Raw genomic sequence first — 57,671 nt, forward strand, 5'->3', positions numbered from 1 at the left:
GTGTCAGGCCGCATTGAATTCGACTGACACACCGCCATCGCGGGCAAGCCCGCTCCCACAGGTTTTTGTGTGTTGCTGACTGTTCGCGATGAAGGGCAAAACCCGCTATCGTCGCCGCCATTCGAAATGAGGCGAGCATGGGCTATCTACTTTTTGTCACGCTGATCCAGGCGTTTTCCTTCAGTTTGATCGGCGAATACTTGGCCGGGCATGTCGACAGTTACTTCGCGGTGCTGGTACGGGTGCTGCTGGCGGGGCTGGTGTTCATTCCGCTGACGCGCTGGCGTCAGGTCGAGCCGGCGTTCATGCGCGGGATGTTGCTGATCGGCGCGTTGCAGTTCGGCGTGACCTACGTCTGTTTGTATTTGAGCTTCCGGGTACTGACGGTACCGGAAGTGTTGCTGTTCACCATCCTTACGCCGCTGCACGTGACCCTGATCGAAGACGCGCTGAACCGGCGCTTCAATCCTTGGGCATTGATCGCGGCATTAGTGGCGGTGGCGGGCGCGGCAGTGATTCGCTTTGACCGAATCAACCCGGATTTCTTCATGGGCTTTCTATTGCTGCAACTGGCCAACTTCACCTACGCCGCCGGGCAGGTGCTCTACAAACATCTGGTGGCCCGTCATCCGAGTGATCTGCCGCATTACCGGCGTTTCGGCTACTTCTACCTGGGCGCCTTGGCGGTGGCATTGCCGGCGTTTCTGCTGTTCGGCAAACAGAACTTCCTGCCCGAAGCGCCGCTGCAATGGGGCGTGCTGCTGTTCCTCGGCCTGGTCTCGACTGCATTGGGGTTGTACTGGTGGAACAAGGGCGCGTGCCTGGTGAACGGCGGGACGCTGGCGGTGATGAACAATTTGCATGTGCCGGTGGGGTTGCTGATCAACTTGCTGATCTGGAATCAGCATGAAGAGTTGGGGCGGTTGTTGTTTGGTGGGTCGGTGATTTTGATGGCGGTGTGGATTAGTCGGTTGGGTGTACGCAAACTTGTGGCTATCCACTGAACCCTGTGGGAGCGGGCTTGCCCGCGATAGCATTGTGTCAGGCAATATTAATATCGACTGACATGACCTCATCGCGGGCAAGCCAGCTCCCACAGGTTAGAGGCGGTGCTACATGATGTGTTTTTCGGGTTCGGGAATGTGGCTTGCGCCGAGCACCGCCGGGAGCAACCCCGACCGCAGATCACCACCGCTCGGCTGCTGATAAAGGCTCAAACCAAACTCCGGCAGCACCGCCAGCAGGTAATCGAAAATATCCCCCTGAATCCGCTCGTAATCAGTCCACGCGGTGGTGCGGGTGAAGCAGTAAATTTCCAGCGGGATACCTTGAGCGGTGGTCTGCATCTGGCGAACCATGCAGGTCATGTTCGGCTGAATCTCCGGGTGACTCTTCAGATACGCCAGCGCATAGGCGCGGAAGGTGCCGATGTTGGTCATCCGTCGACGATTGGCCGCCATCGCCGCGACGTTGCCCTGAGCTTCGTTCCAGGCCTTGAGCTCGGCTGTCTTGCGGCTCATGTAGTCGGTCAGCAGATGCACCTGGGACAGCTTCAGCTCTTCGTCATCGCGAATAAACCGCACGCCGCTGGCGTCGATGAACAGGCTGCGCTTGATCCGGCGCCCACCGGACTGCTGCATGCCGCGCCAGTTTTTGAACGACTCGGACATCAGGCGCCAGGTTGGGATCGACACAATCGTCTTGTCGAAATTCTGCACTTTGACCGTGTGCAAGGTGATGTCCACCACGTCACCGTCGGCACCGACTTGCGGCATCTCGATCCAGTCGCCGACCCGCAGCATGTCGTTGCTGGTCAGTTGCACACTGGCGACGAACGACAGCAGGGTGTCTTTGTAGACCAACAGAATCACCGCCGACATGGCGCCCAGACCCGACAGCAGCAACAGCGGCGAACGGTCGATCAACGTGGCGACGATGATGATCGCGCCAAACACGAACAGCACCATTTTCGCCAGTTGCACGTAGCCTTTGATCGAGCGGGTGCGGGCGTGTTCGGTGCGGGCATAGATGTCCAGCAGGGCATTGAGCAATGCGCTGACGGCCAGTACCAGGAACAGAATGGTGAACGCCAGCGCCACGTTGCCGAGGAAGTTCAGGCTGGTCTTGCCCAACTCCGGCACCAGGTGCAGGCCGAACTGGATCACCAGCGATGGCGTCATTTGCGCCAGGCGATGAAACACTTTGTTGTGGCGAAAATCGTTGACCCAGTGCAACGCCGGCTGGCGGCCGAGCATTTTGGTCGCATGAAGAATCAGGTAACGCGCCACTCGTCCGAGCACTAGCGCCACCACCAACAGCAACATCAGCGCGAGCGTGGAATGCAGGAGCGGGTGCTGATCGAGAGCACCCCAGAGGTCTTGGGCGTTGAGCCAGAGCTGTTTGATATCCATGGGTGAAAACGGTTCTTCTGTAGGACGCGACGGGGCGATTAGAGCATTTAAGACGTTCCGGATGACGTTTTGAGACAAAACAGGCAACAAAAAAACCATTGTTTAGCGCCGTTTGTATAAAGAAACTCGGCCTTCGCGCTCGAAACCGTTACCCTATGCAGCTGTTTTTTTGTATTTCTTCGAGGTAGCACCCGTGTTTTCCCAATTCGCCCTGCACGAACGCCTGCTCAAAGCCGTGGCCGAGCTTAAATTTGTCGAGCCAACGCCTGTGCAAGCAGCGGCTATTCCGCTGGCGCTGCAAGGGCGTGACCTGCGGGTGACAGCGCAAACCGGCAGCGGCAAAACCGCCGCCTTCGTTTTGCCGATCCTCAACCGCTTGATCGGCCCGGCCAAAGTCCGCGTCAGCATCAAGACCCTGATCCTGCTGCCGACCCGCGAGCTGGCCCAGCAGACCATCAAGGAAGTCGAGCGCTTCGCTCAGTTCACCTTCATCAAGTCCGGCCTGATCACCGGCGGTGAAGACTTCAAGGTCCAGGCCGCCATGCTGCGCAAAGTGCCGGACATCCTGATCGGTACGCCGGGTCGGATGATCGAGCAACTGAACGCCGGCAACCTCGACCTCAAAGAAGTCGAAGTGCTGGTGCTCGACGAAGCCGACCGCATGCTCGACATGGGCTTTGCCGAAGACGTACAGCGTCTGGTGGAAGAGTGCACCAACCGTCAGCAGACCATGCTGTTCTCCGCCACCACCGGCGGTTCGGGCCTGCGCGAGATGGTCGCCAAGGTCCTGAACAACCCTGAGCACTTGCAGCTCAACGCAGTCAGCCAGTTGAACGAAACCACCCGTCAGCAAATCATTACCGCTGACCACAACCAGCACAAAGAACAGATCGTGAACTGGCTGCTGGCCAACGAGACCTACCAGAAGGCCATCGTGTTCACCAACACCCGGGCCATGGCCGACCGTATCTACGGCCGCCTGGTGGCGCAGGAATACAAAGCATTCGTGCTGCACGGCGAGAAGGACCAGAAAGACCGCAAACTGGCCATCGACCGTCTGAAGCAGGGCGGGGTGAAAATCCTCGTCGCCACCGACGTCGCTGCCCGTGGCTTGGACGTGGACGGCCTGGACCTGGTGATCAACTTCGACATGCCGCGCAGCGGCGACGAATACGTTCACCGCATCGGTCGCACCGGTCGCGCCGGCAACGATGGTCTGGCCATCTCGCTGATCTGCCATGGCGACTGGAACCTGATGTCGAGCATCGAGCGCTACCTCAAGCAGAGCTTCGAGCGCCGCACCATCAAGGAAGTCAAAGGCACCTATGGCGGACCGAAAAAGGTCAAGGCCTCGGGCAAAGCCGTTGGCGTGAAGAAGAAAAAAGTCGACGCCAAAGGCGACAAGAAGAAAACCGGCGCCAAGGCCCCGACCAAGCGCAAGATCGCCAACCGCCCGAAGACCGACGCCCTGTCGCTGGTCAGCAAGGACGGCATGGCCCCGCTCAAGCGCCGCAAGCCGGAAGCGCCGGCTGCTGAATAAAGCGCGGTAGCGAACCAATAAAAACCCGGACAGTGTCCGGGTTTTTTATTACCTAAAAAGATCGCAGCCTTCGGCAGCTCCTACACAGGTTTAAGCGTGCACCTGAGCTGCCGAAGGCTGCGATCTTTTGATCTTGCCGTTTAACTCTCGGCTTTCTTCTCCGCCGACTGCAACTCCTTGAGACGCTGATCAATCAACTGGCACTTGTCCGGCAGATCCTTGCTGGCCGTCTCCAGGTCCATCTTCTGCAACTCATCGTTGATCTCCTTGGCCTTTGCCGGGTTCTGCTCAGTGATCTTGGCGACTTCCTTGGCCAATTGTTCGCGCTTGGCGGTGGCTACCTCGGGAGGGCAGGCCCAAACGGGGAGAGCGCAGGCGAGGGTGGCGGCGAGAGTCAGTTTCAGCAGGGTGGTTTTCATGAGTGAGCCTCATTTATTAATGTCACGGCGTTATTGAGTGGAGGGTTTTTCCATTGGGAAAGTTCAGACCATGAGCCAAAACCCGCGCGCTAGAGCGTCCACTCAAAAACATCTTGAACGGCTTGTTGACGTCAGAATGATGGCAACTTAATATCTAGCCATCATATTGATATCACTTCGCCGTTTCGAGGGACCGAACAGACCATCCGCACGCTGATGCAATGGTCGTTTACGCCACGCTTTGGACCTTCTGACCCAAGCGCGCATTTATCCCCTTATGACGTATTCGCTCTGCAAGCGCCTCCAGCATTTGCCGTGTCGGGACGGCTGTGTCTGTGAATTGCTCATTCCATTCTTGCCGATCGAAACGAGACCTTTTGACATGGACGTTCGCCACTACGCCTTCCTCGCTGGCCAGCCCTCTGCTGCGGTAAAAAACCGTGAGCACTTCTGGGGCATGCCCAAACGCGGCTTGGCCTTCCTGTTGGCCAACGTCATGTTCTGGCAACCGATGTGGGCGCAGGCCGACGGAATTGTGGTGGCCTCGCCAGGCACCAGCCTTGGGCAGGCAGGCAACGGTGTACCGATTATCCAGATCGCCACGCCCAACGGCAGCGGTCTGTCGCATAACCAGTTTCACGATTACAACGTCGGCACCCAGGGCGTGATCCTCAACAACGTCGCTAACCAGACCGGCGCGACGCAATTGGGCGGGATCATTATCGGCAACCCGAACCTGACCAATCGGGTCGCGGCACAAACCATCCTCAACGAAGTGGTCGGCGGCAGCCCCAGCCAGTTGCGCGGTTACACCGAAGTGGCGGGGCAGTCGGCGCGGGTCATCGTCGCCAACCCCTACGGCATCAGCTGCAACGGCTGTGGCTTCATCAACACCCCGCGCGTGACCCTGACCACCGGCAAACCGGTGCTCGACAACGGTCGGCTGGATCGCTTCCAGGTCGATCAGGGCAGCATTGCCATCGACGGTGCCGGGCTGAATGCCAACAACGTCGACCGCTTCGAAATCATTACTCGCAGCGCCAAGATCAACGCCGAGATTCAGGCCAGGAACCTGACCATCATCACTGGTCGTAACGACGTCAACGCTGACAGCCTCAACGCCACCGCCCGCGCCGATGACGGCAGTGCTAAACCGCAACTGGCCATCGACTCCTCGGCCTTCGGCGGCATGTACGCCGGGGCGATCAAACTGGTGGGCACCGAAGCCGGGGTCGGGGTGAAACTCGACGGCAAACTGATCGCCAGCGGCGGCGATATCCAGCTCGATGCCAATGGCCACTTGAGCCTGGTCGACACCTCCGCCACGAGCGGTGCAGTCAATGTCAAAGCCGCCAGCCTCGATGCGCGCGGCCCGGTCTACGCCGGCACCGCCGTCAACGTGCAAACCCAAGGCAACCTGACCAATCAGCAAACCCTCGCGGCCCGGGACAACATCACCCTGAGCGCCGGCGGTCAGCTGACCAACAACGGCGTCATCGAGGCCGGGGTTAATGCCGACACTAGCCGCAACGCCACGGGCGATGTGAGCCTGAGCGCGCAGAACCTCAACAACACCGGCAAGAGTGTGGCGGCCAGCCGTAATCTGACGGTTAATACGAGCCAGACCCTGAGCAATCAGAATGGCACGCTGAGCGCCGGGCAAGCCGCCAACATCGCCGCCGGGACCCTGGACAACCAGAATAACGGGCAGGTGCTGAGCAGCGGTGCGCTCAATGTCACGGCCAATCAGGTCCTCAACACCAACGGGGTGATCAACAGCACGGGTGCTTTGACGGGCACGATCGGTCAGCTGAACAACAGCAACGGTGAGTTGACCAGCCTGGCTAATGCAACCCTGAACATGACCTCCCTGGATAACGTCGCGGGTCTGGTGATGGCCGGACGTTTGCTGGATATCACCGCCAGTGGCGCGATCAACAATGTCGGCGGCACTCTCGGTGGGAAAAATGCTCTGACCGTCCGGGCACAAAACCTCGATAACAGCCAACAAGGTGAGCTGAGTAGTGAAGGTCAACTGACCACCCGGGTTAGTGGCCTGCTGAACAATCAAAATAAAGGGCTGATCCAGGCCAACGGCGCGATGGATGTGCAGGCCACACGCCTGGACAACCGTGAAGGCAAGATCTCCGGCCTCAACACGCTAACAGTCAGCAGCAACAACGCAGACAACCGCAACGGCGTGATTCGTGCCGATCAGGCGTTGAAGCTGCTGGTCACCGAGCTGGATAACAGCGCCAAAGGACGCCTCGAAAGCAAGGCTGCACTGACCTTTGACGGCAACAAACTGGACAACCGTAACGATGGTCTGCTGACGGCCAGCGGCCTGATCAGCCTCAAGGCCAAGGAGGTTGCCAACGACGCCGGCCGGATCTCCGGCAAGGACGACGTCGAGGCGAACATCGACGTCCTCAGTCAGCAGGCTGGCGAACTGGTTGCCGAGGGCAATCTGAAGCTGACCGGCAAGACGCTGGACAACCGTAAAGACGGCCTGGTCGCGTCGCTCAAATCGCTGACGGTCAACGTCGATCAGATCGACAACCGTGGCGGTTCACTGTCCAGCCAGACCGACCTGCACATCAACGGTGCGAGCCTGGACAACAGCGACAGCGGCAAAGTGCTGACTGACACGACCCTGGCACTGAAGGTCGATCAGATCATCAACCAGACCGCAGGCCTGATCTTCAGCAAAGGCGCGAGCACGCTCAACGGCATCGGGCTTAACAACGTCGCAGGCAAAATTGTCAGCCAGAATAGCTTGGTGTTGACCTTCGACGACGTCATGGACAACCAGCAAGGCCTGATCAGCAGTGAAGGGACGCTGAGGCTCACGGCCGACTCTCTGGACAACCGACTGGGCAAACTGTCCAGCCTCGAAGGTATGGAGCTCACCACGACGGCTGCGCTGCAAAACCAGGACGGATTGATCGCCTCGCAAAAAGGCCTGACGCTGGTCAGCGGCAGCCTCGACAACAGCGATAAGGGTGTGATCAGTGCCAAGGCTGCATCCACCGTCACCACTGGCGAGTTCAACAACAGCAAAGGCGGCAGTCTGGCAACTGACGGCACCCTGGATCTAACGGCCAAACACCTGGATAACTCGGCCGGCCAGATCGGCAGTCAGCAACAGTTGAACGTCTCGGTCACCAGCCTGGATCAAGACGGCGGCGAGCTGTTCAGCAACAGCGACCTGACCCTCGACCTGAACAACGGCCTGCTGAACAACCAACGCGGCAACATCCATACACCGGGTTTGTTGCTGTTGAAAAACCTCAATGAGGTGAACAACAGCGGTGGTGAAATCTCCGGTGCCAAGGCCTACAACCTCACAGCGCAAAGCCTGAGCAACGATGGCGGCAAGCTGCTGAGCAACGAGAAACTCACGCTGGTTATCGACCGTGCACTGAGCAACGTCAAAGGTCTGATCGCCTCTGCCGGCCTCGACAGTCGCAGTGCCAGCCTGAACAACGCCAGTGGTGAAATCCGTGGTCGCGGCGAAGTGGATCTGACGGTCACCGACGCTTTCGATAACCAGGCCGGCGTGGTCATTGCCGATGACGGGCTGACTGTAAAAGCCGCCAGCCTCGATAACCGCCAGGAGGGTTTGGTAGGGGCCACAAAAGCGCTGAAGCTGACCGTCGATGACATCGATAACCGTAACGGCGAACTGTCGAGCAAGGCTGATGTGACACTGATCGGCCAACAACTCGACAATAGCGACGCCGGTTACATCCTGGCTGGTGGCAACCTTGCACTGACCGTAGACAAGGTCATCAACCGCAACAAAGGGCTGCTGTCCGGCGACACCGGGTTGACGCTGACCGGGAAAACCCTGGAAAACAGCGGACGCCTGACCACGCTGAACAACCTCACGGTGAACCTCACTTCGGATCTGGACAACAATCAGGGCAGCCTCGTCAGCGAGGGCGAATTGGCGATCGATGCCCAGAGCCTGAGCAACAACGGCGGCACGATTTCCAGCGCCAAGGCGCTCACAATCGATAGCAAAGGCGCGGTCAGCAACCAGGGCGGCAAACTGCTGACCGACACCACACTGACCCTCACTAGCACCAGTCTGGATAACCAGCAAAAAGGTGCGATCAGCAGCAAAGGTGGAATGAGCATCACCACCGGCGCGCTCAATAACAGCCAGGCCAGTATTTACGCGGGCGACAATCTGGAGCTGAGCGCCGGCCAGGTCACCAACACCGGCGGCAGCATCGGCGCGGCCACCTCCTTGGTTGCCAGCGTCAGTGGCCTCGATCAGCAAGGCGGCAAACTGTTCAGCAAGGGCACCTTGAGCCTGGACGTGAACGGCGGCGCTCTGAACAACGAGGATGGCTTCATCAGCGCACCGGGCCAACTCCTGCTGAAAAACCTTGCCGGCGTGAACAACCGAAACGGTGAAATCTCCAGCGAGGAAGCCTTCGACCTGGTCGCCAAACAACTGGATAACAGCGACGGTCGACTGCTCAGCAACCAGAAACTTACCCTGCAAATCGACAACGCGCTGACCTCGGTAAAAGGCAAAATCGCCGCCGCAGCATTGCAAGTCCGCGCCGCCAGTCTGGATAACAGCGTCGGCACAATACTCAGCGATGGCGATCTGCAAGTGACCGTCGACGGTCTACTGACCAACCAGAACAAAGGCCTGATCAAAGCGGCCGGACAACTCACCCTCAACAGCAACGGTCTGGATAACCAGGGCGGTACGCTGCTGGGTGGCACTGGTCTGAGCATCGATCTGGGTGCAGCACCTGCCGACCTGAATAACCAGAACGGCCTGATCAACACCAAGGGCGTGTTGAGCATTGCGCACCTGCGTGACCTGAATAACCAGCAAGGCGAAATCTCCAGCGTCCACAGCTTCAGCCTGACCGGCAACACGCTGGATAACCGCGGCGGCGACTTGATCAGCAATGATCAATTGACCCTCAACGCCACCCGCCTGAATAACCAGGGAGGCCTGATTTCCGGTTGGAACAAACTCACCGTTGCCGGCGGTAGCCTCGATAACAGCCAGGAAGGCACGCTCTCCAGCCTGCTCGGCAATCTGAACATCGACCTCAGCGGTGCGCTGATCAACAACGCCAAGGGCGGCCTGGCCGGCAAAGGCGATGTGACCATCACGGCCGCCAGTCTCGACAACAGCAACGGCATCGTGACCAGTGGCGGCAAGCAGACGCTGACGATGACTCAAGGTGCGATCAACAACACCTCGGGTGGCTTGATCGAAAGCAGCGGCACACTGGATATCAGCGCGGTCTCCTTGAACAACGCGTCGGGGAACGTCACCGCGAACAAAGCGCTGACCTTCACCGGTACGAGCCTGGATAACAGCAACGGCAGCCTGGTCGGCGAAGACAGCATCACCCTCGATCTACTTGGTGCGCTGACCAACATCAAAGGCGAGCTGGGTAGTACGGGGCCGCTGGTGATCAAGCGTTCCAGCAGCATCGATAACCAGGGCGGCCAGCTACTCAGTCAAGGTTTGTTGAGCCTGTTGACTGGAAACCTGAATAACAGCCAGGAGGGCACCGTGGCTGCCAACGGGCAGCTCGACCTCACCGCCACCGGCAGTGTTCGCAACGATGCCGACGGCCTGATCTCCAGTCGCGACGCAGGCATCAACCTCAAAGCCGCGTCCCTCAACAATGCCGGCGGCGCGCTGCAAAGCCTGGGCGCATTGACCCTGGACGTGAAGGGCGGCGCCATCGACAACCAGGGCGGCAAGGTCATCGCCCAGAACGGTGAACTGAACATCACCGCCGCCAGCCTCGACAGCCGCGCCGGTGTGCTATCGAGCCTCAAAGGTTTGCTGCAGACCCGCCTGACGGGCGTTTTGCGCAATGGCCAAGGCGGCAAGATCGAAGGCAACCGCCTCGACCTTCAGGCCTTGGGCGGAATCTACAGTGACGGCGGACGCATCGCCGCCAACACCGGCGACATTTTGCTTAACGCTGGCGACGCCGCTATCGATAACAGCAACGGCGGAATTTACGCCAAAGGCCAGGTCAAGGTTATTGGCGGTTCGCTGAACAACAACGCCGGCAAGATCAGCGGCGATGGTATCGACGTCGTTCTCGATAGCAATCTCACCAACCGCGGTGGATTGATCGAAAGCGCCGGCACCCTCGCAGTGCGTGCCGCCAGCGTCGATAACCAGTCGGGCAAACTGCGTGCGTTGGGTGTCGGTGGGAAAACCAACTTCCAGATCGGCAGCCTGTTCGATAACCGCAATGGTCTGGTGGAAACGGCCAACACTGACCTGACCCTCGCGACGCCAAGCTTCCTGAACGCGGGCGGCACCGTGACTCATGTGGGCGTGGGTGAGTTCGATATCTCGACGGCCAACGTCATGAATGCCGGCGGTTCGCTGGTGACGCGTGGCGGGCTGACGCTGAATGCCGATAGCTGGACTAACAGCAGTGTGATTCAGGCGGGGCGGTTGACGGTCAACGTCAATAACCTGGTACAAACCGCAAGCGGCCAGTTGCTGGGCTCCGACAGTTTCATCGGCAGCGGGGTCAATTGGTCCAACGAAGGCCTGCTGGCCAGTAGCGGTACTTTCAGCCTCGACTTGAGCGGAGCATACGGCGGAAACGGGCGGGTCAGCAGTGTCAGGAATTTGGGGCTTACAGCCTCTCAGATTGACTTGACCGCTGCGGCCAGTATCACCGGCGCTTCGGCTTCTACGGTTACCAGTCGTGGCAGTCTGAACAACTTTGGTCGAATCACTTCGGCTGACAGTCTGACTGTCAATGCCGCCTCGCTGACCAACAACGGCACCCTCGGTGGTGCCGGCAATTTGCGCATCAGCAGCAACTCATTGCTCAACCAGAACGGGCTGATTTTCAGCGGTGGCGACATGGTCTTGCGCGTGGGGACGCTCACCAACCGCTACGCGGACATCTATAGCCTGGGCAACATCAGCATCGCCCGGGATGACAGCAATGGCTGGAGTTCATCGATCAACAACATCTCGGCGACCATCGAAAGTGTCGGCGATATGACTCTGGCGGCCGATCATATCGAGAACCGCAAGGATGTGTTTCAGGTAACCGGTGGCGGGCTGGTTTCGGGTGCAATTGGGCTGCAGTGCTACTCATGTTCATCGTTTGATGGCTTTGAGCCTCATTTCCCTGGATATCTGGTTTGGGTGGAAAACTACCAATCTCAGATCATTCAGGACTCGGCATCTGCCAGTTTGACAGCAGGTCGAAACTTTACTGGTAACGGTCGAGAGCTACTGAATAACGCCTCCACTATCAGTGCAGGAAGCGACTTGTCGTTAAATCTGCAGAACTTCACTAACCAGGGGGCGGCGGTTGGCGATTACAGCATAAGACGCTCGCTTGGTGGGGCGAAGGATTCCTTGCATCAGTGGCTGGCGATCATGGATTACAACGCTGCCAATGACCCGTCTTATGATCCGGGTCCCTCCGGGTATAGGGATGGACGTTTGTTCAGTCCAAACTTGCGTGTATGGAACAGCGAAGGCGTTGAGTCTCTCGAGCGCATAGGGGGGCGTTCCAGTGGTGGTGAGGCGATTCGTTACATTAGGTTTGGGTCAATATGGGTGGAATATGACGGGAAATACGAGTTTACACGTCCACATTACAGTGATGGCGTCCGCACCGAAGCCCCTGACTTTGTCAAAAACGCCGCCTTCTCTGAAAACACCATTACCTACAGCAGCCCGTCGTCGTACGCCAATGCTGTCGTTCAGGCCGGTGGCAAGGTTTACATCAACGCGACTCAGAACCTGACAAACAGTGTGGTTCGTGACGGTGTAGCCGCGGGTGCCGGCGCCTCTCGTCTGGGATCTACACAACTCGCCGGTCAAGTGACCCCGACCGTCATCAGCATTAATTCCCAGCTGCCACCGGACCTGGCCCAACAACAGGTCAACCCGCTGACGCTACCCGGTTTCACCCTGCCAACGGGAGACAACGGCCTGTTCCGCCTTAGCGGTAAAGGCGGCACCGAGCAAACGATGGTACCCGGACAGAGCTGGACTATTGGTTCCGTCACGGCCGCTACCACCCAGCGTTCGGACGGCATGCCTGTCAGGCAAGCCACCGAGTTCCAGTTCGACAAGAACGACCCGGTCTCGGTCAAAAAACGCGAGCTGGCCCTGGCCAGTCGCCCGTCGGTGAATCTCAACGACAAGACCGCGCAGGTCAACGTCAATGCCGCCGCCGGTGACGGTCCGATCGGTGTGCTGTTGCCCGGGAGCCCGTCCTTCAACGTGCCGCGTGTGCAGGGTCTGCCTGACACCAGCGTGCGCTCCAACCCGCACAAGTACCTGATCGAAACCAACCCGGTACTGACCAACCTCAAGCAATTCATGAGTTCGGACTACCTGCTGGCGAACCTCGGCTACAACCCGGACACCAGCGCCAAACGCCTGGGCGATGGTTTGTTCGAGCAACGTCTAATCCAGCAGTCGATCGTCGCACGGACCGGCCAACGCTTCATCGACGGCCAGACCTCTGACGAAGCAATGTTCAAGTACCTGATGAACAACGCCATCGCCAGCAAGGACCAGTTGAACCTGTCCATGGGCGTGACGCTGACCTCCCAACAAGTGGCGGCGCTGACCCACGACATCGTCTGGCTCGAAGAGCACGTAGTGAATGGTGAAAAAGTTCTGGTGCCGGTGCTCTATCTGGCCCAGGCCAACAACCGTCTGGCACCCAACGGCGCGTTGATCCAGGGCGGTGACGTGACCCTGATCGCCGGCCAGGATCTGAACAACGCCGGCACCCTGCGCGCCACTAACAACCTTTCCGCCGAGGCCGGCAACGACCTCACCAACACCGGCTTGATCGAGGCAGGTGATCGCCTGACGCTGAAGGCGGGCAACAACATCGTCAACAAATCGGGCGGGATTATCTCGGGTCGTGACGTGACTCTTACGGCGACCAATGGCGATGTGATCAACCAGCGTGATGTGACCGGTGTTGATGTCCGTCGGGGTGGAAGTCTGCAGCATCGCGACTACCTGGACAATGCGGCGCGAATCGAGGCGGCTAACGATCTGAGTATCGATGCGGGTCGTGACATCAACAACATTGGTGGTGTGTTGCAGAGTGGGCGTGATCTCGAACTTGATGCGGGCCGAGACGTCAACATCACCTCGGTCCAGGATCGCAGCACCAACGCGCGTGGCAGCCATTTCCTCAACCAGACCATTACCCAGCATGCTGCTGAGGTGACGTCTGGGCGGGATCTTACCATCCGTGCCGACCGCGACATCACCGCCATCGCCAGTCGATTGGATGCCAAACTCGATGTTGAATTGAGCGCGGGTAATGACATTCTCCTGGCCTCTGCAGCCAATGAGAGCGATTACGTGTCTCGCAGCAAGAAAAGGGCACAGGAGAGCCACAGCATCAGCCAACAGGCCACAGTGCTGAATTCAGGGCGGGATATTGCGATTTATGCAGGCAATGATTTGGGCATTATTGCCAGCCGAATCAAGGCTCAAGAGGACATCAGTCTCGGTGCCGAGCAGGACATCATTGTCGCTTCGGCCAAAGATGAAAGCTCTTCTTACTACTACAAGAAGAAAAACGGTTCCTTCGGGCGCAGTAAAACCACTCAGCGCGAGAGCTACGACAGCACTAACGTCGCTTCGGTCATCGACGCAGGCCAGGATCTGACCGTCAACACCAGAAAAGACGAAGACGGCAGTGTCAGTCTCAATGGAGGGCGCAATGTCACTATCATCGGCAGTCAACTGAAGGCCGGTGATGATTTGGTAGTGGGTGCCACGAATGACGTCTCGATACTTTCAGGTATCGAAGAAAGCGGTTCCTACAACAAAAAAACCAAAACAGGGTTGTTCGGGATGTCGTCGAGCGGCAGCAGCCAGCTCAAGACCAACGTTACCCAAGTTGGTAGCGAACTCACTGCCGGTAATGATGCAGTCATCATTGGTGGCCGTGATGTGAATTTGAATGCCAGTGTCATCAACGCCGACAACAATGCAGAGCTGCACGCTGGACTGTTGGATGAAACCGGTGACATCAATCTCTCATCCGCTGACAACGAAGCCTACAGCCGTGCCGAAGAGTTCAAGAAAAAGCTTGGCTTGTCGCTCAAAGACACTGTCGGTCTGTTCGCGGGCACACCGGGCGCCGGCGCCGACATCACGTTGAATGCTTCCCACAAAGGAGGGCGTGAAGTTGTCAGCGTCACCAGTGTCGGCAGTCAGATCAATGCCGGCAATGACGCTATTTTGAAAGCCACTCGGGATATCAACATCATCGGCAGCGGCATCAACGCCGGTCACGACGCGAACATTGATGCGGGCCGAGATGTGAACGTAGTGGCGAGTACCGATCAGCAGCGCAGCAGCAGTTGGGAAACTGATAAGAGCTACGGCATCAAGCAAACGATCGATAACAATGGGTTCAGCACGTTTGTTGGTAATGAAACTATCAAGCACGGGGTTGACAGCAGCGGTCACACCGCAGCAGGTAGCTCGATCTCTGCGGGGCAAAACCTGAAGGTCAACGCTGGTCGCGACGTTAATCTGCAGGGCTCGGACTTGCAGTCGGGTATCGATCTGAAGTTGAAAGCCGAACGCGACATCAATATCGACGCCGCAGAGCAGGCCAGTGCAATCACTACTTGGGACAGCGTGAAGCGTAACGGCACCACAACCACTGTTGCCTACAACATCGGTAATACGATCGATGGTCTCAAAGGCACTGGTAAAGGTGAGGATGGGGTCAGCCAAGCGTCGAGCGTGTTGAAGGCGGTCGATACCCTCGGTCAGTTTTTCAGCGGGCCGAGTTTTGATGGACACGCGGGCGCTTCGAGTACCAGCCAGACCCGGACGCAGACATCTGTTACCAATCGCCCTTCGACTCTTTCGGCAGCCAATGACATCAGTCTGGAAGCCGGTAATAACGTCAGCGTGCACGGGAGTCAGTTGGATTCCGGACGCAACATCAATATCACGGGTCGCAACATCACGCTCGATGTCGCCCATGGTACTGAAGGCAGTGACGGAAATCAGACCCAGAGCAAGGGCGGCCTCAAGGGTGGCACAACCGGTGGTTTCAAGCTTGGGGTCGGTATCAGTAATGCCGGAAGCCAGGATGGGTCGACTCAGGGCAACTCCACACCAACACAGCTTAATGCTGGCGGCAGCATAAACCTGGATGCCAAAAACGATCTGACGCTGATCGGCACCCAAGCCATCGCTGAGCGTGATATCAAGCTCAAGGCAGGCAACGACCTGAATATTCTGTCGGCGCAAAATGCATCGAGCAGTGAAAACAGTCGTCGCAGTTGGGGCGCTGAAGGGGGGGTGATTGCCGGACAGGACGGGTTCGGCTTCTACGGCTCCGTTAACGCCGGTCTGGGTGACCTCGAACGACAGGGTGTTCAGCAGCAGCAAGCCTACCTGTACGCGGGTAATAGCCTGAACTTCGAAAGCGGTCGTGATACCACCATTGCCGGCGCCACCTTACGCGGTGACGAAGTGATTGGTGATGTCGGTCGCAACCTCACCGTCACCTCTGTGCCCAACACCGGAAAGGTCGAGGGTAAAGAGTTCGATGCCAGCCTCACCGTGGCCGTCAGCTTCGGTGTAACGGCCAGCGGCTCCTTGGGTTACGGCCAAACCAATGGCAAAACTAACTGGGTCGAAAACCAGACCGTCATCAGCGGCAAAAGCAAAGTCGATATCCGTACCGAAAACCATACCCAACTGGACGGTGCGGTGATCTCTGCCGACAACGGCAATCTGAAACTGGACACCGATACCCTGGGCTACCGCAACATCACCGGCAAGGACAACGAACACGGTTACTACCTCAATGTCAGCGGCAGCTACAGTGGCGGGGGCGGCTCTCAGGCCGACAAACCGAACAAGGGTATGGAAGGGCCGGAAAAAAGCAGCTGGGCGGTGGAAGGTTACAACTACACCAAGGATCGCGAGCAGACACTGAATGCCACGGTCGGCGCGGGTGAGATTGTCGTTCGCCATGACAAGGTGACTGGTCAGGACTCCACGGCAGGTCTTAACCGTGATGTAAACAAAGCATACGAGGTGACTCGCGATGACGAGCACCGAACGGATCTGTACGTAAGCAGCACTTCGCTCGCAGCTGTCATGGATCCTGAAAAGACATACGATCAGTGGGTGAAAAGTGTTGAGACGTACGGTGAGAACAGCATTGAGTCGCTGAACAAGCTGGTGGATCTCATGTTTGCCACCGATGCCTACAGAAGAGGCTATGGCGTCGGTATGGCTGATTTTATGGCTAATTATGTTCTCGCCGATCGCGCTGCTACTCGAGTGTTTCTGAAACTATTGCGTGAGGAATCCACACGAAAAGAAGCAGTCAAAGCCTCGGTCGAGAAGATAATGAACGGGGTTTCAACCCCAGAATCACAAGCGCTCGCTGCACGTATTGCCGAAATCGCAGCGACTAATCCTGAGTTAGCAATGGGCTTGTTGAATTATCTTGAGCGCTTGCAAACTACCCACCCTGAACGATCGAACTTTTTGCCTCTGGTTATGGCCGGCGGTGCTCTGGCCGCCTTAGGGGCGGCGTTGCTGACGGTTGCGAACTCACCGCAGAACCAGGAAAACATGCGCAATGCAGTGAATGCGCTGCTTGAGTCGATGAAAGACACTGGTCTGCAATCTTACGAGCGTCTCAAATTGGCCACCGAGTTGTGGGAAAGCATTCTCGGCACGGCATTTCCGATACACCTGCTCGACCCTAAATATGGGACGTTGATCAATCCAATAGAGGACACTGACGTTCAGCATCCGGTGAGTGCCGGTGGATTTACCATCCAGCCTTCATCGCCAAGCAATACCGGGGGAAGCACGATCGAAGACGGCGGAGGGTGGAGTACTACTTCCCCCGCGGTGGATCCGAACCTGTCGCCGGGCAATATGTTCAGTAGCCCGGTTGACTACGATCATATTATCGGCGCCGATTATAATAAGGATGACAAACCAACTGGTGCTCATACATTGTTGAACGGGGATGTGAGAATTGTGCCGGGGACACAGTCGGCACCGGATCCATCCGGTGTCTACGAGGCAACTGTACAGGTACCGGATCGAAACAATCCTGGTCAGTGGATCACCAAGCCAGCTAATGATGAGGTGAATACAATGTTCCCCGCCTCATGGGATAAGGCGCGACTCATCTACGAAGTTGATGCTGCGTGGAATAGTCCCAGAAAAGTAGTCACAGGTACGAAATGGCGCTCGGTAACTCCATCTGGAGTTACCGTTCAGGGATACACTTATCCAAGAACAACGGTTTACCCTATCTACAGACCTTAAACATTGAGGGCACCAATGGAACTAAAGTTTTATCACTCCTCAGGGGGAACCTACCCCAATGTGGGGGAGGTTTTCCATGACGTAGCCGAGGTATCTTCTGAACAGGAGGATGCGCAACGTTACGACCTTTATGTCTGCAGTGTGCTGGGGGCAATCGCTCAAACTCCGAAAAATTGTGATCGATTGCTGGGATATCTCACCTCAATCGAAGAGGGGACTGAGGAGTCAATCAGTGCAGGGGGAAATGATGTTCTATTGAACATGAGTGCTTCGGGTGTACAGGTCGATATTCTGGTCAATGACGACTGGATCGGACAACCGGAGAGCAAGTTTACCTTGCAGGAATGGCGCAAGATCCTTGAGCAATGGAAGTACCTTCTGGAGCTGCCTAAAGGTTCAGATGAGGTCGTTACGGTGAAATTACCGTAGGAAAAATTGGCGCGAAAGGGTGTCCCGTCGGGAGTAAGGGCGCGCAGAGGACTTGTTTAGTCGTACACGCAATTTAAAACGGGCGACCCATAGGTCGCCCGTTTTTTCATTTCCTCTGTCAACTCCGCCATCGCCACAGTCACCATGCCAAGAAATGCCTAATCAAAAGGCAAGCGCAACACCCCCTACCGCTCATCGACCCCCACCCCCAAACGGATCCATTCATTGACGCCAGAATAATGGCCATCTAATATCGCGCCACCATTATGCTATCACTCTCCATTCAAGGGATCGAACATGTACCCACCCGCCCTCGTGGCGAGGTTGTGCCTGGCTTTGCTGTGCCTTTCTCCGCTAAATCTTGCTCACGCCGCCCCCACCCCCGGTGAAACCGATCTGATCCGCGAACGTCAGGATCGCTTGCTCGAAGAGCAGCGGCGGCGTCTCGAAGAACTCAAGGAATTACCCGGCAAGGAAGCCAAACCCACGCCACCGACGGCCCCGGCCGACGCGCCTTGTTTCCCCATCAAGGACATCGAGCTCAAAGGCGCCGACAGTCTTTCGGACAGCGATAAAAATCGTCTGCTCAAGCCTTATATCGGTCAGTGCCTGGGTGTCACGCAGCTCAACGAGTTGCTGAAAGTCATCACCGATCACTACATCGAAAAAGGCCTGGTCACTAGCCGTGCCTATTTGCCGCAGCAGGATTTGTCCGGTGGGCATTTGAAGGTGCTGGTGGTCGAGGGCCGGCTCGAAGGGTTGAAGGGCGCGGAGGGTAGCAAGCTGTCGGACCGCGAACTGGGCATGGCTTTCCCCGGCAAGAGTGGTGACTTGGTCAATCTGCGGGAAATCGAGCAGATGGTGGATCAGCTGAACCGTTTGCCGTCGAATCAGGCGCAGATGGAATTGTCGCCGGGCAAGAACGTTGGCGGCAGCGAAGTGCTGGTCAAGAACACGCCGCAGAAACCGTGGCGTGCCGGGTTGTCCCGCAGTAATGACGGCCAGCGCAGCACCGGCGAGCAGCAGTGGGGTACGACGTTTGATTGGGACAGCCCGCTCGGTTTGGCCGATCAGTTGATGCTGCGCGGCGGTCACGATGCGATGACCGATCACCAGCACACCTCCAACAACGCGATGCTCAATTACAGCGTGCCGTGGGGCTGGTGGAATTTCAATTACACCTACAGCCAGAGCGAATACCGCTCGCAAGCGCAGGCCAACGGTTTCAATTTCAAGCAGACCGGCGACAGCGAAAACCATCAGCTACGCGCCGAGCGGGTGATCCATCGCGACGCCCTGAGCAAGACCTCCCTCAGCACCGGTGTCTCGTACCTGCGCACCAACAATTTCATCGAAGACAGCAAGCTCAAGCTGAGCAGCAACCGCATCAGCGAAGCGCAGTTCGGCATCAACCACGGTCGGCGGGTCGGCAGCGCATTCGTCAACCTCGACCTGGGCATGCAGGAAGGCATCGGTGCGTTCGACGCTCAGGGCAACGGTCATCCGGGCCCCGGCGAGCCGGACGCGCGTTACCGCAAATACACCGCCACCGCGAGTTATTTGCAGCCGTTCAAACTGTGGGGCGAGTCCTTCAGTTTCAGTAGCCTGATGACCGGCCAGCGCAGTGAAGACGTGCTGTTCAGCCCGCAGCGCACCAGCCTTGGAGGGCAGTCGTCGATCCGTGGCTATAAGGACCAGTCCTTGTCTGGCGACAGCGGCGGCTACTGGCGCAACGACCTGCGCTGGAGCCGCCCGGTGACCCTGGAATGGCTGCGCCCGGTGTTCGCTGAATACGGCACCAGCCTCGGCTATGACCAGGGCGTGATTCGTGGCGACCGCTACAACGGCGATCAGCACGGGCGCATGTCGAGCAACTCGGTGGAGTTGTTTGCCCGGGGTCAGCACCTGGCCGCCAGCGTGACCTTTGCCCATTCCCTGGAACGCCCGGACACCCTGACCGAGCGTGAAGCGCCGATCTATTTCCGCGTGGATTTCTTCCTCTAAATTCTGCTTTAACGAGATTCAAATCATGGACGTTCGTCAACTGGCCTTTCTGGCTGGTCAGCCTTCTGCTGCCGTCAAAAACTGTGAGCACTTCTGGGGCATGCCCAAGCGCGGTTTGGCGTTCCTGTTGGCCAACGTCATGTTCTGGCAACCGATGTGGGCGCAGGCCGAGGGGATTGTGGTGGCCTCGCCGGGCACCAGTCTCGGGCAGGCGGGCAATGGGGTGCCGATCGTCCAAATCGCCACGCCCAACGGCAGCGGCCTGTCGCATAACCAGTTTCACGATTACAACGTCGGCACCCAGGGCGTGATCCTCAACAACGTCGCCAACCAGACCGGCGCGACGCAATTGGGCGGGATCATTGTCGGTAACCCCAACCTGACCAACGGAGTCGCCGCACAAACCATCCTCAACGAAGTGGTCGGCGGCAGCCCCAGCCAGTTGCGCGGTTACACCGAAGTGGCGGGGCAGTCGGCGCGGGTGATTGTCGCCAACCCCTACGGCATCAGCTGCAACGGCTGCGGTTTCATCAACACCCCGCGCGTGACGTTGACCACCGGCAAACCGGTGCTGGACAACGGTCGTCTGGATCGCTTCCAGGTCGATCAGGGCAGCGTTGCCATCGACGGTGCCGGGCTGAATGCCAACAACGTCGACCGCTTCGAAATCATTACTCGCAGCGCCAAGATCAACGCCGAGATTCAGGCCAACAACCTGACCATCGTCGCCGGTCGCAACGACGTCAATGCCGACAGCCTCAACGCCACCGCCCGTGCCGATGACGGCAGCGCCAAACCGCAACTGGCCATCGACTCCTCGGCCCTCGGCGGCATGTACGCCGGGGCGATCAAACTGGTGGGCACCGAAGCCGGGGTCGGGGTGAAACTCGACGGCAACCTGGCCGCCAGTGGCGGGGATATCCAGCTCGATGCCAATGGGCATCTCAGCCTCGCGCAGACTTCTGCTACGGGGGCAGTGAACGTCAAAGCCGCCAGTCTCGACGCTCAGGGACCGGTCTACGCTGGCACCGTCAACATTCAAACCCAAGGCAACCTGAGCAACCAGCAAACCCTCGCCGCGCGGGACAGCATCACCCTGAGCGCCGGCGGTGTGCTGACCAACAACGGCGTCATCGAGGCCGGGGTTAACGCTGACACCAGCCGTAACGCCAACGGTGATGTGAGCCTGAGCGCGCAGAACCTCAACAACACCGGCAAGACGGTGGTGGCCAATCCACGCTTCCTGCCTTGTGGTGACGCTTCGTGTGTTGCAAGCGGGGCCGGCATTGACCTGAAGGATCCAGAAACTCAGCGCTGGATCAGTGCAGGAAACACGAAGGCGGCAAAAGATGCCTTGGCAGTCGGGTCGCTCGTGCCTTTGCCAATGGCGTGGGTTGGTAAGGTCCTGGGATCTGTTTTTGGAAAAGGGGTTGCGAGCGAGGCGATAGGTGGGGGAAGCTCGGCTGTAGCGAAAGGCTTGGGAGAAGTAGGGGGTGCAAAAGGAGTTGGTGCGGTTGATGTCCCTGCTATCTCGACTCTTCCGAAGAGCTTCAATGAGTCAGTGCTTGGGCATAACACTCAAATTGGAGTGCGTAATAGCAAGGCAGGCACCATCTCTGGTGCACACAACAACGATGCATTCCTAGAGTCAGTTGAGATGACTGGAGCGAAGGTTTCCAACAAAATTACGGATGTTCGCTTCCCAGGTGTTGTCGAGTACAGCTATCAGTTGCCTAGAGCTAATACAAAAGGTGAGCTAATTGGTGGCTATAAACCTATATCTACCAAGACAACCTATGATCCAAAGGTTTTGCCGGATAGTAAGGTTGCGGACATGTCTAGTCGCGCAGCGGTCCAGGCTGAGACCGTCTTTAACACCAATCCAGCACTGAGAGAGGCTAGTATTCAGGTTGATGGGTATTATTTCCAAGTCACACGGAACAGCAAAACCGGAGAAATAACAAACTCCTTCATAACTATGCCGCCAAGGAGGAACTAATGAATAATTTGACTTGGTTGAAAAAGGTTAGAGAGGTCTTTGGCTCTTCAGGTCTTGAATATGAGGATCTGTATGGGCTGATGGAGGCGGCCATAATTAGAGAAAAAACTAATTTTCCCGCCTTCTTGTATGAGGCCTCGAGAGGGTTCGGTTTTTGTGTAGGAGAAGGATATTTCTACTGTCTTGATCAAGATTGGGATGAACCTAAAGAATTTGATGAGGTTAGCTTCTTTTTAGGAGAAGTAGAGACTTCAAGTATTTCAGTGTCTGACTATATTTCTTTGATGGGTATGGCTGCTGATGTGTACTCTAATTATGCCCCTGATGAGAAAAAAGGAGTTTTGTCTTCAGTTGAAAGGCTGAAGGAAAGATACGTCAATAAGCTCCCCATTAGTAATTAATGTGGATAGCATCAAACATTGTCAGCCTTTTTATGGGGAATAGCGGGGTAACCGGGGACAGACCCTGAGGGATCCCCACAAATCTACTCCAGCGCCTGCGCCTGTTGATGTACCTCGGCTCGCAACGCGCGCTCAAGTCTCTCCAAGGTTTTTCGAGAGCTTGAGCCGCGTCCATTGCGCCAGTATTCCAAACCCAGTCGCCACAGCGACAACACCCGTCGGCGTTTAAGGCTATTGCTTTGAAAACGGTGTTCATGACCCGCTTCGCGGGCCTGCAACCCCGTTATACAAATGATGTAATGGGCCAAAGCCGAGATCAGTAAAAGCACTTCGATTCGGCGCGGACAGCGACTCCGGTGGCGAGTCACGCCAACGCCCAAGTGCCCGCTTTTTACATCCCTGAAGCCTTCCTCTATCTGCCTACGCTGCTTGTAAGTGGCCTCGATTCTCGATGAACTCCATTGATCCTCCGGCAGGTTGCTGGCTGATCGCTTGCTAAGTTTGTTTTTGGCGATCGCTGACATGCGCTTGCTGGCAACTTCAATCAGCAACCGCAAGGACGTGCTGACCCTCACCGAGCAACGCGTGAATGGCACTATCACCCACAGCTGCAGCCATTGCTCGGACGAGTGGAACGTCTGGTACTACGTCACCGAAGTGTATGAGCGCACGGTCGATCAAGACTCGCCGTCGGCCTTCCTGACCTCCGGAGGCAATCTCGATGTCACGGGATCGAGCTTCCTCAATCAATACAGCTCGGTATCGGCTGCCAACAACATCAACATCACGGTCGATACCTTCAAGAATGAAGGTGTGAACCTGGAGACCATTACCTATCGCAGCCACTACAGAAATCCGGCCGACCAGGAGCCGGGAAGCATCTACCTGGGGTTGATCGATCCGGGCGGTGCGGTCAATGAATACAACAAGTACAGCGCCGAATACGTGCCGTTATACCGGCGGGCCGATGGCGGTTACTTCTACCAACAGGAGAGCGGATTAAGCACCGAGCTCAACCCTGATTACGATCCGTCGAAAAACCTGCCGGTGCCTGAAGCCGTCACCAAATACGGGGTTTTCTCGGCCACGCAAACCGCCAGCACGGGTAAAAGCATCAACGCCGTCATTCAGTCCGGCGGCAATACCACCATCAATGCTTCGACTTCTCTCAACAACAGTGTGCAAACGGTCAACGCGCCCATCGTCACCAGCGACAGCAAGGTGGACGCCACCGGTACCCTACGTGCGACCACCCCGTTTATCGTCCACCTCAACAGCCAACTCCCACCGGACCTGGCTCAACAGCGTGTCGATCCCCTGACGCTGCCGGGCTTCGTGATACCGGAAGGTACAAACGGCCTGTTCCGTCTCAGCACGCAGGGCACCACCTCTGGCGTCGCCAACAACGGTCCGCAAAGCTGGACCCTGGGCGGTGCAAGCATCACCCCGACACAACGGCAGCAAACGGTACCTGCCACCAGCGCCGTCACGATCAACCGTGTCCAGGGCTTACCGGCCAACAGCGTTCAATCCAAACCGCAGAAATACCTGATCGAAACCAACCCGGTGCTCACCGACCTCAAGCAATTCATGAGCTCGGACTACCTGCTGTCGAACCTCGGTTACGACCCGGACAAAAGCGCCAAACGCCTGGGCGATGGCCTCTTCGAACAACGGCTGGTGCAACAGGCCGTGGTGGCCCGCACCGGCCAACGTTTCATCAATGGCCAGACCAGCGACGAGGGCTTGTTCAAATACCTGATGAACAACGCCATCGCCAGCAAACAGGCACTCAACCTGGCGCTCGGCGTCAGCCTGACCGCCGAACAAGTCGCGGCCCTGACCCACGACATCGTCTGGATGGAAACGGCCGAGGTGAACGGCGAGCCAGTGCTGGTGCCGGTGCTCTACCTGGCCAATGCCAACAACCGCTTGGCCGCCAATGGCGCGTTGATTGCCGGCAACGACATCACCCTGATCGCCGGCAAGGACCTGAACAACGCCGGTACCTTGCGCGCCGCCAACAACCTGTCGGCCACCGCTGGCAACGACCTGGTCAACAGCGGCCTGGTGGAAGCCGGTGAACGGCTGACGCTCAAGGCCGGCAACGACCTGGTCAACAAGGCCGGCGGCATCATCGCCGGGCGGGACGTCGCGCTCAGCACCACCCGGGGCGACGTGATCAACGAACGCACCGTCAGCAGTTACGACGACCAGAACGGCCAATGGTCCTGGTCCCAGGGCTTTGCCGACAGCGCGGCGCGGATCGAAGCGGCCAACAGCCTGACCATCGGTGCCGGGCGCGACTTCAACAGCATCGGCAGCGTGGTCAACAGCCGGGGTGAGCTGACGATAAAAGCGGGCCGGGATGTGAACATCGTGTCGGCGCAGGTGGCCAACAGCATCACCGATGGTCGAGATCATAACGATGCGTCGGTGACGCAGCTTGGCTCGCAAGTATCCGCGGGTCGCGACCTGACCATTACCGCCGGTCGCGACCTGACCGCCATTGCCAGTCAGATTGATGCCAAAGGCGATGTGAGCATGAGTGCGGTTGGCGACTTGACCCTGGCCTCGGCTGCGGATGAACAGCACTCGTACGAAAAAACCGAGAGTGTCACCAAGCAGGAAGACCACGTCAGTCAGGTGTCCACGGAGATCACCGCGGGGGGGAGCGTTGCCCTGAGCGCGGGTAAGGACATGACGCTGATCTCAAGCAAGGTCACCGCCGGGGATGAGGCCTATCTGGTGGCGGGTGACAAGCTCGAACTGCTGGCGGCGCAAGACCGCGACTACACGCTGTATGACATGAAGAAAAAGGGCGGCTTCGGCGCCGAGAAAACCCAGCGCGATGAAGTCACCGATGTGAAAAACATCGGCAGTGCAATCACCACCGGGGGCAACCTGACGTTGGTCAGCGGTGGGGATCAGCGGTATCAGGTGGCGAAGCTGGAGAGTGGTAAGGACATCATCCTAGACAGTGGTGGGGCGATCGTTTTTGAAGGGGTGAAGGACCTGCATGATGAGAGCCATATCAAGAGCAGCAACAGCCTGGCGTGGACCAGCGCCAAGGGTAAAGGCAATACCGATGAGACCTTGCGTCAAAGCCAACTGGTGGCTCAAGGCAATTTGGTAATCAAGGCGGTTGACGGCCTGAAGATCGATATCAAGCAGATCGACCAGAAATCGGTGAGTCAGGCCATTGATGCAATGGTGCAGGCCGATCCGCAACTGGCGTGGCTGAAAGGCGCCGAGACGCGTGGGGATGTGGATTGGCGCAAGGTGAAAGAGGTTCACGATAGCTTCAAGTACAGCCACTCGGGCCTGGGGCAGGGCGCGATGTTGGTGATCATTATCATTGTGACGGTATTGACGGCCGGTGCGGCGGCGGGTGTAGCCGGTGCAGCTGCAAGTACGACGAGCGCAGCTGCAGTTGCTGCTGGTGCGTCGGCAGGAACGGCCTCAGCATTAGGCACTGTTGCTGGTTACGCCGCAACGGCAGCGTTCCAGGCTGCCGTCAGCCAAGCCGCAGTTAGCACGGTCAACAACAAAGGCAACTTGTTCGCTGTGACTAAAGATATGACGTCCAGTGAAACGTTAAAGGGCATAGCCACGGCGACACTTACCGGTGCGCTTGCGGGGAACAGCATCCCGATGCGGATGGTAGTAAACGCGGGGTTGCAGGGAGGCAGTTTCAAAGACAACTTGGTTGAGGGTGGAATTGAGTTGGCGGCGAATTATTTGGCCGCTTCTATCTACCAAACTGTCGGTGACAATCTGGTTTTCGAGGGCCTGCCTACCAAAATTGCCGTTCATGCTCTCGTTGGTGGATTGATTGCCGAGGCGATGGGGGGTGACTTCCGAACCGCCGCGTTGGCAGCGGGCGCCAACGAAGCCTTCGTCACTACAGTGGGCGAAAAGGTTTTTCCGGGCGCAGTACACGATCAGGTTTTGGCGATGACTTCGCAGCTACTCGGCATGACCGTTGCCGCAGCTGCTGGAGGAAGCGAAAAAGATCAGCAAGTGGCCGGCTGGGTCACGGGGCAAGCAACTGCCAATAACTATTTGGGGCACGTCGAAGTCGAGAAACTCGAAGGTGAGCTGATTGGCTGTCGTTACAATCCTGATCCAGCAGCCTGCCGCGCAAGTGTAAAAGACAAATATCAGAAGGTCAGTGACGGTCAGACCGGGGTATCGCTATACGACTGCAAAAAAAGCGGCGAGAAGGCCTGCGCAGAACAACTAGCGGATGCCCAATCTGGCTCAGCGGCGCTGGATTGGCTACTCGGGACAAAAAAAATCAGTCCCGAAGAACGGGAAATTATTGAGCACTTCCAAGATATTAATCACGCCGATGATCGTGTAGCGTACGACCCTTGGAAGCAAACGTTTTGGCAGGAATCGGGTGTAGCGGGCGGGGTGTTGAGCGGTACTTCAGCTATTGGTGCAGCAGAAAGAGTCGTTGCAGGGTCAGAAAAAAACTTCTCAATTGCAGACCGTGTATTTGGTCAGCTCAGCGACCCTCGGATGGGACAGCTTGCAGGCAAGCTTGATGCTGATGCTTTGCAGAGGCTCGCCAATAACCCGAGCGCCACTCGGTTCATGGACTCAAGAACAGGGCACATCAATGTGATTCAAGAGGTTGAAGGGAAACTAATCCGAATTACTGTGCCAAGAGACGAGATGAAGATTATTTCGGTTGGTCCAATTAGGCCTAATCAAGTTAAAAATTTGTTAGGTAAGGGCGATTTCGTCCCATTACCTTGAGTTAGCGGAGGACTTATGGCTTCAATCCATATTGAGGAAATTCAAAAAATCTTGTCCGCGCAAGGAAATAAAGATGCCTTGCCAAATCAAGATAACGGAGAAGGTTATTTTTTGGAAATTAGATTTGATAAACTTAATCGAAGAATATCTGGGGTTGTTGATGAAGAGTACAAGAACAGAGTAATAACATTAGATTGTCCATACGGTACGGTAGTTATCTTGTGTGATGGAGAGGGACAACTAAAATCAATTGAGTTAAGTTAATTGTCTAGTGAAGAGGTTCTCCAGCACCGGCTCTGTGCTGGTGTTGTTTTTCAGATACAAATAAACGGGGGATAAACGGGGACAGACCACGTTTATCCTCAGGACCGGGCAGCGCTCTTTCGCTTTAAACGTGGTCTGTCCCTGATTCCCCTCCCTGATTTCCCCAGATGGAAATGCATCTTACATAACCTTTGGTCTGGGTTGGTTGTTGGCTCCAGTATATAGCTGGCGTACAGCGGCTGGTGATGCACTGATCAATGGCGGGTTCGATAACTTCAAGGGTCTATTCAATAAAGTCAGTACTGATCCTGTTGCTTGGGATATAAATCAATTAAAGACCGAGCAGTCTTTACTACAGTCAATTCATGAAAGATTTTTGGAGGGGCACAATATTTTTCAGAATATTGGAAGGCTAGCTACTGATACTTCAATTTGGCCCGATTCCATTGTTGGTGCCAATGGTGGGGTGTCTATTTTGGACTATAAATCTCGGGTGGAATTTGGTTGCAAACTACTGGGATACTCTAAGAGTCAAGGTTGTGTGCCATGAGTGGAGTCATTTATCCACGTCGTAAAGTTTTTCTGGCTTTTTTTCTTTGTCCGCTAGTACTTGGATTCATTGCTGGAATTATCAGAACAGTAGCAGTGCTCGCCGAGTTGGTGAGTAATCCAAAATTGTTGGGTTCGGTGAGGGGCGCTGAATTGCTGTTAATGCCGTTTTTGACCCCTCTTCTCATACAGTTAGCTTTCTTTCTGCCGTTTCTGGGTTACGCATTGGCGATTGCATTAATTAAAGTCAACAAAACACCGCGTAGCTGTATGGTGGTTTCCTTTTTGGGAAGTTGTATAGCGACATCGTGGGTGTTGTTGTTTATTTCGAATGTGGTGCAAAATATTAAGGGGGCTCAGTACTCAGACTATATCATTGAGCTTCTGATGCTGTTCGTCGCATCGATGGCTACCTGTTGGTTAACGGCCCATTTCTTTTTGCCTGAGGAAAGTTACGAGATACGAGATACGAGATAAACGGGGACAGACCCTGAGAAATCCCCGATTTTTCTTACGGTAAATCAAGAAGTTGGGAATTGAAGAGACCTGCATGGGGCGGCAGCTTGTATTGCACCAGGGATAAACGGGGACAGACCACATTTATCCTGAGGGTGGGGCAGGGCTCATTCGATTTAAACGTGGTCTGTCCCCGATTCTCACTCTTGGCGCGAAGGTTGTCGACGGTGCAGGCAACACTATTACTGCACCTAAAACGATAGAGTATCAGCCAAGTGGTTCAGTTGTTCGGCAGGGGGATCAACCTGTATGCGGCCCAGCGTGTGCGGCGATGACGATCACCGATGCTACAGGGACCTCCGTCAGTCTGGATGATGCTATTGGACGTTTTGCGAATGGGATCAGGCCCACCGGTGTTAGCACAACCGAGCTTTCTAGAGTAATCTCGAATGCAGGTGTTAGAAATACTGTAGAAACAGACATGTTTCCAAGGCAGTTAAATAATGCTCTGCAAAACGGAAATACCGTGATCGTGCAAGTTAAAGCTGGTAATGGTTACCACTTTATGATTGTTGATAGTGTTCGGACGGAGGGAGGCGCGACATATTATATGATGCGAGATTCATATACCGGGCCACGTGGTGTCATGGCCAGTATCTTGGATGGTGCAATGTCGCATGGTGTCAATGCTATCGTGATAGGTAAGTGATTATGGACGTTAGTGAATTGTATGGTCGTGATCAAATAGAGCAGTTGATAAAGAGTAGGGATTTGGTGGAGGTAACAGGCTGGCTTGTCGTTATTGATGCTGAGTTGTATGTGATTGAAGAGCGGTTTCCTGATCCATATGAATCTGGTAAAAAGATAAAGATAGCGAATTCCGATATCGCGTTTTCGGTTCGAGATAGTATCTCTCCTTTGGGAGGAGGGAAGAGTTTTGTTTTTCATCGGGTCAAGGTGATAGGTTCTTTTTTTGGGGGGGGTGATGCGGTATTTGAAGTGAAAGCTTTGTCGTTGGAAGATGAGTGCTCGACGTTTATCGAGATTAATCTAAAGCCAGAGTATGTTGAGCTGGCTAAAAATAAATATCCTGATTTGATGAAAAAAACGTTTATTGATTCGAATGATTGGTTGGACTATTTTTAGTTTTAATGATGAGTGGTGTTGAGGAAAGAGGATGGGAGAGAAGGGATGAATTTATTTATTTGGTGGTGGCCAGATAATAAATTGATCCGATTTTTCTAGATGTCTGTAAGAGGTGGATTTTGGAGAAGATTTCGATCAGGTACAAACAAAGGAGAGTTTGGCAGATTTTATAGGGAGCTTAAAGGCGGAGTTGTTGAGTTCGTCGCAGGAGTGGGAGAACAAAACGTTGGAGGAGTTTTTAGAGTCCATGGAAGCATGGGTAAGAGTTGTTGACTCTTATGCAAAAAATATAGGTGATGCCGAGGTATTTACACCAAGCTGGAAAACTTTTGCGAAAATACTTTGTGCGGCAAAAATTTATGAATGATTGGGTAAAATATCTAAAGGGGGCGGTTTTTTTACTAGGTTAGTTTGCTGGAAATAATTCTGTCCCGTTTTTTGTCGTTTTTACTCTATACGCGCTGGGCCAAGTCTGCCTCCGGTGAATTCAGAGTTTATTATGCGCTGCTTTAAAAATGTTTCTTCATCAGCCGAACATACGCTTTCAAGGACATTTAGACGTGAAGAGAACCACACTGCTAACACTGACCCTGATTCTGGCATTACCAGGTTGCCATTCCAACGTCAGAGACTCTTCACCCAGCCTGCTGAAGGACGGTGTCCAGCTGCGCCAGAACAAGGTGACAGTCGATGCGCAACACGCCAAAGTCATCATGAAAGCCTCAGGTAAAACTGCTCCGGTAGAGTTCGCGATCCACCGCGCATCGGATCCTGACCCGCGTATGGAAGTGCTTGGAACCGTGGTGGATTCAGGCCAGGGGAAGGTGTTCGGCTGGATTGCCAAACTCAACGAAGCAGCCAACAGCGCCACCCTTAAACGCTTCCCGCAGCTGGAAGTACAGGCCGATGCCGATCAGCCGTTCGAGGTGTCGGGTTATTCAAAGGGTGGGGGAGTCGGCAATACTTACAGCTGCGGTCCGCTCAAAACCACTTTCACACCGGAAAGAAGCAAGGTCTATTTGGTGGAGTTTCAGTTTGTTGGTAGTCGCTGTGAGCAGCATATTTACGATATAACGCAGCCTCAGGAACGCATTCCCGTGACGAGCATGCCTTCAGTGTAAGGCTTATTTATTTGCATTCCCTATGTAAATCGGGCGGCCCATAGGTCGCCCGTTTTTCATTCACTCCGCAGCCAGCGCCCGCAGCCGTCTGCCAATTACATCCATCAAATCACAGCCATCACGCAACGGAATGGCCAGCAGTTTTGAAAAGTCGGAAAGTACAACCGTGTCGCAACCGATCTCGGCGCGAAAGGCGATGTTTTCCAGCACCTGAGTGACCGTGCGAATGCGGTAGTCGGCCATGGCTTGAAGAACATCAAGAGGAGCTTGGGTGTCGATGAGCAGGGAGGCCGGGATCAGGTCGATTCCGGTGAGGGGCATGTATCGATTCATTTGAAGATCTCTGTTTGATTGGCTAATGCCGTCACTCAGTCGTCGCCAAACGAGAGGGTGGCAGCTGTACGCAGGTTGGCGAACCGGTACAGAGAAACCGGCAGATCCGAAGATCTCCCGCGCACAGCCGCCATAAAATAGCGGCTTTGCGGGTGCGTTGGCGCCTGCAATTAAGCTGATAGCCTTCGCATTCTCTATAATCAGGTCGCCAAACCTGAATCGCCATTTGGGCGACGGGCGGACTATAAGCTTCATCGTTCCAGCGGTGCAAGGCGCCTGATTCCGAGGTTGTTGTAGGGCGTTTTCCTAGCGGCAGCTGGGCAGCTGGACGCGCCCTACAGAACTCGACGCAACCTTGTGGGAGCGAGCTTGCGTCGCGATGGCGGTGCATCAGTCGACATCCATGTTGAATGTTAGTCAGTCATCGCGGGCAAGCCCGCTCCCACAGGGGATTGTGGTGTTCGCGGGGACTGTGGCTCGGACCGTGTGAGAACGGGCCTTATCCCCCATGACAGCAACTGCCCGGTGCCTTGTCCTCATACCGGTCGTGATGCCTCACCCAATCCATGATTTCCTCTTCATTACGGCCCTTAGGCATGAGGTCGAGATAGTTGTAGGCGCCGACCAGCAGGTCCAAACCTCGGGCATAAGTTGAATAGGTGTGGAAAATCTCCCCCGCTTCATTGCGATAAAACACGCTAAGCCCTGGGAGTTCTTCCTCGGCGCCGTCAGTTTTTTCGTAGTTGTAGGTAGCTTTTCCCGCGGTGACGTCTTCGGCTCGGGCTGATACGCCAAAGTCATAATTGAAATCGCAGCCTTCAGACGACACCCAGTCGAATTTCCAGCCCATGCGCTGTTTGAAGGATTGGAACTCGGCGAACGGTGCGTGGGAAACCGCGACCACGGCCACGTCATGGTGGGCCAGGTGTTGGTTGGCGCCGTCGATATGGTCGGACAGGAACGAGCAACCTGGGCAGCCTTCGTCCCAGCCAGCGGCGAACATGAAGTGGTAGACAATCAATTGGCTACGGCCGCCGAACAGGTCGGCCAGGCTCAGTTCGCCTTTGGGGCCCTGGAAGCGGTAGGGTTTGTCGATTTTTACCCAGGGCAGGGCGCGGCGTTCGGCGCTGAGTTTGTCTCGTTCCTTGGTGAAGGCTTTTTCGTGGGCCAGGTGTTGTTTGCGGGCGGCGAGCCAATCTTCTCGGGACACGACCGGATGATTCTGAATGTTCATGGTGATTTCTCCTGCATGCTTTGGCGAAAGTTGATCCGCGCAGAGGGGTAAACCGTCTTACACAGCCTAGTCGTTTGGCCTGCGCCCTATTCGACATACCGCCGGTCGGTAGGGCGAAATAACCAGGCTGAACGGCCGCCCTCCCTGTCGGTCACAACCTATGAAGGCCATTTCACTCACGGGCTCTGGAGGTTGATCAGGATGACGACTTATAACTGGGATTTGATTGAACGCTTGCTGCACGAAGTGCAGAACGGCGCTGGCCACAGTTTCACCCCACGGCCCTATGCCGAGCAGTATGCGGCGGAGAAAGCGTCGGAAGGTGAGGCGTTTGAGAATCTGGATCACCTGAAAACGGTGGCTGGCGAGTACGAAAAGTTACTGTTGCTACGGGGCTATATCGAGCCTCGGCCAGAAGATCAGGGTGGCAATGGCGAGAACTACATTTTGACGCCTCGGGGCTCGAGTTTATTGAGCCTGATCGACAGCAGCATTCCGGGTAATGAGCATCCGCGGCAGGTGCTGGATGAACAGGAGGATGCGCTGGAGGAGCTGACGTTTGATGAGGTGGCGTCGAAGGCGCAGATTGCCTGATTTTGTGGTGACAGCAAAAGATCGCAGCCTTCGGCAGCTCCTACAGGGAAATCGGGTACACCCTTAAACATCGGGCGGACACAAATTCTGTAGGAGCTGCCGAAGGCTGCGATCTTTTGATCTTCTAGCCTTGCCGCGTCGCTTTCAGGCATTTCAAATCAGTGAAATCCTTGCGCACGCCTTCAATCTTTTTCAGCAACTGTTGACGCTGAACCGGCGTGCTCTCGGTCATTATGTCCACCAGCAACGCCCGAGCCTGGGCTTCGGTGTTGGCGTAGGCCTCGCGGTAAGCCGGCGTCCACAAGCTCTCGCGATTCACCAGAAGTGTCTCGATTTGCTGTGGGAATTCTGGGCTCTGCCGTTGCGCGACAGCCGCGCTGAATTGCTGTTGCCAATGGGCGCGGTTGCCAATCCATTGTTTGTTCTGATCACCCAGGGCATTCGACCAGGCCACTACCCGTTGCTGTTGGGTTGGGCTGAGCGGGCCGAGCCAGACATTCAGGCGTTTCTCCATGCGCATGCTCCGCGCTTTGATCTGTTGCTCCAGAGACGGCTTGAGGTAGGCCTCCTGGCGTTTGTGCTGGTCCTTGGCAAAGGCGTCGTTCATTTCCGCGACTTGCTTGTCATCAAGGCCCTGCAACAGCTCGATGGCCGACGGGGTGATTTCCCGGGCGGTTTCGGCGATGGCCTGTTTGGCTTCCTGGGTGCGGGTTTGCAGTGCGGCGTCGGTGATCTGGTTGGCTTCGACCATGGCCTGTAAACGATCCAGCCAGTCGAGGTAACCGGGCAATTGCGTGGTGCAGTGCCAGCTCAGGTGTTCTTTGAGGCGCTCGTTGAACCAGTCTTTTTGCTCGTGGTTCATTTCCAGATAGTCGCTGAGCGTCCAGGGAATGATCACGTCGAGGTTGCGGTAAGCCAGGCCTACGCGGCTGCACGCGACGACGGTGAGGCTGAGGGTGATGATGACGCCTATCTGTTTCCACCAGTGCGACATGGCGAGTCCTTGCGAAGACCTGGTTTCTAATTGGGTTCTCTTGTGTGATTGTGGGATGAGCCCGGCAGTTCAGCTGATTAATAGAAACTGTGCGCAGCCTTGAGCGTGACCAGGCCGTCGCACTCGGTATTGTGGCCGGAATAGGCGGAACAATCGCTGCCGCTCAGGCTTGAATCACTGTAGATCAAGTCCAGATCGATGCCCATGAACGGCCGGGACAATTTCACTGACCAGTCGGTATAGCTGCCTACATACCCATCGTCGACGGACACCGGTGTGTTGAGTTGGTGGGTGGTGTATTTCAGGCTGATCCCGATGCCGAACGGCTGATTGCCACTGAGGTCGGCGAACAGGGTGCTGTTCTGTTTGTCCGGGTCGTTGCTGAAGGCCGCGCCGAAGCGACTGCCCAGCAGGGTCAGGCCACCAAAAAGCTCTTGGCTGTCGAGAGTGTCCACTTTCGGGTAGCTGTATTGGATCATGCCCACTTCGTAGCCGAGGGATTGATCGAAAGGCTGTTTAAAGCCCATGTAGGAATCGACTTCAAGGTTGCTCGACGGGCTCAGTCCCATGCTGGGGGACCATTGACCCACGTAGAAGCCGCTGTCGTGGCTCAGGTCGAGACCACCGTGGAACGAGCCGGTCGTCGAGGGTTTTACCAGACCTTGGGCCATGCTGCGGCTGGGGGTGGTGGCGAGTTTGAGATCGAAGTCGCCCAGCTCGCGCTGAAAGACTTGCGCATGGGCGACCGAACACCACAGCAGGCTGCCGAGCAGGAAAAGAGAGGGCTTGAACATGCGTCACTCCATGAACAGCGAGGAGCAGGTACTGAAAACCTGCTGAAACGCTTGATCCAGACACGTGCAAGCATACCGGCGAATGTTCGGCATCGAGGGCCGTTCGTCGATTTTTGAAATATTGATTTGTTTGATGGGGTATTGCGGGAGGGTTCCAGTCCAAGCGCTTCGAAGCTCAAAGCGCTTACGGACCAGTTAACGCAGGGGAAATTACTTCTTGCCCAGCGTGATCTGCTTGGACGGGCCGAACGTCTGGCCGCTGACGCCTTTGGCAATTTGCTGGATCTCTCCGCCGGACTTGAGGAACGCAGCGATCTGGTTGTTGATCGATTCGCTGGTTTCAACGGCTGGAGCTGGCTTTGCTTTGCTGTTGGATGCTTTTACACGCATGGCGGCCATTAACCTGTAGAAATTAACTTGGCCAAGCATCGTACAGGAAATACTTGACAATTGCTTGGTAAATATCCTCCCGAAATACACCTTGGAGAAACGCAATCTATCGCAAGTTATTATTCGCAATGTTCCCCTAAGCTGCTGTTTTAACTAAGAACCCAAGTGAAGAAAAAGCGTTTTTCGGATGGGCTGGCGAGGGGGAAGAGCAGCCGAACGGCCTGACGAGCGGCCAAACGCACACGGCAAAACCCAGGAAAATTAAGGCCTTCGACGGATTTTCTTGCGCCACCGGGCCGGCCGCCGAACGCGGCCCGCAAAACCGGGTAGAATGCCGCCCACGCAATGAGGGTATTGGACATGGCTTTAGTCGGGCGCTACAACAGTTTGCAAGTGGTTAAACACACTAACTTCGGTTTATATCTGGACGGTGGCGCGGATGGTGAAATCCTCCTGCCTAATCGTTATATCCCCAAAGATATTCCCAGCGAAGATGAAGACTGGCTCAACGTTTTTATTTATCTGGACAGCGATGACAAACTTATCGCCACCACCGAAAAGCCGAAAGTTCAGGTCGGTGAATTCGCCAGTTTGAAAGTCGTTGAAGTCAACAGCATCGGCGTGTTCCTGGATTGGGGTTTGCCGAAGGATCTGCTGCTGCCGTATTCCGAAGAAAAGCGCCAGATGACGGCCGGCGAGTATGTCGTGGTGCACGTCTACCTCGACAAACACACGCGACGCATCACTGCGACGGCGCGTCTGGATCGCTACCTGGACAAGACTCCAGCCAATTACACCCCGGGTCAGGAAGTTGATTTGCTGGTGGCCGAAGCGACCGATATGGGCTTCAAGGCAATCATCAACAACAAGCATTGGGGCCTGATCCACAAGAACGAAATCTTCAAGTTCATGCGCGCCGGTAAAGAAGAGAAGGGCTTTATCAAAGAAGTCCGCGCCGACGGCAAGATCAGCCTGAGCCTGCAACCGGTGGGCGAGGAAGCCGCCACCAGTCTGAACTCGAAGATTCTTGCCAAGTTGCGCGACAATAACGGCACCCTGCCAGTCAGCGACAAGAGCGACCCGACGCTGATCAGCAGTATGTTCGGCGTCAGCAAGGGCAACTTCAAAAAGGCCATCGGTGCGTTGTACAAGAACGGCCAGATCGTCATTCACGCTGATCGTATCGAACTCAGCTGAGCTTACGCCGGCCCCTGCAGGAGCTGCCGCAGGCTGCGATCTTTTGACTCGCAGCCTGCGGCAGCTCATACGGTATGTATCGGGCACAAACTCCCGGCTCACCACGAATCCAATGTGGGAGCGAGCCTGCTCGCGATTGACTGCGCAGCAGTCACCCATCTCTTTGTATACATAACGTCCTGCACCGTTTGCAGGCGCTGACGCCCTGTTCATGGGCATTGCCATCCCCTCTACGTCTTAAAGCCTTTCCTCTGAACAGAGTTGAAAGCCCGATTTGTCGCATCTTTCTAACGTATGGCACGCATTCTGCGTAGCAACTCGTATACAAACCATGCCGGCTCCCGTACGCAGTGTGGTCGCCGCATCAATCTCGGGGGCCGCGCCTGTACTTTCGAGGAGCCCTGCGATGACCGAGCAATTGCCCAACGGCTACAGCCCACGCCTGTATAACCAGGACCTGGGGCCGCTGCCGCAGAAATGGAATTGGTACAACATCTTTGCCTTCTGGATGAGTGACGTGCACAGCGTCGGCGGCTATGTGTTCGCCGCCAGCCTGTTTGCACTTGGGCTGGCCAGTTGGCAGGTGTTGATTGCGTTGCTGGGCGGGATTTGCATTGTGCAGTTGATCGCCAACCTGGTGGCCAAGCCGAGTCAGCAAGCCGCGGTGCCATACCCGGTGATCTGCCGACTGGCGTTCGGGGTGTTCGGGGCGAATATTCCTGCGGTCATCCGCGGCCTGATCGCGGTGGCCTGGTACGGGATTCAGACGTACCTGGCGTCCAGTGCCCTGATCATCGTCGTGTTGCGCTTTTTTCCTTCAATGGCGGCCTACGCCGAACCGCACTTTGCCGGTTTGTCCTACCTCGGCTGGTTCGGTTTCCTCAGCCTGTGGTTCGTCCAGGCGCTGGTGTTCTGGACTGGCATGGAGTCGATCCGTCGCTTCATCGACTGGGCCGGCCCGGTGGTCTACGGCGTGATGTTCCTGCTCGCCGGCTGGATCGTCTGGCAGGCCGGGTGGAGCAACATCAGCTTCACCCTGGCGGAAAAATCCCTGTCTGGCTGGGAAGCCTTCGGCCAAGTGATCGTGGCAACGGCGTTGGTGGTGTCGTACTTTTCCGGTCCGACCCTGAACTTCGGCGATTTCAGTCGCTACTGCCGCAGCATGAATGACGTGCGGCGTGGCAATTTCTGGGGCTTGCCGGTGAATTTTCTGGCGTTCTCGCTGGTGACCGTGGTGATCGTTTCCGGGACCTTGCCGGTGTTCGGTGAAATGCTTCACGACCCGATCGCCACCGTTGCACGCATCGACAACAGCGTGGCGGTGCTGCTCGGCGCCTTTGCCTTCGTCACGGCGACCATCGGTATCAATATCGTCGCCAACTTTGTATCCCCGGCGTTCGACTTCGCCAACATCGCCCCGAGCAAAATCAGTTGGCGCGCTGGCGGCATGATCGCCGCGGTGGCTTCGATTTTCATCACCCCGTGGAACCTGTTCAACAACCCCGAAGTGATTCACTACACCCTCGACGTGCTGGCGGCGTTCATCGGGCCGCTGTTCGGGATTCTGCTGGTGGATTACTACCTGATCAAAAAGCAGCAGATCGACGTCGATGCACTGTTTAACGACGGTCCGAGCGGACGTTATTACTACAGCGGCGGGATCAACTGGACGGCGGTCAAAGCGTTGATTCCGGCCACGCTGATGGGCGTTGCGATCACCTTCATTCCAGTCCTGCAGCCGATGGCTAATTTTGCCTGGTTTACCGGCTGCTTCCTTGGCGGCGTCTTGTACTTCGCACTGGCCAAACGCGCGCAGGCACAGCAGTCGGCGGCGCTGGTCATAGCGGGATGACGCAAGCGGCGATTTAAAGGTCTTTTGCAGACACCTTTTTCTGTCCATCTGGTTAATAATCGACGGCATAATTTTTCGCCCCGGCACTCTGCTCAGCCAGAAGGTCGGGGCTTTGCTTTTACTGTCGAGTCACTGCCATGGATTGTGTTGTCGAGGTGTTCCGGTGAGCGCCGCCCGGCGTAGCGCTGATGGATTTGCCCTGCAGGTGATGGTCGGGTTGTGCCTGATCTGGGGTGTGCAGCAGGTGATGATCAAGTGGGCGGCGCCCGACATCGCGCCGGTCATGCAGGCGGCGGGGCGGTCGGGTATTTCCGCGTTGCTCGTAGGATTGTTGATCTGCTGGAAGGGCGGCTGGGATCAGGTCGGTAGTACCTGGCGCGGCGGCTTGCTGGCGGGTGCGTTGTTTGGCCTGGAGTTCTTCTTCATTTCCGAAGGCTTGCAACTGACCACGGCGGCGCACATGTCGGTGTTCCTCTACACCGCGCCGATTTTTACCGCGTTGGGCGTGCATTGGCTGCTGCCGAGTGAGCGTTTAAGACCGGTGCAGTGGCTGGGGATTTTTCTTGCCTTCGTCGGCATTGCCATTGCGTTTGCCGGTGGCGTGTCCTGGGACAATCTTGACCACCGCATGCTGATGGGCGATGCGTTGGGCGTGCTGGCCGGCGCGTCGTGGGGGGCGACCACCGTGGTGGTGCGTGCCTCGCGTCTGTCGGAAGCGCCGGTGACCCTGACGCTGTTTTATCAACTGATCGTCGGCTTCGTCGGCCTGTTGTTGATCGCGATCCTCAGCGGGCAGGTTACCCATGTCAGCCTGACCACTGTTGCGGTGGCCAGCGTGCTGTTCCAGGGATTGGTGGTGTCATTCTTCAGTTACCTGACCTGGTTCTGGCTGCTGCGCCGTTATCTGGCGGCGAACCTGGCGGTGTTTTCGTTCATGACGCCGCTGTTCGGCGTCACGTTCGGTGTGGTGCTGCTGGGCGAAGAACTGAGCCTCAACTTTGTGATCGGCGCGGTGCTGGTTCTGCTCGGGATCACTTTTGTGAGCGCAGAACAGTGGGTCCGCCGTCGTTTGCGCAAAGCACTTGGGCAACCCTGATCGGGCGCAGCAACAGGCCTCCTGCGACGAGCAAACCGCTGCCTGCGATCACCAGCGCCGGTTGCAATCCACCGCTGAAATGGCTGCTCAGCGCTGCCAGCAACGGCCCGCTGAGCTGACCCACGGCGAAGCACGCGGTCAGCAGCCCGGCGTTGCGTTGGGTGGCATGGGGCGCCAGTTCCCGGGAGCGCTGCATCACCAGTTGCATGCAGGCCAGGAACGGCCCACCACACAGGATCACCCCCAGCACCAGGCCGGCACCGCTGCCCAACAGGCAGGCGAAGACCCCGGCTGCCTGCAACCACAATGTTGCCATCAGCCAATGGCGAGTGGCGTTCGGGTTGTGCCGACGCAGGCTCACCAACACCACCCCGATTGCTGCCGCCAGGCCGAAGCATGGCCAGAACAGATCGGCTTGCCATTGCCCATGGAACTGCGCGCTGGCCATTTGCGAGAGGAAAGTGGCGGGGATGATGTAGCCCAAACCGTACAGACCATAGATCACCGGTAAACGTCCGACACCTTGGGTGCCCGATGTGACGGCAGACGGTGTCCCAGTGGAAGGGCTGGCCGGTTGCGGCAGGAATGGCAGAATCCCCAGCAGCATCACCAGTCCGACACCGGCATACACCAGCCACAAGGTCGCGGACGTCTGCCCCAGCAGGTTCGAGCCCAAGGCCAACAATCCTGTCAGAAAAATCCCCAACCCCGGCCCGGCAAAGACCAAGGCGCCGAGCCGCGGACGACCGGCCGCTGTTGCCAGCGGTTGGCTCAATGCGGTAATCATCACCAACACCCAGGCGCTGGCCACGCCCGTGCCGAAACGCAGCACCAGATGCGACCAGAACCCGTCGGCCCAGAACGAGGCCAGAGTCAGCAATACACAGAGCCATAAACCGCCGAGCAGGCGCCGACGAACCTGATCGGGGCGACGGGCGAACATCGCGTCCACCGCACCGACGAAGTAGCCGAGGTAGTTGGCGGCGGCAATCAGACCGGCGGCGGTCAGGTCGATCTGGCCTTCGCTGAGCAAGTGCGGCAGTTGCGGCGTCAGGGCGAAACGCCCGATACCCATGGCCATCATCAGGGCGATGAAGCTGGCTGTTAAGCGAATCAGAGGGGACATGGTCTGAGTTCCGTTTCAAGGATCAATGACCGTCAGGCTAGGACTGATTGACTTTCTTTAAAAATGAATAATAGTGAGAAACTTGTTCTGATTTGGAGAATGGTGTGGAATTCAGCCAATTGCGGATCTTCCAGGCAGTGGCGGAGGAGGGCTCCATTACCCGCGCTGCTGAACGCCTGCATCGTGTGCCGTCCAACCTGTCGACTCGGCTCAAGCAGCTCGAAGAGCAACTCGGTGTCGAACTGTTCGTACGTGAGCGTCAGCGTTTGCAGTTGTCACCTGCGGGAAAAGTCCTCTTGGACTACACCGCCAAGCTGTTCGCCTTGCACGACGAGGCCCACGCGGCGGTGCAGGGCGGGCAACCGGCCGGGGATTTCGTGCTCGGCACCATGTACAGCACCGCTGCGATTCACCTGCCAGAGCTGTTGGCGCGTTATCACCGCAGCTATCCGGCGGTAAACCTGCAAGTGCAGTCGGGGCCCAGCGGCGAATTGCTCGAAGGTCTGCTCACCGGGCGCCTCGATGCGGCGCTGGTGGACGGCCCGCTGGAACTGGCCGGGCTCGACGGTGTGCCGTTATGCGACGAACGGCTGGTGTTGATCAGCGAGGCCGATCATCCGCCGGTACGCAGCGCGCTGGATGTCGAAGGGCGTTCGGTGTTTACGTTTCGGCAGGGCTGTTCCTACCGGATGCGTCTGGAAGCCTGGTTCGCCCATGATCACGCGGCCATGGGCCGGGCCATGGAGATCGAGTCTTATCCGGGAATGCTCGCCTGTGTGATCGCCGGCTCCGGCGTGGCGCTGATGTCGGAGTCGATGCTTGCCAGCCTGCCGGGGCGCGAAAGTGTGGCAGTGCACCCGTTGGCCGAGCCTTTCGCCAGCGCAACCACCTGGCTGATGTGGCGCAAGGGCATGGTCGGCGCCAATCTGAATGCATGGATCGAGCAGCAGCAGGCGGTGTATCCGTCGGCAGCGATTCAAGCCCAGGCATTTGCTTGAACCAACGTCCAGGGATTTGGATCAATTCAGTAACAGATCATTGCGATGTTGGACGAGCATTGCGTAGGACTTCGGACTATTATCAGTGCGAAGGGGCTACAGAACTTCGGCCGCTCGGCACTACCCTGAAGGGGGCACCATGAAAGAGAAAATCCAAAACTGGCTGCATGACCTGGGCGTCGCACTCGGTTTGATCGAACCGCCTCTGCAACCCGTGCCTATTCGCACTGACGACGAACAACGTCGCCGCCAGCAGCAGCGCCGCAGGTAAGCCTGGATCTATTTGGCAAGCGCACTTGTTGTGACAAGGGGCTTGCCTGTGCTGAGGGGCTTGCTTGTGGCGAGGGGGCTTGCCCCCGTTCGGCTGCGAAGCAGTCGTAGAATCTGCTGACGAGGTCTATCTGATTCAACCAGGCTGAATGGTTTTGGGGCCGCTTCGCGGCCCAACGGGGGCAAGCCCCCTCGCCACAGGTAACTGCATCTGCCGCAAAAGATTTTTTGGCAGCCCGTCTCAATACCGCCCAATCTCAATCAAAAACCGGCTCAAGTCGTCGACGGTCGTCGCAGTCTTGAGCATCCGGTCTTCTTCGGCGGTAAACGCTGTCAATCCCAGCTGATCTTCCAGGTGGAAAATCAGCTCTTCAATATCTTCTTCATCCAGTCCCAACTGCACCAGGTTGGAGTTGTCGTCGAAATCATCCTGATTTTCCAGCAGGCGGCTGATGAAGCGATGCACGGCTGTACGAACGGTGTCTCTGGTCATGGTTGTTCTTCGAGGGCGTTATTGTTGTTGTCCCAGGTGGTGAGTACAGCAGGCTTCAGGCGTGTCGGCGCTGCCACTTGTCTCATCGTAGCCAGCGTGCAAACGATCGAACCCGTCGCCTCACCTCCAACCACCGATCGCGGCTGACGATCTTTGCGGATAGATTCCTTCAGGCGAAAAAAAACGGGTGTGGCAACCGACGCCACACCCGTCGAAGAAAGCATCTAAGTCGTTATAGAAAGGTTAGATCGCGCTCGCCACCACTGCCGGGCGACGGGACAGCAAGCTGACCAACACGAAACTCACCAGGCCTACGCCGAGGCTGTAGTAGATCGGGGTATTGGCGTCCATACCGTCCTTGAACATGAACACCAGCGCGGTGATGAAGCCCAGCGCCATGCTGGTGATTGCACCGGCCGTCGTGGCGCGTTTCCAGTAGATAGCTCCCATCAGCGGGATCAGCATGCCGCCCACCAACAGGTTGTAGGCCAAGGTCAGTGCGCTGATCACATCATTGACCACCAGAGCGATGCCCAATACTGCGATGCCAGTCAGCAGGGTAAACAGGCGATTGACGCTCACGTTCGATTGTTTACCGCCGCGCAGTTTCGGCAGCAGGTCTTCGGTCAGGGTGGTGGATGCGGCGAGCAGGCCGGCGCTGGCGGTGGACATCATGGCCGCCAGTGCCGCAGCGATCACCAAGCCGCGGATACCGTCCGGCAGGGACACTTTGACGATGGCGGCAAAGGCATTGTTGACGTTGTCCAGATCCGGAATCAGCACATGAGCAGCCATGCCGATCAGCGCACACACCAGGCCGTAGACAATGCAGTAGATCCCGGCAGACGTACCGGCGTACTTGGCGACTTTCTCGCTTCGTGCGGTGAACACTCGTTGCCAGATGTCTTGACCGATCAGGATGCCAAAGAAGTAGATCAGGAAGTAGGTGATGATGGTGTCCCAGCCGATGCTGGTGAAGTTGAAGCTGGCGGCCGGCAATTGCGCAACCAGTTGATCCCAGCCACCGACACGGTACAGGCAGATCGGCAGCAACAGGAACATCAGGCCCACGGTCTGGATACCGAACTGGACGATATCGGTCAGGGTCAGGGACCACATGCCACCGATGGTCGAGTAAATCACCACCACACCGCCACCCAGCAGCACCGAGAGCCAGAACGGCAGACCGAAAAGCACTTGCAGTACGGTGCCGATCGCCAGGATCGAGGTCACACCGATCATCAGCGCATAGGCCAGCATGATGCTCGCGCTCGCGGTACGCGCCATTGGGTTGTAGCGCTTTTCCAGCACCTGGGTAACGGTGAATACCTTCAGCTTCAGCAGCGGTTTGGCGAGGAACAGGTTCAGCGCCACGATGCCGCAGCCCAGTGCGGCGCACAGCCAGAAACCGGAAATGCCATGAACATAGCCCAGGCGCACGGTGCCGACGGTGGACGCGCCACCCAGAACGGTAGCGGCCATGGTGCCCATATAGAGACCAGGGCCGAGGTTACGACCGGCGACCAAATAGTCTTCGTGGGTCTTGGCCTTGCGCATGCCGTAGTAGCCGAGCACCAGCATTGCGGCGGCGTAAATGAGAACGACGAATAAATCCAAAGCCATGATGGCGTGTCTCCGATTGTCTTTTTTATGGTGAGGCGAAAATCAATCTTTGTGCGAATACCAATTCCTGTGGGAGCGTGGCTTGCCCGCGATGGGAGCGCCGCGATCTGTCAGGCGGACCGCGTCATCGTTTATCGCGGGCAAGCCCGCTCCCACAGGTAATGCGTTGACCACAGGTAATGCGTTGAATCAGGCGGCTTGGCGCATCGCCGGTTTACCGAGCGAATCCTTGCCCTTGCTGCGTGCATCGGTCGGGCCAAACACTTCCCGCGATTCCGGGAACAGGCTCAGCAGCGTCAGGTACACCAGCGAGGCCAGGCCGAGGGTCACCGGCAAGCTGATGTCGATACCGCCCGCCAGATTCCCGAGTGGGCCGACAAACTGCCCCGGCAGATTCACGAAGCACAAACCCACCAGCGCGCTCGGGATCCAGGCACCCAGGCCACGCCAGTTCCAGCCGTGGGTGAACCAGTAGCGGCCACCTTTCTCGCCACGGGTGAACACTTGCAGGTCATCCGGGCAGTAGAAGCCGCGACGCACCAGCAGGCCGATGATCATGATCACCATCCACGGGGTGGTGCAGGTGATGATCAGCACAGCGAAGGTCGACACGCTCTGCACCAGGTTCGCCGCAAAGCGCCCGATGAAGATGAAAGCAATCGACATCACGCCGATCAGCAACGTTGCCTTGACCCGCGACAGTACCCTCGGGAATACGCTGGACATGTCCAGCCCGGTGCCATACAGCGAGGTGGTGCCGGTGGACATGCCGCCGATCACCGCAATCAGGCACACCGGCAGGAAGAACCAGCTCGGCGATACCGCCAGCAGACCGCCGACGTAGTTGTTGGCTGCGATGTAGTCCGGTGCCTTGATTGCCACGATGGTGGCGGTGGCGAGGCCGAACAGGAACGGGATCAACGTGGCAAGTTGCGCAGCAATCACCGCCAGCATGATGCGACCCTTCGGGGTTTCACGCGGGATGTACCGCGACCAGTCGCCAAGGAACGCACCGAAGGAAATCGGGTTGCTCATGGCGACCAGCGCGGCGCCGATGAAGGCGGCCCAGAAACCGGCCTGCCCCATGGCGACGGTGCCGGCGAACTGGCTGTCGAAGGTCGGGGCGAACGCGAAGATGCCGAGCAGGAACAGCAGGCTGGCGGCCCACACAGCGATGCGATTGACCCACAGCATGAAGCGGAAGCCGTAGATGCACACGGTCAGTACCAGGATCGCGAACAGACCGTAAGCCAGGCCCAGGGTCAGGTCGGTTTCCGGGATGCCGATCAGGCGTTTGGCGCCACCGATCAGCGCATCACCCGAACTCCATACCGAGAGCGAGAAGAAGGCAATGGCGGTCAGCAGCGACAGAAACGAACCGACGATCCGTCCGTGCACGCCGAAGTGGGCGCCGGAGGACACAGCGTTATTGGTGCCATTGATCGGCCCGAACAGGCCCATCGGCGCTAGGATCAGCGCCCCGATTACCACGCCCAGCACAATCGCCCACACGCCCGCCTGGAAGGACAGGCCGAACAGCACGGGAAAACTGCCGAGCACCGCTGTGGCAAAGGTATTGGCGCCGCCGAAGATCAGGCGAAACAGGTCGCTGGGTCTGGCGTCGCGCTCATGATCCGGGATCTGTTCGACCCCGTTTGTTTCGATGCTGCTAAGGCTTTTTTCTTTGTTGTTGTTATTCATGATCTGCTCCGATCATAAAGGCGCGCTCATCGTGTGTGAGCGTCACCTGTTTGGCTAAGGGGGTGGCAGCCCTTCCGGCATTGCGGACAAATGTTCGTGGCAGGCCAGCCATAGGCCTTGTTGTTCTTGGCCAGACGTCTGTTTCTTGAAAACAATCGTCTCGCGTTCCTGGCTGAAGTGTTGCTCCCCTTGCATGCGTAGCTCGGTGGCTACGTCATGGATGAAAATCGCTACGTCACCCTGCAGGCTGACGAAGGTGTTGCTCGAGATGCAGGACAGCACCTCGAAGCCGTCCTCGACGCGCCATGTGTCCCATAACGCCTGATAGGCATCGCGCGACAACAGGGGCTGCTCGAGGGTGTAGAACACGAAGCTGGCATCAACGCTGAATGCGCCGAAGTAGGCTTCGCGATCGTTACGGGCAAAGGCCGACACCAGCTCGGCGGCGGCGTTGAGTACCTGATCACGTTCGCTCATGACCGATCCTCAGCGATGGACCACGCCCGGCAGTACGCAGAGCATTTCGTACAGCAGGTTGGCGCCCAACAGCGAGGTATTACCGGTGGTGTCGTACGCTGGCGAGACTTCTACCAGATCGCAACCGACCAGATCGAGGCCTTGGCAGCCGCGCACGATTTCGATCGCCTGAATGGTCGTCAGACCACCGATTTCCGGGGTGCCAGTGCCGGGTGCCCAGGCCGGGTCGATACCGTCGATATCGAAACTCAGGTACACCGGACCGCCGCCGACTTTCTCGCGAACTTCGGCCATCAGCGGTGCCAGGGATTTGTGCCAGCATTCTTCAGCCTGAACCACACGGAAGCCTTGATTGCGGCTCCAGTTGAAGTCATCAGCGGTGTAACCCTGAGCGCGCAGGCCAATTTGCACCACGCGGTCGCAATCCAGAAGGCCTTCTTCAACGGCGCGACGGAAGGTGGTGCCGTGGGCGATTTTCTCGCCGAACATGTGATCGTTCACATCGGCGTGAGCGTCGATGTGCACCAGGCCGACCTTGCCGTGCTTTTTATGGATGGCACGCAGAATCGGCAGGGTGATGGTGTGGTCGCCGCCGAGAGTCATGGGGATCACATCGTGTTCGAGGATATTGTCGTAGGCCTCTTCGATGATCCGCACGGCGTCCAACAGGTTGAACGTGTTGATCGCGACGTCACCGATGTCGGCAACCGACAGCGAATCGAACGGCGCGGCGCCGGTGGCCATGTTGTACGGGCGGATCATCACCGACTCAGCGCGGATTTCACGCGGTCCGAAACGGGTGCCGGGGCGCAGGGAAGTGCCGATGTCCAGCGGGATGCCGATAAAGGCAGCGTCCAGGCCAGCGGCGGATGGCAAATGGGGGAGTCGCAGCATGGTGGCGATGCCGCCGAAGCGCGGCATTTCGTTGCCGCCCAGTGGTTGGTGAAGAATCTTGTCCACGGGTAAGGCCTCATCGTCGTTGTTTTATTTATGTCGGTTGCACGCTCGGGGAGAGACGGGCACCGCTGTGGGCCGATTCTGCGAAATGTAGTGACCGGGAAGAATCGCTACGGGCAAATACTTAGTTCAGATTTTTCTAAACTAATGGAGACGGTAGCGATAGACTTCTGACCACACGCAGAACCCCTGTGGCGAGGGAGCTTTTGTGGTGGGGGGCCTTTGTGGCGAGGGGGCTTGCCCCCGTTGGGTTGCGCAGCAGTCGTAAACCTGCCAACTCGGTCTGTCTGATGACACCGGGGTGAATGGTTTTGGGGCTGCTGCGCAACCCAACGGGGGCAAGCCCCCTCGCCACAGTGATCTCCATAGTCACAAAAAAACCGCGTTCCCTGGCACTTCGGAGCATCCAATGGCCAACGCTTTACCCGACCTGAAACTATTGCGCATCTTCGTCAGCGTGGTCCGCCATCAGGGGTTCGCCAACGCCCAGCAAGAGCTCAACCTCTCGACCTCGGCGATCAGCACCTACATGAGCCAGCTCGAAGCGGCCTTGGGTCTGGTGCTTTGCCATCGCGGTCGCGGTGGTTTCAGCCTGACCAGCAAGGGCGAGTTGTTCCATCAGGAAACCCTGCGTCTATTGGCGGAACTCGAAGGTTTCGAACAATACGCCGCCGCCCTCAAAGGCGAGCTGCGCGGCACTCTGAACCTGGGGGTGATCGACTCCACCGTCAGCGACAAGGCCTTGCCGTTCGCTGAAGCCATCGGTGCCTACAGTCAGGAACACCCGGCAGTGCATTTGCATCTTTCGGTGATGAGCCCCTACGAACTGCAACTCGGTGTGCAGGACAACCGCCTCGACCTGGCCATCGGTGCCTTTTCCACGCGCATGAGCGGTCTGGTCTACATGCCGCTGTATCGTGAGCAACACTGGCTGTATTGCAGCAGCCGTCATCCGCTGTTCACCGAGCGGCGCATCCCCGAGCAAGTCATCACCCAACAGCGCATGGTCGGTCGCGGCTATTGGAGCCAGGCCGAACTGGCTCGCCACGGTTTCAAGCACAGCGCGGCGACCGTAGAAAGTATGGAGGCCCAGCTGATTCTGGTGTTGTCCGGCGCCTACATCGGTTACCTGCCGGAGCACTACGCCCAGGCTTGGGCCGACAAAGGGGATTTGCGCGTGCTGCTGCCGGCGACGTTCGGTTATCAGGCACCGTTTTCGATGATCGTGCGCCGGGGCCGCAGCCGCGAACCGCTGATCCAGACCTTCCGCGACCTGCTCAAAGCGCAGCTCAATCAGGCCGCTTAAAGGAAAAAGAAGCGATGTCCAGAATCCAATGCCCACGCTGTCTACGCCCGCAAACCCATTGTCTGTGCCCGCTGATCCCGAGCCTCGACAGTCGCACTCGGGTGTTGCTGCTTCAGCATCCAAGCGAAGTGAACCACGCGCTGAACACCGCGCGGTTGGCGGCGCTGGGATTGAAGAATGCCGAGTTGATTGTGGGCGAGGTGTTCGAGGATTTGCCGGTGCTGCTGAATCAGCCGGGCTATCAGGCACGGTTGCTTTTTCCCGGTGAGGAGGCGCAGCCGATGCAGACTTACACCGCGAATGATGAGCCGCTGCTGCTGGTGGTTCCGGACGGCACCTGGCGTAAAGCGCGCAAAATGCTGCACCTCAATCCGTTGTTGGCGGCGTTGCCCAGAGTGACATTGGCCGAAGGCGGGGTGTCGCGTTATCGCCTGCGCAAGGCTCCGGGACCGGGGGCGTTGTCGACGGTGGAGGCGATTGTGCAGGCGTTGCAGACCCTCGAAGCGCCGAGCACATTCGAACCGTTGCTGAAACCGTTCGAGGCGTTGATCGAGGGGCAGATTGCGGCGATGGGGGAGGAGATCTATCAGAAAAATCACGGGCGATGATCCCCTGTGGCGAGGGGGCTTGCCCCCGTTGGGTCGCGAAGCGGCCCCAAAAACCATTCAACCCCGTTGTATCAGGTAAATCGCATCAATCGGTTTTACGACTGCTTCGCAGCCGAACGGGGGCAAGCCCCCTCGCCACAGGACCGCGTCCAGCCTATCTTTCGCGCATCGCCTCAGTCCGCGCTTTCAACACCGGTTTAAGCAAATAATCCAGCACGCTTTTCTCCCCGGTAATAATGTCCACCGTCGCGACCATCCCCGGAATGATCAGCAGCGGTTTCGCATCCCCGCCCAAGTGATTCTTGTCGGTGCGCACCTGAATCAGATAAAAACTGTTGCCCTTGTCATCAGTGATAGTGTCCGCCCCGATCAACTCCAGCTTCGCACTCAACCCCCCGTAAATCGTGTAGTCGTAAGCGCTGAACTTGACCATGGCTTTCTGGCCCGGGTGCAGGAACGCCACGTCTTGAGGGCGGACCTTGGCTTCGATCAGCAGGTTGTCTTCCAGCGGCACGATTTCCACCATGTCGTTGCCCGGCTGGACCACGCCGCCGATGGTGTTGACCTTCAGCATTTTGATAATGCCGTGAACCGGCGACACCACGGTGGTGCGCGTCACGCGGTCGTCGATGGCAATGCTCGATGCGGTGATTTTCGACAAGTCGGTGCGTTTCTCATTCAGCTCTTTTGCCGCGTCTGAACGGAAGGATTGTTCGGATTCGTCGATCTTGCTTTTGATCTCATTGATCGCTGATTCGGCACGGGGAATCGCCAGGGTCGTGGCGTTCAGCGAGCCGCGGATCTCCACCGCGCTGCGTTTGAGCCGCAGGATTTCCACCGGCGAAACCGCCCCGGTGCCCACCAGTGGCGCCGACATGTTCATCTCTTGTTGCAGCAGTGCCAGGCTGGAACTGAACTGGCCCTGTTTGGAACGGAATTCTGCCAACTCCTGGGTTTTCTGCCGAAGTTGTTCGGTCAATGTGCGCTGTTCGCTGGCCAGTCGGCGCTGGCGTTGTTCATACAGCGAGCGTTCGTCCTCGGCCACTTGCGGCGCCTTGGCGATCACTTCCGCGGACAACTTGAATGGCCGGCCTTCCGCTTCGGCCGACAGGCGTTCGACCTGCGCGGTCAGTGCATAGCGGTCCGCTTCGCTTTCACCTTTGTTCGACAGAAAACGCGTGTCATCCAGGCGCAGCAACGTGTCGCCCTTGTTCACCATTTGCCCTTCGCGCACGAAGATTTCCGTGACGATGCCGCCCTCCAGGTTCTGGATCACCTGAATCTTGCTCGACGGAATCGCCTTGCCTTCACCCGTGGTGACTTCCTGCAACACGGCGAATTTGGCCCAGACCAACGCAGTGATCAGCAATGCCGCTGCCAGCCACACGGTGATCCGCGACCAGCGCGGCGAATCCTGCAACGAGGCGCCGGCGGTTTCCGGCATGAATTCGCTTTCGGCGCTTTTGTTGAAACTGCCAAAGTAGCCTCTGTCCTTTGATGAAGCGGACGATGAATCAGACATGGGCAACTCCTAAACCGTCGCAGAGCCGACACGGCCCTTGCGCAATGCATCGATGACCGCTTCTTTCGGGCCGTCGGCGACGATCCGCCCGTTGTCCAGCACCACCAACCGGTCTACCAGGCTGAGCATCGAGGTGCGGTGAGTGACCAACAGCAGGGTTTTGCCCTGAATCCAGCCGTGGAGTTTTTGCCGCAGGACGTCTTCGCTGCTGTTGTCCATGGCGCTGGTGGGTTCGTCGAGCAGCATGATCGGCGGGTCGAGCAACAAGGCACGCGCCAGCAACACCGCTTGGCGTTGACCGCCCGACAGCAACTGACCGCGTTCGCCCACCGGCCGGTCGAAGCCCTGGGGATGTTGGCGAGCCAGTTCGGTGACGCCGGTCAGTTCGGCGACTTCAAGCATCCGGGCATCGCTGATGTAGCGCGCCCCGAGGGTCAGGTTGTCGCGCAGGCTGCCGGCCAGCAATGGCAGGTCGTGGGCGACGTAGCCGATCTGTTGACGCAGGTCGGCGACGTCCAGTTGCCGCAGGTCCAGACCATCGAGCAGCAACTGGCCTTCCTCCGGTGCATAGAACCCCATCACCAGCCGCGCCAATGTGCTTTTGCCCGAACCGCTGCGGCCGATGATGCCGATCCGTTCGCCGGGTTTCATGCTGAAGCTGACGTTGGCCAGGGCCGGGGCATTCTGGCCGTTGTAGTGGAACGTCACGCCGCTGACGTCGAGTGCGCCTTGCAATTGCGTACGCTCCAACGGCCGCTGTTTGGCGTCACGTTCTTGCGGCAACGACATCAGCGCATCGGTGCTTTTCATGGTCAGTTGCGCTTGCTGATAACGAGTGATCAGCCCGGCGATTTGCCCCAGCGGCGCGAGCACGCGGCTGCCGAGCATGTAGGTCGCCACCAGCGCACCAACGCTGAGGTTGCCGGCGATGATGCTGTAGACCCCGGCGACGATGGTCGCCATGCCGGAGAATTGCTGAATGAACAGCGTGCCGTTGGTGGCCAGCGCCGAGAGGTTGCGGGCATGGCTGTCGAGGCGGGTGAGGGCGCCGTGGGTGCTTTCCCATTTGTGTTGGCGTTCGCTTTCGGCGCTGCACGCCTTGAGGGTTTCCAGGCCGCCGAGGGTTTCGATCAGCAAGGCCTGGCGTTCGGCGCCGAGGCTCAGACTCTTCTGCACGGTGTCGCGCAGACGTGCCTGAATCACCATGGCAAAGATGATCGTGATGGGGAATGCCAACAGCGGAATCACCACCAGCCAGCCACCGAGCAGGCCGATCACCACCAACATCAACACCGCGAAGGGCAGGTCGATCAGGCTGGTCAGCGTGACGGCGGTGAGAAACTCCCGCAGGCCCTGGAAATCGTGAATGCTCTGGGCGAAACCACCGATAGTCGCCGGCCGCGCTTTCATCGCCATGCCGGTGATGCGTTCGAACAAGGTCGCCGAAAGAATCACGTCGGTTTTCTTCCCTGCGGTGTCCAGCAGGTGCGCGCGAACCACCCGCAGCACCAGTTCGAAACCGGTGCCAATCAACAAGCCGATCGACAGCACCCACAACGTTGAAGTGGCCTGGTTAGGCACTACCCGATCGTAGGTCTGCATCACAAACAGCGGCACCATCAAGCCCAGCAGGTTGATCAGAAAACTCGCCAGAATCGCATCGCTGTACAGCCACTTCGACAACTTCAACGTGTCGCGAAACCACGCCTCGACTCGTGGCACCAGCGGCGCACGCAAGTCTTCGAGTTCATGCCGCGGCCGGGCGAACAAGGCCTGGCCGCTGTAGTTGGCGGTCAGCTCGTCCGTGCTGACCCATTGTTCTCCGCCGTCGGCTTCGCTCGGCAGAATCAGCGCCTGCCCGTCATCGCCGAAGCGACGCAAGATTGCGCAGCGGCCATGGTTGAGGATCAGCATCACAGGCAGGTTGAGCGCGGAAATTTCCCCCAGTTCACGGCGCAACACACGCGCCTGCAAACTGGCCCGGGCCGCTGCGCGCGGCAGCAGGTCCAGGCTCAAACGTTGGTGTGCCATTGGCAGCCCGGCACTCAGGCTGGCGCGACTGACCGTCGCGCCATGAAGTTTGCAGAGGATCAACAGACCGTCCAGAAGCGGGTCATCGAAGCTCAGACGCGGATCGACGCCAGTATTGCCGGTTTCCATGCTGGTCACTTGATCGCTCCCGTTGCGCTGCGGCAATTGGCATAAATATCTACATATCTCCCTGTAGGAGCTGCCGAAGGCTGCGATCTTTTGATCTTGATCTTGAAAAACAAAATCAAAAGATCGCAGCCTTCGGCAGCTCCTACATGGGGTTATTTCATTTCAGTTCAGGTAAACGAGCTTCGTTTTTCACTTCGGTGGAAGCGATCGCATCGGCGGGCAGCACCACCCGTTGTTTGCTCAGCAACTGACCCATGTTCGCCAGTACGCGGTACATCGAAAACTCCTCGGTGTAGCGCACTTCGGTGTAGCGGCGGTTGGCGTTGTAGAGCTCATTTTCACTGTCGAGCAAGTCGAGCAAGGTCCGTTGACCAAGGCCGAACTGATCCTGATACGCGGCCCGCACACGGGTGGTGGTTTCGGCGTATTCACGGGCGGTCGGGGTTTGTTTCTTGGCGTTGAGCATGGCGTTCCAGGCCAGGTGGATGTTCTCGTTGAGTTGGCGCAGGGCGTTGTTGCGGATGTCCAGCGCCTGGTTGATCTGGTGCGCATTGGAGGCCAGCCGGGCCTTGTCGCTGCCGCCGCGGAACAGGTTGTAGTTCATCACCACACCCACTCGCCATTCGTTGTCGTGGCCTTCGTCGCCCTGAATATTATTATTCGCGCCCACCGCCGCTTCAGCGTCAAAGCGCGGGTAGAACGGCGACTTGGATACTTCGTACTGGCTCTCGGCCGATTGCACATCGGCCTGGGCGGATTTCAGGTACGGGTTGTTTTCCACCATGCTCTGCTGGGCTTCCGGCAGGGTGGTGGGCAATTCGCCGCGGGTCGATGGCGGCGCTTCGAGTTCATCGGGCATGCGCCCCACGACGCTGTAGAAGTTCGTCTCGGCATCGGCCAGATCGACTTCGGCGGTGTCGAGGTTGTTTTGCGCCAGCGCCCGGCGAGCGGTGGATTGGTCGGAGTCGGCGTTACTGCCGACCCCACGCTGAGTGCGCAGGCCGATCTGATCGTTGACTCGCATGTGCGCTTGCAGGTTGTTCTTGGCCAGGGTCACCAGTTCGCGGCGCTTGAGCACTTCGAGGTACACCTCGATGGTGCGCAGGGCCAGATCCTGGGCGGTGCCCTGAGCGTAATAGGCTCGCGAGTTGGCCACGCCTTTGGTGCGCGCGACCTCGTTGGAGGTGTTGAAGCCGTCGAACAGCATCTGCCGCAGGCGCAGTTCCGATTGGGTGTAGGTGAGGATTTCGGTGTGGTGATTGCCTTGCGCCCGAGTGGTGGTGTTATCGCTGTACCCGCGCCCGTAGCCGGCGTTCAAATCCACCGATGGATAGAAGCCCCCTTTGGCGACTTTAATCTGCTCGTCGGCCGAGAGCCGGGCGTCGACCCGCGATGCCAGTTCCGGGTGGGTCGCAATGGTGCTCTGGATCGCCTCGGTCAATGACATCGCCTGAGCCTGAGAAGTGCAGGCCATGGCCAGCAAAATCGCGCTGCAGAGGGGGGTTAAAACGCGCATGGATGCCTCTCCCTGATTCCTGATGGTACTTAGTGAGTCGCCAAATATTTGACGTTATTTTTAAGTGAAACCGTCTCACGCTTGTTACAACAGAGCTAAGAACATCCTGACGCGAAGCTAAGAAGGATTTCTCATAAGGCTTATGCCGAAAAAAACTTATGCGCTCTGAAAAATCCAGCACATTGTTCAATGCGAAAGCCTTTGTTTATGAGCTCTGAGGAGCATCGAAGGGCTTGAGGAAAGTTCAATTCACTTTTCGACACAGAGCGAAGAAGTGCTGGAGGGGAGGGAAGCGAGACGGTTTAGAGGCGACAATTTTTTGTCACTCGAGTGATTCAAAACCGTTACGCATCGTTAGCAAGGCGGTTATTTTGGAAGTGGACCCCGATGCCATTGATTGCAGAGGGTTTTATCCCGATCCAGAAATTCCCCTTGCGAGCGACACGTCTGGCGAGAGAGTCGGGAGGCAGTGGTTTACGTCAGGTAAACGCTTTCTCGGCAAACGATCCGCCAGGCCAACCTGCTTGAACCATGAGCAACTTCTTCGCGCAAACAGGATGCCGACAGCTGTTGGCAGCGGAGGAAATGCACATGGCAACGCTCATCGGTATCGTCAGTAAGGTCATCGGTCAGGTGTACGCAGTGGCGGGTGATGGCACCCGACGCACCCTGGTCGAGGGCGATCGGCTGTTTGCTGGCGAGCACCTGGTCACCGGGGCCGAAGGCGCGGTGGCGGTGCAGTTGAAGAATGGCCAGGAACTGACCCTGGGGCGTGACAGCAGCCTGCAGATGACGGACCAATTACTGGCGCATCAGGTCCCGCACGTGGAGACCTCTGAGGCGGTGACGCCGAGCCAGGCGCAACTGACCGATGTCGAGCAACTGCAAAAAGCCATTGCCGCCGGTGCCGACCCGACTCAGACCGGTGAAGCCACCGCTGCCGGGCCGGGCGCATCTGGAGCACCGGGTGGATTGGGCGGTGGTCACAGTTTTGTGTTGCTGGAGGAGGTGGCGGGCCGGGTCGATCCGATCATTGGTTTCCCCACTGCGGGCTTCAACGGCATTCCCGAATTCCCCCTGGCGCGCCGGGACGCTGATCCGGGCAATGGCGATAACGGTGCGGGTGGTGCGGGTGGTGCAGGTGGGACAGGCGCGCCGAATAACCCGGTCACCCTCATCGGCCTGTCGGCGGCGGGGGGCGAACTGACCCTCAATGAAGCCAACCTGGTGGACGGTTCGGCCAGCAACCCCGGAGCGCTGATTCAAAACGGCACCTTCACAATCATTGCGGCTGACGGGCTGACCAGCCTGAACATCGGCGGAATCAACGTGATCAGTGGTGGTGTGCCCGCCGGTTTTCCGCAATCGATCACCACTCAACTGGGCAACACCCTGACGATCACCGGTTACAACCCGGCTACCGGCGTGGTGAGTTACAGCTACACCCTCGTCGGCAACGAAACCCACTCGGCTGGCGACGGCACCAACAACCTCAGCGAACAGTTCACCGTCGTCGCGAGTGACAGCAACGGCGATACCGCCACCGGTTCGCTGGACGTCAACATCACTGACGATGTGCCCAAAGCCATCGACGACACCAACGCCAATAGCGCCTCGGAAACCCTGCTGACCCTGGCTGGCAGCGTGCTGCCCAACGACCTCCAGGGCGCCGACCGCATTCCTACTGGCCCCGACAGCGGGCCGGTCATCGGCGGCACGTTCAACGGGACTTACGGCACGCTGGTACTCAACGCCAACGGCACATACACCTACACCCTGAACACCAGCGATGCGGACTTCAAAGCCTTGAACGGTGGTGGCAACGCTACCGAGAATTTCGTCTACACCCTCACCGATTCCGATGGCGATACCAGCACCGCGACGCTGGTGCTGAACATCCATAACAACGATGACCCAGTGACTCTCGATGGCCTGAACGTCAACGGCGGTGAACTCAACGTTTATGAGAAAAACCTCAGCGACGGCACCAGCCCCAACACACCGGCCTTGACCCAAAGCGGCACCTTCACCGTCACCGCCCTCGACGGTTTGCAAACCCTGACCGTGGGCGGCATCGCGGTAGTCACCGGTGGCGTGGCCGCAGGCTTCCCGCAATCGATCGTCACTGCGCTCGGCAATACGCTGACCATCACCGGTTTCAACAGCACGACTGGCGTGGTCAGCTACAGCTACACCCTGACGGATAACGAAACCCACCCGAACGCCGACGGCACCAACAGCATCACCGAGAACCTCAATGTCGTCGCCACCGACGTCGATGGCAGCACTGCGTTGGGTCAGATCAACGTCAACATCGTCGATGACTTGCCCACCGCCAACCCTGATCAAGCGACGATAGCCGAAGGCGCAACGGCCTCGGGCAACGTGCTGAACAATGACGTCGGAGGTGCCGACGGCCCGGCACTCAGTGGTGCGGTGGTTGGCGTGCGCGCCGGCAACGACACTTCGACTTCAGCCATCGGTGGCCTGAATACTCAAATCAACGGCGCCTATGGCTACCTGACTCTGGATGCCAACGGCAACGCCGTGTACCACAGCAACCCGAACTCGGTCAGCGCGCCGGGGGCCACGGATGTGTTCACCTACACCGTGCGTGATGCCGACGGCGATGAAAGCACCACGACCATCACCATTAACGTGGCGGACTGCACCCTCGTTGCGGCCAGCGATAGCGACGTGACGGTTAACGAAAAAGCGCTGGATTTGACCCAGGATGGCCAGGATCTGGCGGCAGGCACGGTCACCGGCAGCGAGCCGGGCAACACCGGTGAAACCGGCTCCGGTACGCTGGTCGGCTCGGTCACTGGCACCACTGGCACGATCACTTACACCTTGGTCGGCAGCGCCACCGGGACTTATGGGCAAATCGTGCTCAACCCCGACGGCAGCTACACCTACACCCTGACCTCCGCACCAACGACCATCCCCCACGCCAACGACGGGCCGAATACCCTGAACGAAAGTTTCACCTATCAAGCGACCGATCCCTTGGGTAACAGCGTCACCAGTACCATCGTGATCAACATCGTCGATGACGTACCCACCGCTCACGCCGATGCAGTCTCGGTGGCGGAGGGTGGAACGGTCAGCGGCAATGTGTTGGGCAATGATGTACTCGGCGCTGACGGCCCTGCATCGGGTGGTGCAGTGGTCGGCGTGCGCGCCGGCAGCGACACTTCGACTTCAGCCATCGGCGGTTTGAATACGCAAATCAACGGCACCTACGGCTACCTGACCCTGGATGCCAATGGCAACACCGTGTACCACAGCAATCCGAACTCGGTCAGCGCGCCGGGCGCCACGGATGTGTTCACCTACACCGTGCGCGATGCCGACGGCGATGAAAGCACCACGACCATTACCATCAACGTGGCCGACTGCTCCCTCGTGGTGGTCCCTGATAACGACGTAACGGTTCAGGAAAAAGCGCTGGATTTGACCAAGGATGGACAGGACCTGGCAGCAGGCACCGTCACCGGTAGCGAGCCGGGCAATACCGGTGAAACCGCCTCCGGCACGCTGGTCGGCTCCATCACTGGCGCTATTGGCGCAATCACT

Annotated in this window: 38 protein-coding genes and 2 pseudogenes (1 of these 40 running past the window's edge); 23 read left to right on the forward strand and 17 right to left on the reverse strand. The window is 57.6% G+C overall.

Going from position 1 to position 57,671, the window contains the following annotated elements:
* Window positions 1-137 precede the first annotated feature (137 nt).
* The gene (locus KGB18_RS07850; RefSeq protein ID WP_223569654.1) at window positions 138-1,004 is read left to right on the forward strand and encodes a carboxylate/amino acid/amine transporter; all 867 of its coding nucleotides are present in this window, start codon (window positions 138-140) and stop codon (window positions 1,002-1,004) included.
* A gap of 108 nt (window positions 1,005-1,112) precedes the next feature.
* Here the strand turns inward: KGB18_RS07850 and KGB18_RS07855 are convergent, their stop codons facing one another.
* Complete coding sequence (locus tag KGB18_RS07855) at window positions 1,113-2,411, reverse strand: mechanosensitive ion channel family protein (RefSeq protein ID WP_223569655.1); 1,299 nt, start codon at window positions 2,409-2,411, stop codon at window positions 1,113-1,115.
* A gap of 193 nt (window positions 2,412-2,604) precedes the next feature.
* On the opposite strand from KGB18_RS07855, the gene KGB18_RS07860 reads away from it, so the two are divergent.
* Window positions 2,605-3,951 (forward strand): DEAD/DEAH box helicase, encoded by a 1,347-nt coding sequence (locus KGB18_RS07860; protein ID WP_223569656.1) that lies wholly within the window; start codon window positions 2,605-2,607, stop codon window positions 3,949-3,951.
* A gap of 140 nt (window positions 3,952-4,091) precedes the next feature.
* On the opposite strand, the gene KGB18_RS07865 is transcribed toward KGB18_RS07860, so the two are convergent.
* On the reverse strand, window positions 4,092-4,370 hold the full coding sequence (locus KGB18_RS07865) for a hypothetical protein (RefSeq protein WP_123719233.1): 279 nt from the start codon (window positions 4,368-4,370) through the stop codon (window positions 4,092-4,094).
* Window positions 4,371-4,752: 382 nt separating this feature from the next.
* On the opposite strand from KGB18_RS07865, the gene KGB18_RS07870 reads away from it, so the two are divergent.
* The 5 genes and pseudogenes from KGB18_RS07870 (at window position 4,753) to KGB18_RS07890 (ending at window position 22,548) form a co-directional block, all read left to right on the forward strand.
* Entirely contained in the window at window positions 4,753-17,715 is a 12,963-nt protein-coding gene (locus tag KGB18_RS07870; RefSeq protein ID WP_223569657.1) for a hemagglutinin repeat-containing protein, read from the forward strand.
* Window positions 17,716-17,730: 15 nt separating this feature from the next.
* Window positions 17,731-18,144: a hypothetical protein gene (locus KGB18_RS07875; RefSeq protein ID WP_223569658.1), complete on the forward strand. Its 414-nt coding sequence runs from the start codon at window positions 17,731-17,733 to the stop codon at window positions 18,142-18,144.
* 297 nt (window positions 18,145-18,441) lie between these two features.
* The gene (locus tag KGB18_RS07880; RefSeq protein ID WP_223569659.1) at window positions 18,442-20,148 is read left to right on the forward strand and encodes a ShlB/FhaC/HecB family hemolysin secretion/activation protein; all 1,707 of its coding nucleotides are present in this window, start codon (window positions 18,442-18,444) and stop codon (window positions 20,146-20,148) included.
* A 25-nt stretch (window positions 20,149-20,173) separates the two neighbouring features.
* A pseudogene (locus tag KGB18_RS29995) lies at window positions 20,174-21,382 on the forward strand (filamentous hemagglutinin N-terminal domain-containing protein); the annotation flags it as partial.
* A 764-nt stretch (window positions 21,383-22,146) separates the two neighbouring features.
* Window positions 22,147-22,548 (forward strand): hypothetical protein, encoded by a 402-nt coding sequence (locus tag KGB18_RS07890; RefSeq protein WP_123719228.1) that lies wholly within the window; start codon window positions 22,147-22,149, stop codon window positions 22,546-22,548.
* Window positions 22,549-22,631: 83 nt separating this feature from the next.
* Here KGB18_RS07890 and KGB18_RS07895 read toward each other — a convergent pair.
* Window positions 22,632-23,063: pseudogene (locus KGB18_RS07895) on the reverse strand (transposase); the annotation flags it as partial.
* Window positions 23,064-23,439: 376 nt separating this feature from the next.
* On the opposite strand from KGB18_RS07895, the gene KGB18_RS07900 reads away from it, so the two are divergent.
* The 7 genes from KGB18_RS07900 (at window position 23,440) to KGB18_RS07930 (ending at window position 30,851) form a co-directional block, all read left to right on the forward strand.
* Window positions 23,440-27,315, forward strand: coding sequence for a DUF637 domain-containing protein (locus tag KGB18_RS07900; protein WP_223569660.1), 3,876 nt, complete (start codon window positions 23,440-23,442; stop codon window positions 27,313-27,315).
* A gap of 15 nt (window positions 27,316-27,330) precedes the next feature.
* Window positions 27,331-27,579 (forward strand): hypothetical protein, encoded by a 249-nt coding sequence (locus KGB18_RS07905; protein WP_123723009.1) that lies wholly within the window; start codon window positions 27,331-27,333, stop codon window positions 27,577-27,579.
* A 546-nt stretch (window positions 27,580-28,125) separates the two neighbouring features.
* Complete coding sequence (locus tag KGB18_RS07910) at window positions 28,126-28,605, forward strand: hypothetical protein (protein ID WP_123723010.1); 480 nt, start codon at window positions 28,126-28,128, stop codon at window positions 28,603-28,605.
* Window positions 28,606-28,915: 310 nt separating this feature from the next.
* Window positions 28,916-29,293 (forward strand): hypothetical protein, encoded by a 378-nt coding sequence (locus KGB18_RS07915; protein WP_187326504.1) that lies wholly within the window; start codon window positions 28,916-28,918, stop codon window positions 29,291-29,293.
* A gap of 2 nt (window positions 29,294-29,295) precedes the next feature.
* Window positions 29,296-29,730, forward strand: coding sequence for a hypothetical protein (locus KGB18_RS07920; protein WP_223569661.1), 435 nt, complete (start codon window positions 29,296-29,298; stop codon window positions 29,728-29,730).
* Between the two features lie 112 nt (window positions 29,731-29,842).
* Window positions 29,843-30,097 (forward strand): hypothetical protein, encoded by a 255-nt coding sequence (locus tag KGB18_RS07925; protein ID WP_123723013.1) that lies wholly within the window; start codon window positions 29,843-29,845, stop codon window positions 30,095-30,097.
* A gap of 193 nt (window positions 30,098-30,290) precedes the next feature.
* Complete coding sequence (locus KGB18_RS07930) at window positions 30,291-30,851, forward strand: hypothetical protein (RefSeq protein ID WP_223569662.1); 561 nt, start codon at window positions 30,291-30,293, stop codon at window positions 30,849-30,851.
* Window positions 30,852-30,911: 60 nt separating this feature from the next.
* Here KGB18_RS07930 and KGB18_RS07935 read toward each other — a convergent pair whose 3' ends face one another.
* Both KGB18_RS07935 and KGB18_RS07940 read right to left on the reverse strand, forming a co-directional pair.
* Window positions 30,912-31,184 carry a hypothetical protein gene (locus tag KGB18_RS07935; protein ID WP_123723015.1) on the reverse strand — a complete coding sequence of 91 codons (273 nt, stop codon included), beginning with the start codon at window positions 31,182-31,184 and terminating at the stop codon, window positions 30,912-30,914.
* A 499-nt stretch (window positions 31,185-31,683) separates the two neighbouring features.
* Window positions 31,684-32,418: a DUF899 domain-containing protein gene (locus tag KGB18_RS07940; RefSeq protein WP_123723016.1), complete on the reverse strand. Its 735-nt coding sequence runs from the start codon at window positions 32,416-32,418 to the stop codon at window positions 31,684-31,686.
* 201 nt (window positions 32,419-32,619) lie between these two features.
* Between KGB18_RS07940 and KGB18_RS07945 the strand changes: the two genes are divergently transcribed.
* Window positions 32,620-33,012, forward strand: coding sequence for a transcriptional regulator (locus tag KGB18_RS07945; protein ID WP_123723017.1), 393 nt, complete (start codon window positions 32,620-32,622; stop codon window positions 33,010-33,012).
* A 124-nt stretch (window positions 33,013-33,136) separates the two neighbouring features.
* Here KGB18_RS07945 and KGB18_RS07950 read toward each other — a convergent pair whose 3' ends face one another.
* From KGB18_RS07950 to KGB18_RS07960, 3 genes are all read right to left on the reverse strand, one after another.
* Window positions 33,137-34,006, reverse strand: a complete 870-nt coding sequence (locus KGB18_RS07950) for a DUF6279 family lipoprotein (RefSeq protein WP_123723018.1) — start codon at window positions 34,004-34,006, stop codon at window positions 33,137-33,139.
* A gap of 77 nt (window positions 34,007-34,083) precedes the next feature.
* A complete protein-coding gene (locus KGB18_RS07955; RefSeq protein WP_123723019.1) occupies window positions 34,084-34,800 on the reverse strand; it encodes a TorF family putative porin in 717 nt (238 codons plus the stop codon).
* Between the two features lie 210 nt (window positions 34,801-35,010).
* Entirely contained in the window at window positions 35,011-35,199 is a 189-nt protein-coding gene (locus KGB18_RS07960) for a hypothetical protein (RefSeq protein WP_017337097.1), read from the reverse strand.
* A 351-nt stretch (window positions 35,200-35,550) separates the two neighbouring features.
* Between KGB18_RS07960 and KGB18_RS07965 the strand changes: the two genes are divergently transcribed.
* The 3 genes from KGB18_RS07965 to KGB18_RS07975 all read left to right on the forward strand — a co-directional run bounded on the left by KGB18_RS07965 (window position 35,551) and on the right by KGB18_RS07975 (window position 39,335).
* A complete protein-coding gene (locus KGB18_RS07965; protein WP_030131899.1) occupies window positions 35,551-36,387 on the forward strand; it encodes a S1 RNA-binding domain-containing protein in 837 nt (278 codons plus the stop codon).
* Between the two features lie 406 nt (window positions 36,388-36,793).
* Entirely contained in the window at window positions 36,794-38,239 is a 1,446-nt protein-coding gene (locus KGB18_RS07970) for an NCS1 family nucleobase:cation symporter-1 (protein WP_123723020.1), read from the forward strand.
* 163 nt (window positions 38,240-38,402) lie between these two features.
* Window positions 38,403-39,335: a DMT family transporter gene (locus KGB18_RS07975; RefSeq protein ID WP_123723021.1), complete on the forward strand. Its 933-nt coding sequence runs from the start codon at window positions 38,403-38,405 to the stop codon at window positions 39,333-39,335.
* On the opposite strand, the gene KGB18_RS07980 is transcribed toward KGB18_RS07975, so the two are convergent.
* Window positions 39,271-40,461: an MFS transporter gene (locus KGB18_RS07980; RefSeq protein ID WP_123723022.1), complete on the reverse strand. Its 1,191-nt coding sequence runs from the start codon at window positions 40,459-40,461 to the stop codon at window positions 39,271-39,273. The genes KGB18_RS07975 and KGB18_RS07980 overlap by 65 nt on opposite strands.
* A gap of 104 nt (window positions 40,462-40,565) precedes the next feature.
* On the opposite strand from KGB18_RS07980, the gene ptrR reads away from it, so the two are divergent.
* Entirely contained in the window at window positions 40,566-41,459 is an 894-nt protein-coding gene (ptrR, locus tag KGB18_RS07985) for a putrescine utilization regulator PtrR (RefSeq protein WP_048395732.1), read from the forward strand.
* Between the two features lie 139 nt (window positions 41,460-41,598).
* Window positions 41,599-41,730, forward strand: a complete 132-nt coding sequence (locus KGB18_RS29850; RefSeq protein ID WP_256580670.1) for a PA1414 family protein — start codon at window positions 41,599-41,601, stop codon at window positions 41,728-41,730.
* Window positions 41,731-41,970: 240 nt separating this feature from the next.
* Here the strand turns inward: KGB18_RS29850 and KGB18_RS07990 are convergent, their stop codons facing one another.
* The 5 genes from KGB18_RS07990 to speB form a co-directional block, all read right to left on the reverse strand.
* On the reverse strand, window positions 41,971-42,222 hold the full coding sequence (locus tag KGB18_RS07990; protein ID WP_201060607.1) for a hypothetical protein: 252 nt from the start codon (window positions 42,220-42,222) through the stop codon (window positions 41,971-41,973).
* Window positions 42,223-42,465: 243 nt separating this feature from the next.
* The gene (locus tag KGB18_RS07995; protein ID WP_201060608.1) at window positions 42,466-43,845 is read right to left on the reverse strand and encodes a sodium:solute symporter; all 1,380 of its coding nucleotides are present in this window, start codon (window positions 43,843-43,845) and stop codon (window positions 42,466-42,468) included.
* A gap of 189 nt (window positions 43,846-44,034) precedes the next feature.
* Entirely contained in the window at window positions 44,035-45,546 is a 1,512-nt protein-coding gene (locus KGB18_RS08000; protein WP_123723025.1) for a purine-cytosine permease family protein, read from the reverse strand.
* A 54-nt stretch (window positions 45,547-45,600) separates the two neighbouring features.
* On the reverse strand, window positions 45,601-46,023 hold the full coding sequence (locus tag KGB18_RS08005) for a YybH family protein (RefSeq protein WP_123723026.1): 423 nt from the start codon (window positions 46,021-46,023) through the stop codon (window positions 45,601-45,603).
* A gap of 9 nt (window positions 46,024-46,032) precedes the next feature.
* Window positions 46,033-46,983, reverse strand: coding sequence for an agmatinase (gene speB, locus KGB18_RS08010; RefSeq protein WP_007905133.1), 951 nt, complete (start codon window positions 46,981-46,983; stop codon window positions 46,033-46,035).
* A 406-nt stretch (window positions 46,984-47,389) separates the two neighbouring features.
* On the opposite strand from speB, the gene KGB18_RS08015 reads away from it, so the two are divergent.
* Both KGB18_RS08015 and KGB18_RS08020 read left to right on the forward strand, forming a co-directional pair.
* Window positions 47,390-48,286: a LysR family transcriptional regulator gene (locus tag KGB18_RS08015; protein WP_201060609.1), complete on the forward strand. Its 897-nt coding sequence runs from the start codon at window positions 47,390-47,392 to the stop codon at window positions 48,284-48,286.
* Window positions 48,287-48,300: 14 nt separating this feature from the next.
* The gene (locus KGB18_RS08020; protein WP_201060610.1) at window positions 48,301-48,894 is read left to right on the forward strand and encodes a tRNA-uridine aminocarboxypropyltransferase; all 594 of its coding nucleotides are present in this window, start codon (window positions 48,301-48,303) and stop codon (window positions 48,892-48,894) included.
* A 154-nt stretch (window positions 48,895-49,048) separates the two neighbouring features.
* Here KGB18_RS08020 and KGB18_RS08025 read toward each other — a convergent pair whose 3' ends face one another.
* The 3 genes from KGB18_RS08025 to KGB18_RS08035 all read right to left on the reverse strand — a co-directional run bounded on the left by KGB18_RS08025 (window position 49,049) and on the right by KGB18_RS08035 (window position 54,092).
* Window positions 49,049-50,416: an HlyD family type I secretion periplasmic adaptor subunit gene (locus KGB18_RS08025; RefSeq protein ID WP_201060611.1), complete on the reverse strand. Its 1,368-nt coding sequence runs from the start codon at window positions 50,414-50,416 to the stop codon at window positions 49,049-49,051.
* A gap of 9 nt (window positions 50,417-50,425) precedes the next feature.
* A complete protein-coding gene (locus KGB18_RS08030; RefSeq protein ID WP_201060612.1) occupies window positions 50,426-52,585 on the reverse strand; it encodes a type I secretion system permease/ATPase in 2,160 nt (719 codons plus the stop codon).
* Between the two features lie 148 nt (window positions 52,586-52,733).
* Window positions 52,734-54,092 (reverse strand): TolC family outer membrane protein, encoded by a 1,359-nt coding sequence (locus KGB18_RS08035; protein ID WP_223569663.1) that lies wholly within the window; start codon window positions 54,090-54,092, stop codon window positions 52,734-52,736.
* 591 nt (window positions 54,093-54,683) lie between these two features.
* Here KGB18_RS08035 and KGB18_RS08040 point away from each other — a divergent pair.
* A protein-coding gene (locus tag KGB18_RS08040; protein WP_223569664.1) for a retention module-containing protein crosses the window boundary here: on the forward strand, window positions 54,684-57,671 show its 5' portion. Its footprint extends 3,408 nt past the window's final position; the window shows 2,988 of its 6,396 coding nt (coding positions 1-2,988); its start codon is at window positions 54,684-54,686; the stop codon falls past the right edge of the window.

Source organism: Pseudomonas sp. BF-R-26 (genome assembly GCF_019947395.1).
Classification (GTDB): Bacteria; Pseudomonadota; Gammaproteobacteria; order Pseudomonadales; family Pseudomonadaceae; genus Aquipseudomonas; species Aquipseudomonas farris.

Coding starts and splice junctions, on each gene's coding strand:
- KGB18_RS07850 (WP_223569654.1), top strand. CDS start 138: ATGGGCTATCTACTTTTTGTCACGCTGATCCAGGCGTTTTCCTTCAGT.
- KGB18_RS07855 (WP_223569655.1), bottom strand. CDS start 2,411: ATGGATATCAAACAGCTCTGGCTCAACGCCCAAGACCTCTGGGGTGCT.
- KGB18_RS07865 (WP_123719233.1), bottom strand. CDS start 4,370: ATGAAAACCACCCTGCTGAAACTGACTCTCGCCGCCACCCTCGCCTGC.
- KGB18_RS07870 (WP_223569657.1), top strand. CDS start 4,753: ATGGACGTTCGCCACTACGCCTTCCTCGCTGGCCAGCCCTCTGCTGCG.
- KGB18_RS07875 (WP_223569658.1), top strand. CDS start 17,731: ATGGAACTAAAGTTTTATCACTCCTCAGGGGGAACCTACCCCAATGTG.
- KGB18_RS07880 (WP_223569659.1), top strand. CDS start 18,442: ATGTACCCACCCGCCCTCGTGGCGAGGTTGTGCCTGGCTTTGCTGTGC.
- KGB18_RS07890 (WP_123719228.1), top strand. CDS start 22,147: ATGAATAATTTGACTTGGTTGAAAAAGGTTAGAGAGGTCTTTGGCTCT.
- KGB18_RS07905 (WP_123723009.1), top strand. CDS start 27,331: ATGGCTTCAATCCATATTGAGGAAATTCAAAAAATCTTGTCCGCGCAA.
- KGB18_RS07910 (WP_123723010.1), top strand. CDS start 28,126: ATGAGTGGAGTCATTTATCCACGTCGTAAAGTTTTTCTGGCTTTTTTT.
- KGB18_RS07915 (WP_187326504.1), top strand. CDS start 28,916: ATGACGATCACCGATGCTACAGGGACCTCCGTCAGTCTGGATGATGCT.
- KGB18_RS07920 (WP_223569661.1), top strand. CDS start 29,296: ATGGACGTTAGTGAATTGTATGGTCGTGATCAAATAGAGCAGTTGATA.
- KGB18_RS07935 (WP_123723015.1), bottom strand. CDS start 31,184: ATGAATCGATACATGCCCCTCACCGGAATCGACCTGATCCCGGCCTCC.
- KGB18_RS07940 (WP_123723016.1), bottom strand. CDS start 32,418: ATGAACATTCAGAATCATCCGGTCGTGTCCCGAGAAGATTGGCTCGCC.
- KGB18_RS07945 (WP_123723017.1), top strand. CDS start 32,620: ATGACGACTTATAACTGGGATTTGATTGAACGCTTGCTGCACGAAGTG.
- KGB18_RS07950 (WP_123723018.1), bottom strand. CDS start 34,006: ATGTCGCACTGGTGGAAACAGATAGGCGTCATCATCACCCTCAGCCTC.
- KGB18_RS07955 (WP_123723019.1), bottom strand. CDS start 34,800: ATGTTCAAGCCCTCTCTTTTCCTGCTCGGCAGCCTGCTGTGGTGTTCG.
- KGB18_RS07960 (WP_017337097.1), bottom strand. CDS start 35,199: ATGGCCGCCATGCGTGTAAAAGCATCCAACAGCAAAGCAAAGCCAGCT.
- KGB18_RS07965 (WP_030131899.1), top strand. CDS start 35,551: ATGGCTTTAGTCGGGCGCTACAACAGTTTGCAAGTGGTTAAACACACT.
- KGB18_RS07970 (WP_123723020.1), top strand. CDS start 36,794: ATGACCGAGCAATTGCCCAACGGCTACAGCCCACGCCTGTATAACCAG.
- KGB18_RS07980 (WP_123723022.1), bottom strand. CDS start 40,461: ATGTCCCCTCTGATTCGCTTAACAGCCAGCTTCATCGCCCTGATGATG.
- KGB18_RS29850 (WP_256580670.1), top strand. CDS start 41,599: ATGAAAGAGAAAATCCAAAACTGGCTGCATGACCTGGGCGTCGCACTC.
- KGB18_RS07990 (WP_201060607.1), bottom strand. CDS start 42,222: ATGACCAGAGACACCGTTCGTACAGCCGTGCATCGCTTCATCAGCCGC.
- KGB18_RS07995 (WP_201060608.1), bottom strand. CDS start 43,845: ATGGCTTTGGATTTATTCGTCGTTCTCATTTACGCCGCCGCAATGCTG.
- KGB18_RS08000 (WP_123723025.1), bottom strand. CDS start 45,546: ATGAATAACAACAACAAAGAAAAAAGCCTTAGCAGCATCGAAACAAAC.
- KGB18_RS08005 (WP_123723026.1), bottom strand. CDS start 46,023: ATGAGCGAACGTGATCAGGTACTCAACGCCGCCGCCGAGCTGGTGTCG.
- KGB18_RS08015 (WP_201060609.1), top strand. CDS start 47,390: ATGGCCAACGCTTTACCCGACCTGAAACTATTGCGCATCTTCGTCAGC.
- KGB18_RS08020 (WP_201060610.1), top strand. CDS start 48,301: ATGTCCAGAATCCAATGCCCACGCTGTCTACGCCCGCAAACCCATTGT.
- KGB18_RS08025 (WP_201060611.1), bottom strand. CDS start 50,416: ATGTCTGATTCATCGTCCGCTTCATCAAAGGACAGAGGCTACTTTGGC.
- KGB18_RS08035 (WP_223569663.1), bottom strand. CDS start 54,092: ATGCGCGTTTTAACCCCCCTCTGCAGCGCGATTTTGCTGGCCATGGCC.